Raw genomic sequence first — 55739 nt, 5'->3', positions numbered from 1 at the left:
CAAACCGAAAAAATCGACCAGTTAGTTGAAAAACATGGTGCATATTTAGAACAACTGGACAGAAAAACCAAACTTATGCTACGTACAACTTTGTCGCAATATGTTTTTATGCAGCGAATATGTACTCCTGAAGATTATTCTTTAACAGAAGCTTTGAAAGATGGAGACTTTGAGAGATTCCTGTGTGATGGTATTCCAGAAGTGTTAATAAATCTCTGTTCTGAGCTAAATGGACTAACAGCGCACGAAGCAGAAACGATACTTGAAGCTTTACAACATCAATTGCGTTGGGGCAATGCCCGATTATTGACGATTCAATAACTAATTACAGCATGAAAACTATGGAAACATATCTTGTTTTTGTTGACGCTGTTAACAACAGTAACAAATTCTGGAGTGCGAAAGTTGAAGGCAGTAGTTTGACTGTTGAATGGGGACGAGTGGGTTACAATTCCCAGAAGAAAGTACATTCTCTCTTGAACCATCAGCAGGCTGTCTTTAAATTTCACAATCTGGTAGCCGAAAAAAAATCTAAGGGCTACAGAGAAAGTCAGCCACAAATGGATGGCGATCGAAGTATTTCAGATATCAGACGAGCGATACAATTACTAAACACTATACGCCTGGCTGTTGCAAACAGGAACTTTGGTGATACTTACATATCTGCTCTTAATGAGTATCTGAAAATTGTCCCAACACCTTTGGGGATGCAGATAGATTACCACAGAGTTTACCGCACAGTAGAAGATATTGACTATCAGCGAGAGTTACTCAACTCTCTGTTAGCGACATCTGCACCAATTGTCGCTGTGGTAGCTGTTGGTCATGCCCCTGAAGCAGCAGCAGAAACGGCAGTTGTCAGTCTTAAGACTATCAGTAAGAAGTTCTGGCGACATTTATAAACGAATTACCACAAAGCTTCTTTAATAGTAGTTTTGTGGTAATTTTTTATCGTTGAAAATTAAAATAACGAGTGAATATGGCGAAAATAATTGTTAGTTCTTGGGAATCAGAAGGGTATGGACATTTTACTCATACCCAACAAGAGATAACTTCTCAAGAAAGAAAAATAAGGGAAATATGTGACCAGTTAGGCATTAATTTCCCTGAAGTGGATATACAGGTTACATTACTTAGCACCCGAACACAGATTATCGCTGATGAATCTGTATTGGATCATGTAGAGCCGATTTAGTTTAGCGATGCGGACTGATTAAGTATATCCCTTAGTGCAGTATGCACTGGGAAATATTTCTAACCCACATTCCGCACCCTTAACTGTCACAATCTCTTTGCAGAATAATCGTTAAGAACCTTAATTTCCGAATGTGCAAGCATCTTGGTTCAATGGCGTAATTGCATTAGCCGAGTATATTCCAGTGCTTTGGAGGATGTCACGTTAAAACATTGACCAAGAACGAAGACGACCAATAGTGACCGGAACCTCATCACTGACATCCACAGTAAAGCGATACACCTTACGAGCGCGCTGATTCTGTCTTTCTGGGTCAAAAAATGCGAGTTTCACATCCCAACACTCAGACTCAGGACGACATAAGGGACTCTTTTCCACCTCAATGGTGTCGAGCTGCATATTTTCATTCGCTGCTTGTTGGAATACTTGTGCTAATTGGAAGGCATTGGTCGCTGCGTAATTGATGGCACGCTCTTGGGGTGTTTTGCCCAAGTTACGCAGTTCATAATAGATGCGGTCAAGAAAATTCTGAATCCCTTCGGCTCTATCCTCGTAATCTTGTCGTGCGGCGTTATCTGCTGGAGGTTCACCTAAAACGCTTCTGATTAAAGCGGTAGTAGACCAACTGTACATCCCCCGAATTGTCGGGACTATTCTAGGTACTGTTATCCCTGACTGGAGCTTGATACTGCCAATGCTGATTCCAGGAATGGAAACCCGCTCTACTCCCTCATCTAGTTGCTCACTCAGGAATTGGCGCAGCATTTCATAACCTTTTGGCGCATAAGGGCCAGCAGGTTGAATCGCATAAACTGGGGTTGCTTCCTGGTTGAGTGTCCAAATAATCGAGCCTGATTCCCAAGGTTGAGCTTCAAAATTAGCTAGAAGCTGGCGAGGATCTAGCGGGTTCCAGGAATCTTCTTGCGCTAGTCTACCATCTTGTACTAAAGAATCTTTTCTTGCTTCGCTACCAAAGTCGTATCCTATTGTTCCCATAGCATAAACTAAAGATCCTGATTTGCTATCATAAACACTTGCTTTGACAGAATCGCTATTTTTGCTCTCTGCGGGTAACATCTGGGTTGCTGAGATTGATATCTCCCCTGTAAGTGACTTTGCTGTTTCGATGGAAGATCCCATAACAGAGGGAGAGACTGTTTTTGTATCAGGTATTATACTTTCCACAGCAGTAACAATTTCTGCCCCTTCATCTGCGACAATAACTGACGGGGTTAACTCTCTTAACTCTTCAAGGCGTTTCCAAGCAATTTCCAGATAATAGGAACTCAGTTCAATCCCAATAAACTTTCGCTCATGCTTCAAGGTTACAAAGCCTACTGTTCCTGAGCCACAGAAGGGATCGAGGATGGTATCTCCTACTTGTGAACCAGCCAGAAGGCAAGACTCGATAAGTTGTGTTGGTAAAGGATCAAAACCATAGCCTGGAAGTGCCGCTTCACGGTTAATATGTAGTACATCGCTCGGCAGTACCTCGGCATTGTAATAGAAATGCTCGGTCTTGCTAAACAGCAGGATATGGTCATCACGTTCGCCCGGTTTGTCTGGTTTAACCCAAACTATATCTTTTCGTAGTAGCCAACCATTAGCTTTGAGAGCCGAAATCAAATTCTCTATGATGCTGATGTCTGCTGCTATTGACTTCCGGGTTTCCCCAATAATTAACCACACTGTGCCCTGATTTTGTAGCAGCCGACGCAATTCTTGAAATAGTTGAACTAGCTTGGGGGACTTCCAAAGAATAAATTATTCCAAGAAAAACAAGAGACAGGTTTTCTCAAGAATGATAATCATTTTAAGGGGGGCAGATTCTATGTTACTCAGGTTCTTCAAGGTGTTTGGATGTATTGCTTTGTCCATCTTCTTAGATGGGCGGGGTAGTTGTGCGATTCGTTCAGATGTTCATCTTGGCGGTCGAATGCTTTGAGTAGCTTAACTGGCATTAGGATCGGATAAGGTAGTTACAACGATACAGATGACACCACAAGACGCACGACAATATGCCCCGGCAACCGAACGCAACCGCGAAGCAATTCTAGAAATACTTTTAAAAGTATTACCTAGCAGTGGTACGGTCTTAGAAATTGCTAGTGGAACAGGTGAACACGCAGTCTATTTTGCGTCTAGACTCATAGATTGTATGTGGTTGCCAACAGATGCAAATCCACAAGCAAGAGCCAGCATTGTTGCATGGACTGAACATAATGGATGTAAAAACGTTTATCCACCACTGGAGCTTGATGCTAGAGAAGCAGTATGGGCAGTGGAGAAGGAAACAGTAACCGAGTTGCCCAATAACTCACCAATTGTCGCCATCGTCAATATCAACATGATTCATATTTCAGCGTGGTCAGCTTGTCTGGGACTAATGGCAGGTGCAGGTCGTATCTTACCAGTAGGAGGTATCCTTTATTTATATGGGCCTTTTAAACAAGGTGGAGAACATACAGCATTAAGTAATGCCGCATTTGATGAATATTTGCGTGTTCAAAACCCAGAGTGGGGTGTGCGTAACTTAGATGATGTAGTGGCAGCAGCTAGGCTAGAGCATTTGAGCCTTCAACAGGCTTACCAAATGCCAGCAAATAATCTTTCGGTAGTGTTTGAACGGACAGCGAATGTCACTTTTGAGTAATGCTTAGAGCAATCCTTGAGCGGGAGTGCAACGAGCGCAATTTACAGACGTGAGCATTGTGAGGGCATGAGCTACGCCGTAACCAACCAATCGCACACCACAGACGTACACCCGTCTGCAAACTTAACCCAAAGAAGAGCCATTGCCCCAGATATGCGTTCCATATTGGCTCACCATCAGCAATTAGCGAAGGTTAAGTATAAATAAGATCGCTCATTTTTTAGGAAAGTAGACAGTAATCTTAAGAGTGTTCGCTCATAACTTAACGGTTAAATAGATCGCAAATTACCTCGAGTCATCTCTTAATTCAGCAACACCCCGATCACCATGCTATCGACACTTCATTCTCTCTGGCACTGGCTAAAAGTGGGTAGTCCGAGCCTACTTATCATTTACCTCGGTTTGATATCGCATCCTACGGAAGCTTGGGCTTGGAAGCCGACCACCCATGTCTACCTTGGCAAACAGGCTCTTGATGATGCCTTAGACGACGGCAAAGTTACGATTCCTCGGGTGAACTATGATAATGGGCAAATTATTGGAGAAGTCGATACCTACCAAGTCGATCCCAGTATTCTTGCCGCCCTCCGCAGCCATGCTCCCCAATACCGTGCTGGAATTTTGGGACCCGATGCCTATCCCGACATCTTAACTGGGCAGCAAGTGATACACCCATCCTCGTCAGATACGGGAATTACCGGGGGGGCGGATGCTTGGCTGACCTATCTATGGAACCGCGCAAACGTCACTAATACCGCAGCAGTTCGGGCATTTACGGTGGGCTACCTCACCCATGCGGCTGGGGATATGTACGGTCATACCTTTGTCAATAATTTCTCGGGCGGCTCCTTTGCCATCACGCCACCCGCAGGACCTGCAAATGCAGTGAAGCATATCGTTCTAGAGGGCTATGTTGATAAACGTATAGATGCCAGTGCCCTGGACGCCAATTTTTTTAATGTCAGCATTAGTGGTGTTGACGACTTTATTTACCAAAACATGGTCGATGCTCGACCGGGAACATCTCTGGATAGTCAGCTACTACGAGCTGGAGGTAATGGCACAGACTTTTCCATTCCTCGGATTTATTCGACCTTGCGGGCTAATCTCCAGCGCGATATCGATGCTTACTATGCCAAAAAAGCGGACTATGATCGCCGCGCCAATGCCTGTCGCCCCTTGGACTTTAGTTGTAGCCGAGTGGCCATCCTAGCTGAAAAAGCGGCCTACGTCGCCGCTAATGGGATTCAAGTCACCTACAAAGAAGCATGGCGGGATGACATTGACAGTGGTCTTCGGGCTTGGCCTGGGGTTAGCCATGAGGTGGCAAAGGCACTGTTTTTTAACCCCGGTCGATCAGCAGACACGCAACAAGCGGAAAATGTGTTGCAGCGATATGTCACGGATCATTTACTGTCAATGTCAGGAGCTCCTGATTTTGTCGGTCTGACTATTGGTGTAGTCACCGATATTATCGACGCAATTACACCAGACTTTCTTCTCGAACCGATCCGTAAACTGAAGGAAGATATGCTGAATACGTTGCTAAAGTCTGCGATCGGCATGACCAAGCAGGAGCTGAAGGAATACCTCACAAGCCCAGACCAATACTTCAATCAGGTTTTAGGTAGTGGAGCCGGCGAAAATACCAGCTTGCAACGCTTCAACGCCGATTACCTGAAGATCAACGATACGGGCTACACCAACCCCAGCGAATACTTCAATCCCAATGTGGTGCCTGCAACCTACAACACGATCGTTATGAGCAAACTGATTCTGCTGAGTCAAAGTGAAGTGAATCGTTTACTGAGCGATCTAGGAAGTTCTGCGCGTCTCCAACAGCCGAATGTCATGCTGGGGTTTATTAGCACCCTGGATGGCGACAATCAGTGGTCGAATGGCATGGTCTTTGCCCAAGATTGCAACGCTTATCGCCAGATTTTTATGAAACAGCCTGCTGAAAAAAGCTCTTGTTCTCAATAGATGTGCCGATGCCTGAATTAGTTAATCCAAGAACAATGGAAGAAAGATTCCGCGCAGTTAACGGTTGGGCAGACAGGAATGGTTACGCGGGGGCATCTGCCACCAGTTGAGCAAATCCATCCGGGTAAACCTCCTCAAACTCAACCATCACCCCCCACCTTTCATCACTCGTCAGCGTACTGAGTAGCTCTTGTAAGTAGCCAGATTCCACAACGGCTGATGCACAATGGGAATGTCATACCATTTGCCATGTCATTTCCTGCCCCGCCCCCAAAGGTACAAGCCCAGATTCCATAAATGGAACTTCATCAGGAATGCGCCAAGTCGTTTTGGACAAGGTAATTCGCTCGGTATTACGCGGCAGTTGATAAAAATCTGGGCCATAGAAGCTAGCGAACGCCTCCAGTTTATCCAGGGCTTTCACGCTTTCAAATGCTTCGGCATACAACTCAAGGGCGTGCAGAGCCGAAAAGCATCCCGCGCAGCCACAGGAACTTTCTTTGCTGGTGCGGGTATGGGGAGCGCTATCGGTACCGAGAAAAAACTTCGGATTCCCCGATATTGCCGCTTGCAACAAAGCCTGACGATGCTCCTCCCGTTTCAAAATGGGCAGGCAATAAAAATGGGGGCAAAGGCCGCCTTTGAACAGAGCATTACGGTTAAACAACAAATGTTGTGGCGTAATTGTTGCTGCGATGGTGTTGGCAGACAGGACATACTGCACCGCATCCGAGGTGGTGATATGCTCAAGCACCACCCGCAGGTTGGGAAATCGCTGCTTGAGAGGGATTAAATGTCGCTCGATAAACACCTTCTCGCGATCGAACGTATCAACATCGTTATCGGTCACTTCCCCGTGCAGTAATAACGGCATGTCCACCTGCTGCATTGCTTCAAAGACGCGATCACCCTTTTGAATATCCGTCACACCGGAGTCTGAGTTGGTCGTTGCACCGGCTGGGTAGTACTTGACCGCTTTGATAAACTGAGATTCTTTCGCCCGGAGAATGTCGTCGGGGCTGGTGTTGTCGGTGAGGTAGAGCGTCATCAATGGCTCAAACTGTTGGCCTTCTGGAATGGCGGCGAGGATGCGATCGCGATAGGCTGCCGCATCTGCCACCGAGCGGATAGGGGGCTTCAAGTTCGGCATGATGATCGCGCGGGCAAACTGACGCACCGTGTAGGGCAGAACCGCTTTCAGTGCTGCACCGTCGCGCAGATGCAGATGCCAATCGTCAGGTCGGGTGATGGTAAGCTTTTGCATCCTTTCATTATAAAACGGCAACAAGGGCTTCATGAGAATAGGGGCGATCATCCATATCTGGTATGGGATTAAAATAAAAAACAGTAGAAGTGACTGAATCGTTCGCTTGAAAAAAACACTTATAGTGTGGAAATGTCCAAAAATAAATTAGCCAAAAAACAAAAACCAACGTTCCAGTCAGGCTCCCCATCAGCAACGCCCACAGCCGAGCCTATTGGGGAGACAAGCTGCTGGTAGAACTGACCTGCGCTGTCGAGTCCTTGGCGCAGTTTCAGGCTTAACCCCTTCAATCCTTGGACTTTAATGTAGTATTAGATTTTACTAATTAATCAGCGAAATTCAAGCCAGTGTAATTACTGAGAAAGAGAGAGGGGAAATGTTGAAGAAAAAACTTTTCCCCACAAAGCCATGAAGTCAAGAAGTCTATTTTTTACTAACTCAAGCAATATGTAACGCAAGTTGTTGCTGAGAAATTCTCGAAAAAATTACGTTAGATACTGCTCCGATTAAGGCTGACCAAGAAAGTCTCCTTTGCCAAGTTCTACACCGCAGTGCCTAAGAATGTCATACGCTGTTGTGACATGGAAATAAAGGTTTGGTAAAACAAAATATAGGAGAAATGGCATTCCTTGAAAAGAGAGAGTATTGTCACGCATCTGTAGGGTAATTTCTCTCTCTTCTGAACCGTCAATTTGCTCAGGTTTAAAAGTTTTTATTTGAGAGATAGTTTTTTGAATGCGCTCAATAAGTTGAGGAAATGTAGTTTCATTGTCCTCGAATTTAGTGGGACTTCCAAAGAATAAATTATTCCAAGAAAAACAAGAGACAGGTTTTCTCAAGAATGATAATCATTTTAAGAGGGGGGAGAAAAGGGGTTGCCGAGGGCAACCCCTTTTCTCCCCCTCATTTATGCATGAAGAATCTATACACTTGTCGTCTGCTTTGAAGTTAAACAGTGTAAAATTAGTATGTTTTGTAGCTAAATAAATGCTGTTATTAAAATCAAATAATTTTTGTTTTACTACAACAAATATCAATAAACCAATTACCTAAATTTGGGAAAACTTCATGAGTAGAATCGGTTAGCCGCTCAATCTGTTTTTCAATTTGAGCCATAGCTTTTTTTGTAAGCTTTACCCCATTCTCATAAGTTTTGTGTACTAGCTTAACTACTGGATGTTTTCCTTTCCATTTCATAGTACTAGCAAACTTTAAAGCCGTCTCCACTTCTTCTATTATGCTGCCATTCCAATGATTTTCTAGTATTGCCCATGTCCTTTCTATCGGATTATATTTGCTATGATAGGGCGGATAGTAAGCTAAACGTATATTTACTTGATGTTTTTGGGCAAATTCTACTATACGCTTCATAAATTGGGTACGTCTTGAACTGTTCTGTGGCCCATTATCTTGATTGAGAAGTAGGGTTTGAATATCGGAAAAACGATGCTTTTGTTCTAACCAAAAATCTTCTAAAATATCAACAATAAAATCGCTTGTAACTTTCGATTCTGTAAAGTACAAAAATAGTTCATCAAGCTCTGGAAGAAATATCCCATAGGGAGTTACAGTTGTTTTCGGATTATAATCATGATCATCAGCTTTCGCCCCATCGCGGCTTTTACCTCCTCTATCAAATGAGCCAATTTTAACGCGGGCTTTTCCGTCCATACTTAGACGTAAAACACTCTTATCTTCCGAAGCATCTTGATTTATTATGTCTAATTGCTCAAAGATTGCGTCAGTTTGTGGGATTTTTTTTGAGGTTGAACTTTCTTCACTCTTCTGAGCTTGTAACCTAAACTATTTAATTTTACGCGAATTGTTTCTGATGTATGTAAATTCTCATCACTATAACCATACTTTTCAATTAATTGCTTTCTAACTTCAGCGGCACTAAGTCTGGTATATAATCTTTGGCTTTTGAAACTCGGATCAGTTTGACTATGGAAGTCAACTAAATTTTTTATGTCTTCTAAAAGATTTGGTAGGTGTTCTTCTGCTTTATAACGTCCTTTTCCGCTCATATTATCAACACAAGTAATACCACTTTTTAATTCTCTTGTCCCTTTCCGAATTGTATCTCTATTCCATCCTAGTTCTGATTGTGCAAGCCTTTGCCCTCCTAAACCTAAGCCCTGAACTGTCTGTGCCATAAATTTACGCTTTTCAGCACCTTTCAATTGAGATGCAGTTTCAATCAACAACTTTTTAAGAGAATCAGTTAATACTATAGTCACCAGTTGCCACACTCAAAAACTCAATCATTATTCAAATTACTACAAAAGGGGATGAAGGGGCTGCCGACGGCAGCCCCTTCATCCCCACTTAAAATGATTATCATTATTGTTAATGGAATAGTTTATTTTCTGGAAGTCCCTGGTAACGTACTGTTCCAGAGTTGGTTCTACTCCGAACCCAGTGTATCTTTCTGAGGCGGCTTCTTGCCCAGCCCAGTAGGGTGGTGAGGTAATGCAGCAATTAACACTCTGGTCTGGTATTGTGCCTAGCATCTCTAAGCTATCGCCTAGCAGTAGGGTTACTTTATCCATAAAGAAGAGTTACCTTTTCAATGATTTGCCGATTGAATTGTTGCCAAACCTGGATAGTTTTTCAGCTTGTTGAGAATTTAGATAAAATTCCCTTCTGTTCTTCACACCAGCTTTGCCACATTTTTTTATATGCTTCTTCTAACTGTCGAGTGAACGCCGCCCCATCGCATAGTGGAGAATGGGAAATGCGATCGCGCAAAGTAGCTCTTAGATCGGCTAATCTCGGCAAATCTGATGCTAATTCCACCGCTAAAGCTTTGTAGTTGCTGGGTGTATCGGCGATCAACTCATCCAGACCTGCATTGTGCAGATGGCTGATAGTATGTCTTACAGTGACGACATTTCCAGGCATGGCAATCACAGGAACTCCCATCCACAGCGCCTCACAGGTGGTTATACCTCCAGAATAGGGAAATGGATCAAAGGCAAGGTCTACTTGGTTGTATTTCTCTAGCAATTCGTTGTGACACACCGAACCACACAGTAAAATTCTGGAAGGGTCAACTCCCCGATCTGCAAACAGAGTATGAATGCGTTGGCGCGGTTCATCTTGTCCGAAAGCTTTAGATTGAAGCAGTATTTGAGAATTGGGAACTTCTTTGAGAATCTCAGCCCAGAGGTCAATTGCCAACCGTTGGATCTTTGCTATATAGTTGAAGCAACCAAAAGTGATGATTCCCTGGTTGAGAGCAGGTAGGGAACTGACTGGGGGTGCATAAGGCGGTGCTTGATAGATAGCATAGGCATTGTTGAGGCGCACGACTTTTTCCACGAAGAACTGTTCGTATTCTGGTGGTGTGTGGATGCGATCGCTCAAAACATAGTCTATAGTCTCTAAACCAGTAGTCATAATCGGCCCTCCCATCCAAGTCACTTGAATCGGTGCTGGTTTGCGAGCAAAGGCCAGCAAATGTCCGCCTCCTGTGAAGCGGTTCATATCCACAAGGATATCAATCCCATCAGCACGAATGCGATCAGCAAGAGCTTCATCAGTAAGTCCTCGAATTAACTGCCACTCGTCAACATTGGCTTTAATTCGGCGAGAATGCTCATCCTCTTTTTCAATATCTACATAACAGCAAATCTTGAACTTTTCCCCATCATGATTGGCAATCACCGCACCTAAAAAAAATCCGCCGGGATGAGTCCGAAGGTTAGCTGAAACGTAGCCGATAGAAATTCGCCGTTTAGAAATGGGCGGATTCGAGAAATGCACATTTTTGGGAATTAGTGCTTTACTGTGGCGTTGGTTCCAGGCGACAATATCTTCGTTAACTGCTTCAACTTGGCACGACGATAAATAATGCTGGGAAAAAATCAGGTTAGCAGAAGCCTCAGCCAGTTCTGGATTGATTGATAGTGCTTTTCTGTAGTGCTTCAGCGCCTCTTCGACTAAGCCCCAGTCTTTGAGAATATTGCCTTTAGTAACATGAGCCTCGGCAAGTTCTGGGTTGATTAATAAAGCGCGATCGCAAGCCTCAAGAGCCTGCTGGTATTGGCTCTTGTTCCATAAAATTGATGCTATATTAGCGTAGGCTTCTGCAAAGTTGGAGTTAAGTACAACAGTTTGCTGATAGGCAGAAAGTGCTTCTTCCACCTGACCGATAGAGCTTAGAGCAACACCAAGATTATAGTGAGCTTCAGGCAGTTCTGGTGCTAATTCTATCGCCCGTCGCAGACTGCTAACTGCTTCTTTTAAAATTCCCGCCCTCACCAAGGTTGCTCCTAGATTTAGGTGTACTTCACCTGACTCTGGTGCAAGTCGCACAGCTTCTCGAAATTGAGCAATCGACCCCTGTAAATCCCCACGATTGCCGAAAATTATCCCCAGAGCAATCCGTGCTTGGATGCTATCTGGAGTAAGTGCAACTACACGCTCAAAGCAAGCTTGTCCTGGAACATCTTTTCCCTGGGAGAATAGAGCGATACCGAGCCTAGTATGAACATCAGGATCATCCGGTGTCAGTTCTACTGCTTTCTCAAAGGAACCCAGAGCCTCTTGTGCTTTTCCGAATGTTTCTAGAGTTTCACCGAGGTTAATGTGTAGTCTAGCAGAGCCTGGACTTAAGCGAATTGCCTGTTGATAGCAGTCCACAGCTTCTGCCAACTTACCACTTTCTCTGAGTAAAGAAGCTAGATTGTTGTGAGCGATCGCTAATTTTGAATCAAGTGAAATGGCACGTCGAAATGATGCCTCTGCTGCATCAGGATTTCCAGAAGCCTTAAAAACATTACCCAAGTTGCAATGGTAACTCGCTTGGTTGTTAGATAATTCAATGGCGCGGTTAATCAACTCAAAAGCCGCTTGCAGAGTACCAGATTGAAAGTGCAGGGTTCCAAGAAGATGGAGAGCATCGGCGTGTGCTGGATCTAATTCCAGTATTTGTCTGTAAACAACTTCGGCTTGGGATAGTTCTCCAGCCCGATGATGTTCAACAGCCTGATTATAAAGTTGAACTGTTTTCGTAATTAATGTATCCATTAGAACAAAAAAACAAATTATGTAAAGAAAAGTAAACAAGGCTCAAACCCCTTTTCCCCCTGCCTTATCCCAACGATAATTATTTACGCCGACCTCCTTATAGGTTCATTTTTTAGGAAGAACACCATCCCTTATTAGGGATGGCATTCTTGAGTTTATGACCCTACTTTGCTCCTGGAATTAAGTCCAGTTAATTTCACACTTGATTCAACATCTCTCAATCCCAAAGCATAGAGATCAAACGGGGTGCTGTAGTTTAGCCGCCGATGCAATTTACGTAAGGATTATCACCATTGCAGCCTTTGGAAGATAGACCGATAAAACAGTACGTTGTCTGACAATTACTACCGCAGCACTGTGTATTAGTGCCAGAGGGGGTGATGCCTGCTTCTACTGTTAAAGCACTCAAACCTCTGAAAATAGGCTTAGATTGGATTGGAAGATTCATGATTTTTTGTCCTTAATTGTTTAAAGTTGATAGTCTACCAAGCTCTTACCAGCATTTCGCGGTACTTGCTTGGCGTGCTTCGCCATATTCATAGAGATATCCTCTTTGTTTGTAGATAGAATGATTTAGTTAAAACATTGACCAAGAACGAAGACGACCAATAGTGACCGGAACTTCATCACTAACATCCACAGTGAAGCGATACACCTTACGAGCGCGCTGATTCTGTCTTTCTGGGTCAAAAAATGCGAGTTTCACATCCCAACACTCAGACTCAGGACGACACAAAGGACTCTTTTCCACCTCAATGGTGTCGAGTTGCATATTTTCATTCGCTGCTTGTTGGAATACTTGCGCTAATTGGAAGGCATTGGTCGCTGCGTAGTTGATGGCACGCTCTTGGGGTGTTTTGCCCAAGTTACGCAGTTCATAATAGATACGGTCAAGAAAATTCTGAATCCCCTCGGCTCCATTCTCGTAATCTTGTCGTGCGGCGTTATCTGTTGGAGGTTCACCTAAAACGCTTCTGATTAAAGCGGTAGTAGACCAACTGTACATCCCCCGAATTGTCGGGACTATTCTAGGTACTGTTATCCCTGACTGGAGCTTGACACTGCCAATGCTGATTCCAGGAATGGAAACCCGCTCTACTCCCTCATCTAGTTGCTCACTTAGGAATTGACGCAGCATTTCATAGCCTCTTGGTGCATAAGGGCCAGCAGGCTGAACGGCATAAACTGGGGTTTGTTCTTGGTTGAGTGTCCAAATAATCGAGCCTGATTCCCAAGGTTGAGCTTCAAAATTAGCTAGAAGTTGGCGGGGATCTAGCGGGTTCCAGGAATCTTCTTGCGCTAGTCTACCATCTTGTACTAAGGAATCTTTTCTTGCTTCGCTACCAAAGTCGTATCCTATTGTTCCTATGGCATAGGCCAGGACTGAGGGTAGTGCTGCGGGGAGATGGAGACATTTACAGCCATCATTTCCCGCCGCAGCAACAATCAGAACGTTGTTATCGGCGCAGAATTGGGCTGCGTTCGCCAGCCATTTGCTTGGCTCACCCGATGATGTTAGTTGACCACCGCTGATGTTAATTACATTTGCTCCCTGCTCTACAGCTTGAGTGATAGCTCGTGCTAAATCAAGCTGGGAACAAGGGGCTATTGAACTTCCTGCTCCGTCTTGGAACAAGGGAAGAATGAGTCCGCGACAGCCGGGGGCAATACCAGTGACAGGGCTACCAGGTTGACCAAAAATTGTACTGGCAACGTGTGTCCCATGATTTGAGGCACTACCATATTGATTACTGACACCAGATACTAGGGTCTGTATCTGCGTCAGATTCGCACCTGCAAAGCACGGATGGGACTGGTCAACTTGTCCATCAAGGACTGCAACGCAGATGTGAGGATCACCGAGGGTTTCAGCCCAAAGTGATTGAAGTCCAGGTAAGGCTGAAATACTGGTAACACCAGCCTCTGACGCTACTATGTCGCCAACAAGCACCATAAGTACACATTTCCTGTTTCTTGTTCAATCAGATTTTCTTAGTCACCTGATTTGTTTGCTTGAAACGTTTGTAAATCAGCATCTTTTAGGGAATGAAACAGCCCTGCTGGGGTTAGGGGGGATCTAAAAGTGCCTAAAGTCACAGTGAAACACTTTTCAAACAACCTCTAAGCTCAACTTTATCCATTTTTTGGCAACACTCAAGCTGATGCTAAAACCTTTGTAGGACAGTAGTTTTACTTTTTCGATTTCAGCTTTAATCAGTGATATGTAAAAATTTTCTGCCGAAAAGCTAGGGCTTTTGCTCTATAAGGAGAATCAAGTTCTAATTTTGGATAAAGTCGAGCTAAGATAAACTGTGTATAGTGCGTTGTAGATTGATGTATTGCGATGTCTTGTGCTATTAGCTAACACAGCCCATAAGGAAGAAGCGATCGCCTCTTAATCTCATCACTCACAGCGAAACCTACCCGGGTGTACCAAAAGCCTAGATTCCAGTAGTGTTTGTAGTTAACTGTGCCTGTATTGTTTGCTAGAAAGTAGTACCCCACGCCAAGTTCTCGAAACTGAGGATTTAGGATATTGTCAGGGTGTCCTGGACTGTTCATCCAACTTTGCATTGCTTGTTCGGATGTAGAATTTCCAGTCGCAATGTTTTCTCCAATACTGTATTTAATAACACATCTCAGATCATCCTAAGTGTTTAACGCACCTGTGCTTAGTTCCCAAGTATCGGGGTTTTTGACATCTTCCAGATAAACAATATTTAGGGATAGAACTCTATAGCCCTTGTACTGCATATATCGGATAACCTTCTTACCGTCTTGCATATTTTTACTTTCCTTTGCTTGGAACCTGATACATCTATCAAATCCCATTACATACTGACTTATCACCTGAGAATTACTGACTTGTGACTAACTTTTATTGGGTTACTGGTAAAATCATACAGTCGTTATAAGATGCCCTATGCCCAGATTGCTTAGAGTTTAATAAGATTGCCTTGATAAAGCCAAACTTGCACCTATAACGTAACGGCTTTCCCAACCAACGCTCTTTGCTTGAAGGGGTAGGCTAAGGCAGCAATTCTCATTGTGAGGATAATTATCATTATCAACTATGCAAAATTTCAAGTTTTAGATATGGTTTTGGTATCTCTTTAATTCGTAAGCTTAGGGGATATTTTGAATCAGCCAGGAATTTTCGACGAAATAGTATTTTATTTCCGGTCAATTCCCGAAAATTTGCCTGATAAACGAACAGGTAAAAATAAGCACTATCAAATGAGCGATGCAGCCATTTTGTGCATTTTCGGTCTTTTTTACTCAAAGCCCCTCATTTCTGGCGCATCAAAAGTCAATGGCACAGCAAAAAGGGCATAACAATGCTCAGAGCCTACCCAGATTTTCGCCCGAATTCGCTGCTCGATTCAGTTTTTCCTTTCTTACAGGTTGCACATTTGACCGCGCAACAATTGCCTCATGTGACCACTTTTCGGGATTTTGCACGGGCGCGGCAGAACTTTCACCCTCATGAACTGCTTTGACTTCTACACCCGAAACTTGGTTTTCTCCTGGCAAGAAAGCAGATTGACCCTGTTCTACAAGCCCCTGAGTTTGATTAGCGATCGCTAAACACACAAACTTCAACAGAAATCTTGTGTTACAGTCCGTAAAAGCCCATACTGAAGCTGTATGTAACATAAACATAATAATCAACAAATACAAGAAACTAATATAAATACAGATACTATGACTAACAACCCCGGTGGCTTTTCAGTTGGTGGTTCAGTTGATGGCGATATTAATAATGTTCAGGGTGAAAATAATCAACAAAAGGTAAGTAATAAAAGTTCTAGTTTTAACTTACAAGGCGCTCAATTCGCTGGTGGTCTAGTCAACGCAGACACAGTAACCGCAAATCAAATCGGCGGCAACATCACCAACTATAATCCAGAGCAAAAGCAGAACCTCGCCCAAGCCGCAGCAGAGATTCAGCAGCTTCTCAACCAACTGAGCCAAACATACCCTACTACAACTACCTCACAGAGAATGAGTGTTGTGGCTAAGGCTGTGGATGAGATTGAGCGTAACCCAACACTGAAAGCACGGGTGATAGGTGCGCTGAAGGCTGGGGGGACGGAAGCATTTAAGGAGTTAATCGACCATCCTTTAATGAATATTCTGCTGGCTTCAATTGAGGGGTGGCAGGAGGCGGAATAGTTTGTTAGCAACAGGTGAGCAGAGGGGTTAGCTGGTGATGGCGAATGAGGAACATTTGGCAATACTTGAGCAAGGAGTAGAAGTTTGGAATGAGTGGAGACGTAAATATCCCAGGATAATTCCTAACCTCACAAGCGCTTATCTTAGAGGGGCTAATCTTAGCGAAGCTAATTTGAGAAAAGCTAATCTCATGGGCGCTGTATTCAACGAATTTGAAATTTTACCAATAGCAAACCTGAGCAAATCCGACCTGAGAGGGGCAAATCTTAGAGGGGTTGTATTTGGAGGAGCTGATCTCAGAGAAGCTGACCTAAGAAAAGCGGATCTTAGCGGAATTGACCTCACAGGAGCTAACCTTAGCAATTTTGGCTTTGATGATGGGGTAAAGCTTAGAGGAGCGGATCTTAGGGGAGCTAATCTTGAGAAGGCTAATCTTAGCAAACTTGACCTAAGTGAATTTGACCTAAGTGGAGCTAATCTTAGGGGGACAAAACTCAAGGGAACCAGATTTAAAGGAGCTAACCCGACAGGGACAAAGCTCAAGGGTACTAACCTTAGCGAACTTGATCTTAGCAGATTTGACCTGAGTGAATTAGATTTTAGTAGAGCTAATTTCAAAGGGTCTAACCTCAGCAGAGTACAAGCATTAGAAACAAATTTCGCAAAAGCAACATTTACGGGAGCCTGCATAGAAGATTGGAATATTAACAGTGCTACCAACCTTGAAGGTGTAATTTGTGCTTATATTTACCTTAAGGAAGGGCAACAAGAACGCCGTCCCAGCAGTGGTGATTTTGCCCCTGGAGAATTCACCAAGCTATTCAAAAAATCCCTAGAAACAGTTGACCTAATCTTTCGCAATGGTATCGACTGGGATGCTTTCGCTTATTCCTTTAAAAAAGTAGAAGTCGAGAACCAAGGCGCACAATTGGATGTCCAAAGCATTGAGAAGAAAGGCGACGGCATTCTTGTAATCCGAGTAACTGTTTTCCCTGATGCAGATAAAGCAAAAATCCACAGTGAGTTCATCCAGGGCTATGAATTTGCAGCTAAGGCATTAGAGGCGCAGTACCAAGCAAGACTTGAGGATAAAGATAAAGTAATCAATCAGTTATTTTCTTCAATTAACCAGTTAAATAAACAACTAGCAGAAACTTCTGGTAAAGTCTCGATTTACTACCAGCCTAACTCCCAGTTCGCAGGTGGCATAGTAGATGCCAACAATGTTGATGCAGACCAGATAGGTGGTAACATTCATAACAACAACGCTTAGAACGCTCAAGCCAAACCCATGCCGGACTCCCAAAAACCAAAGCAAGTCAACAATAATCTACAGAATGCCCAGTTTGGCGGCGGGTTGATTAATGCTGACACAGTGAACGCTGGGCAGATTGGTGGGAATGTTTACAATATTCACTTTGGGCAGCAGACGGTTAAATCAGATAATTCATCCTCATCACCACAACAAAGAAAGCGATCGCAGCAAGAGCGAGACTCCCTAGAAAAAGCCTACGTGCTGCAAAGCCAAAGAGTTGCAAAGATACGAACAGCGTTGATAATTGAAACCGATGTATCCCGCAAGTTTCAATACGAACACCAGCTTCAAGAAGAGGAACGCACCTTGAAGGAGCTTGGTGACAAGTTGGATGCAATTGAACAACAGTTGCAAACGACTGAGAATTCTGGGTTAGCGGCAGACACAACAATATATATAGAACGACCACCCATTGAGGACAAATGCTATAAAGCAATCGTGCAACCTGGAGCCTTAATTCGCATCAAAGCCCCGCAGAAAATGGGTAAAACTCTGCTGCTAGAGAAAATCTTAGACCATGCAAGACAACAAGGATATGAGACTGTAAAACTAGATTTAAAACTTGCTGATAATTCTACACTGACTGACCTAAAAACTTTCTTACATTGGTTATGTGTCAATGTTTCTGATAGCCTGGATGTGTCCGATAAAGTAGATGAATATTGGCAAGATAGTTTGGGTTTAAATACAAGTTGCACTCGTTATTTCCAAAGATATTTATTATCGAATATAGATAGCTCTCTTGTTTTTGCGATAGATAATTTTGAACGTCTATTTGAATATGCGAATATTTTCTCAGAATTCTGCCTCCTGTTGCGGAGTTGGTATGAAACAGCCAAACAAGGAGATAGGATGGGAAAAATTTGGAAGAAACTACGACTGGTGGTAGTTAATTCCACAGAAGCTTACCCCACTCTAGATATCAATCGTTCGCCGTTTAACGTTGGACTAGCTATCGAGTTACCTGAGTTTAATCAACAACAGGTGGAAGAAATGGCGAAATTGTATGAACTAGGAGGGTATTTTGGGGAAGAGGGATTAAGTCAATTAATCAAGTTAGTTGGTGGGCATCCTTATCTCCTAAACGAGGCAATAGCTAACCTCAAAAGCCAGGAAACTTCTTTAGAAAAATTAATCAGCCTAGCTCCAACAGAACAAGGAATTTTCAGCTATCATTTACGGCAGCAACTAGAATTTTTGCAAAGTGATTCTCAGTTAAAAGAGAGTTACGCAAAAGTGATAACAGTAGATAAACCAGTGCAGCTTAATCCTGAGATTACTTTTAAATTGCACAGTCTAGGGCTAGTTAAAATAGTGCGTAATGATTGTATTGCTAGTTGCGATTTGTACCGTCAGTATTTTTTGGCACGTTTGGAGTAGTTTATGGTTGACCAGTACATTTTCTCTGGAAGTCTACCTGAAAATGCCAGTACTTATGTCAAACGAGAAGCTGATGATGAATTAAATAAAGCCCTATTACAAGGGAAGTTTTGTTATGTACTAAATTCTAGACAGAGTGGAAAGTCCAGCTTGCGTGTAAGAACAATGAGCCGCTTAAGTGAAGCTGGTGTTGAGTGTGCATCTATTGATTTATCCTCCATTAATATTCAGACAGCAACTCAAGAAAACTGGTATGCAGATTTGATTGTTAAGCTCATCGATAGTTTTGCCTTGGATGTAGATTTTAAAGTTTGGTGGGAGCAGAATCAATTAAATTCACCATTATTAAGATTTAGTAACTTTCTGACAAAAATACTTCTCGCAGAAATTTCAGAAAATATAGTAATTTTTATTGATGAGATTGATAGTGTTCTCAGTTTGAATTTCCCTACAGATGACTTTTTTGCTTTTATTAGGTCTTGTTATAATGAGCGAGTTGATAATCCCCAATACAATCGCCTTACTTTCTGTTTACTAGGCGTTGCATCACCGACCAGTTTAATACAAGATAAGAACCGTACCCCGTTTAACATTGGTAAGGCTATCTCCCTCAAAGGCTTTCAACTGCATGAGGCTGAACCATTAGAGAAGGGTTTGCAGGGGAAATTTAATGATTCTCAGACGATAATGCAGGATATTTTGCAGTGGACGGGGGGACAACCATTTTTGACTCAAAAGCTGTGTCAGTTTATGGTTGAAGAATCTGAGCAAGATAACCCTCGTTCAGTAAAGCAAGTTGTCAGGTCACGGATTATTGAAAACTGGGAATCACAGGATGAACCAGAACATTTGAGGACAATTCAAGCCAGGATTCTTCGCGATGAACAACGGGCAGGGTACTTACTAGAACTGTTCCAACAAGTCCGGCTGGGTGAAGAAAAATCCGAGGTAAGAGCAGATGATACTTTAGAACAAAGTGAGCTACAGCTTTCAGGATTAGTTGTTAGACAGCAAGGTAAGCTGAGAATCTATAACCAGATTTATCGTGAGATATTTGACTCTATTTGGATTGAAAACCAATTAAATAACCTACGTCCTTATTCTGAGAACTTTCGCTTTTGGGTCGCTTCTGGATATACTGATGAATCACGGCTGCTGCGAGGAAAGGCATTGCAGGAAGCTGATGAATGGGCGAGAGACAAGAATTTAAGTTATCAGGATAAGCAGTTTTTAGCAGCTAGTAAAGAGAAAGAGATTCAGGAGGAGATTGCTGCTCAAGAACAAGAAGCTGCTTTGGAAAGAGAGAAAAAGAATAGGGAAGCAGCAGAGGCTAGAAATTCTTTACTAGCTGAAGCAAATAAGAAAGCCAAGCAAAGTATTCGTAACGGAACTATAGTTTTAATTCTTACTTCTCTAGTTTCATTATCTTTAGGCTTATTAGCTGTTGATTTTAAAAACAAAATTGATAAAAATCAAGAATTATTACAAACTGCTGGGGAAGTAGCTAATTTTTTAAAAAAAAATCAATTAAATCAAAATAGTAACAGTAATGAAGATTCTTTAAAAGAAAGAAATAGTATAAAGCTATCTGATTATAATTTAAAAATAGCATTAATGAATTTAGCAGCAAGTATTTATAAAATCAAAGAAAAAGACTTAAAAAAAGCAGATATTTACCTTCAGAAAGCAAATCAATATATTAATCAAAGTGAGTTAAAATACGATTCTATAGAAAAACTACAAATTTATGTTCTTTATTTAACGGCTAAAGGAAGATTATCTCATGAAAACGAAGACAAAGATAATCAAATTAAGTTTTATGAACAAGCCTATGATGTTATTCAGCAGCAAAAAGGAAGAATATTTAGTAAAAAAGTAAATATTCTTTTTAAAGAAACTGTAGAATCACTTTATCAACAACTTATATCCTTAGCAAAAGAGATTGGTAATACAAACCTCAAAACTAAAGTCGAAACGTCTTTAAAAGAATATTATTACTCTGAACTAGAAAATAATCTAAAAATTAATAATTGGGCAAAGTCAGATGACATAACAACAGATATTATTCGCCTAAAGGGATTAGATAAAGATCAGGTTGATGAAGTACCTATCGATAAATTACAATCTTACTGTCCAGAATTCAGAAAAATTGATAACCTTTGGCATGAATATACACAAGGAGAGTTTAGTTTCAGCGCACAGAAAAATTACTTTGGAAAATTTCAATCAGGAAAGTATAGTAATGACGGAATTATTACTATAATAAATATACAAAGACAAGTAAAAGCAAATACTCTGCAAGAGAGAAACATACTTTCAATATTTGTTCCCCCCGCTATTGCAGGAGGGCCACCAGATTATCCTAGTCTAAGTCTGGTGTTACTAAACAAATTAAATCATAGTAATATCTTATCTGTTTGTCCTTTTAAAATAGATTCTGCCGTAAATGTTTTTGTATTTTCTCCACCTACTAACATTCATATCAAACCTAGAAAAGTCGAAAATGGCAAAGTTTCTGAAAAAGAAAAATGCAAAATTAAGTTTCAAGAAAGAATTCTAGTTTATAAAGATTTTAACCCTGATTGGTATTATACTGACGCTTGTAATGGTGGTTGGATTCATAAAAGTCAAGTGCGCTAAACCTAAATCACTGATAACTTTCTTTTTGGCACTCGCTACCCAAACCTCAACTTTCATAAGACAACTCTCAAAACAAAGATAGTTGCCCTAGCAATACATTAGCCTTACGTCATGTATGAGAAATGGGACAAAAAGCCCTACACAACAGACATAAGTTTTACCTACGATTATTCTCTGGCAAGTAATTTGAGTGATGCAGTATTAAGTTTATTCATGTGTCAGAGTCTAGCTTGAAAACGAGCAGTGATCGCCTCACTCAAACATTTCACAATTTTACATGATGTAGAACCCTACCCCTGTACCGGAAACTTGGCTGGGCTGAACTGATTTTGTCATCAGATCAGGCAGCGATCGCTTTCAGTTTTGCCGCACTGCCTTACCCTTGCTCCCAATCCACTAACACCCCATCAACACAAACGATAGCCCACTGCGGATACTTCGCCACCAACTTCTTGATCACAATCTGCAAAGCAGGGTCATCATTCCAGCACTCCTGCAAAAATTCAAACCCCGGATTCTGCCCCGAATTTCCCGCCACTTTGAGTTTCTGCATCCGCCCCGGTCGCGCATTTGCCCTTGCAACAATCGCCTCATGCGACCATTTTTCAGCACTGGGAACAGGTGCGGCGGAACTTTTACCCTCATCAACTGCTTTGATTTCTACACTCGAAACCGAGTTTTCAGCCAACAACGAAGCGGAATTACCTGCTTCTACTTGCCTCTGTGTTTGATTAGCGATGATCGCTGAAGTTAAAGGTTTTTCAATTTCGGCAGGTAGCGCGGCGGGACAAGTGCCTTTATGAAAACCAATAATTGTATTGCTAAACAGCACATTAAAGTACTAGCTTTGCTAAAGCTGCCAAGTTTAAACTATTTAAAATACTAGATTTAATTGGACGTTTTTCATCCCAAAATATTAGAGATGAATAAAAATCTTTCGCTAGTGAAGAAGTTAGAAGTTGATATGATTCGTATGCACTTTCCTCATCAAAAAAGCTGAGAAAATAAACAGTATCATCAAAAATAACAGGCTTTTGATTTATTTGACCGACTAACCTAAAACTTAATTTTTTGTAAAGTCCACATATTGCTATTTTCCAAGGTGCAAAAGTATATGAACCAACACCAAAAATAGAGAATCTAGCGCTATTTTGATAAATTTTACTTTTTCTACTATTTAAAAGACTTTCGTGCTTTTCTAAATATGCCCATGTTTTAGGCGCTAAATATTTTATAGATTCAGTAGACTCGCCAACGAGACTTTGAGTAACTAACATATATCGATCAGTCGCTTTTGTTTTATTTTGGGCAACGGAAGAACCTTTGATTAAAGGGAAAATATAAGTTTCTTCGAGTTCATAAGATTCTCCTAACCCGTTTATAAAATAGTCATTATTTTTGCGAAATTCCATTACGCTAGCGCAATCATGCTTAATACCAGAACGCCATTTTGTTTTTGATTGTTTATTATATAAGTTTTCTACTTGTTTAAATGTAATCAAATCCCTAACAAGAATATTATTTGAATAGCCTATACGAGAGCAAACTAAGCTTTCTAGACTATTAAATACATCACAATAATACTTCTGTGAGTTTGAATCAAATTTACAGAAAAATAAGCAAGCTTCAACAGCAGCATCAAAATATTTTTTAGAATCTATCTTGTAAACTGCACAGTAAGCAAGATTTAGCTTTTCAGAATAGATATAATTTAATATTTTTCTAGAAACCGAAGTTTTACAAAGCATCGCTAGATAACTATTATGCTTCTGTAAGTATTGTACAAACTGTATGAGCATCCATTCTGATATATCAAAATTACTTTTTCCCGTAATTGCATCTAAACCAGTATGATTTTGAAAATTGCTCTTTTTGGGCAAATTTACGCCCCCAATACTACCCTGCTGTGAGTTTGTTACCCAAGGTAAATTACCAAGCACTAATATTTCTTCATTTGATTCACCTATTAGTGATAACCAATCTACTTGAAAAAAATCTTCACATTTAATTTCAATTCTTTGGTCATGTAAAAACTTTTCTTCTTCTAGAATCTGTCTAAAGTAATCAAGGCTCAATTCAATTCCTACAATTTTTTTTGCTGATTCAAAACAAGATGAGGCAGCTTCAATAAAATTTCCTATTCCACAAGTAGGCTCAATTATAATATCTGGTTTAACACCAAGCTCTACTAGCTTTTTACATACCTGATCGGCTAATTCTATCGGCGTTTGAAAATCACCGTATTCTATTTTAAGTTTCTGAACAGTACGCATCAGGGATTAGCTCTATAAACGGTAATTATACCTTTTTCTTGACCAGCACGTTCTATCACTCTCCCATACTGAAGCCGCCATTGCAAAGCATTGGAAATAGTTAAAAATCCCTGTAAAGGTGGATTGATCAATATTTCATCCGCGATGTTACTTGCTTCAAGTTCGTCAACAGGCAAATTGCGGTCGAGCATAAAAGAAATTAGGTCATCTTTATTACCTTCGTTTTCTAAAATATTAGAAATCCCACGTGTCATCTGGAAATCTGCTGTTCTTTCAGCGCTTACGTAAATCGTATGCAAAATATTCAGAGTTGCCGTGCGGTTTATACTATTATCTGCCTTATCGTAGACAAAGATAAGCAACGAATAGCCAAGCCCAAAAATTTTTTGACGCGCAGATTTGAATGGGCATGATGATTGTGGTTGTCTAATACTTGTTACCTTCATATCTATAAGCAACCCCGGAAAATCAATACCACTTGCAGAGTTTCCTTGTATGAAATCGTACTTAGTTTTTAAGTAAAGTCGAAATTTCTGTTCCAGGTAAGTTCCGACAGCTTTTCCATCAGTAACACCATACAGCAGAGGTTCTGGATGCTGAGACTCGGCTAATGAAAATATTTCAGCTTCTAAGCAGAGGATTTCTGCTGTCAAGATCGGCATAGGTAAAGGAAAACACAGGGTTAAACACCATATTTTATATTGAAGCCACTGGTTTTCAATTATTGAAACTCAATTAACTCAAAATACAGTACTTACGGCAGCTATAAAGTACATCCCCAAATCTGAAAGCTTTGATAGGAGAGGGCAAGGAGAAAAACTGTATTGCTGCATAATAGCTAGGAAGCGCTGTATACAGGGAATTTTTATCAAAGTGAGGCAATGGCTACAATGTGTCCAGCAATTTTTACTCATTGCGCTCAAGTAATTTCCCATCTATAACTGCTACCCTCCATTAGGGAAAACTGACCAGCAATTTCTTGATCACAATCTGCAAAGCCGGATCGTCACTCCAACACGAGAGCAAATACTTGAAACCTGAGCTTTTTCTTAAAATCCCTACCAAATTCAGTTTTTCAATCAACACCAGATGCGATCCAGACCGCGCAACAATAGTCAAAGCAGACTCATCTGCTCAACAATACGTGTTTCTGCGCGGGATGGCTTTAACTCTTCTGTTGCTGGCTGATCCACTAGGGCTGAAACTTCCGACTGAGTATTACTAGCCAAAATCCACGAAGGCATCTTGATATCTTGCTGATTATTCTTAACCCTTGTTTTTGCAGCCATAGCCACTGACGGAATTAAGCGCTCACGGTAAAACTTCTCCTGCAACCCGGATAATACAGCAAGCACACCCAACTCTGACCACACACTTAAGTCTTCTCCATTGAGGGTAACTTGGTAGTATCCGCATTCTAAGCGATCGCACTTTACAGGATACCCCAACTCATAACATTTCTTGATCAGACTCAATACTTGAAGTGGATATGTAGTAGGGAGTATTATTTTTTGTCCACAATCTGTGGGCATTTTCTCTTGGGTAACAGTTCCTAACCCAACTTCCCCGCCCCAAAGTTTAGGCAGATACCGTTGGATAACTTCACGTCCAACTTGATGTCGATGGCAAAAATCGCCAGTTTTTTCGTAGCAGCACAATGTAATGTCATGTGAGTTTTGCTGCTGTTTTGCAACCCAAATATCAATCAGCTGCTGCCTACAAAGCAAAATTTCGTGGAATTGGCGGGTGTATTCTTGTTCAGCATTAATATCTGACGCTGAAGACTTCCACCATTTCAGTAGCTCCGGCGTTGGAGCAAATAAAGGTAAGTGCTTGCCTTGAAAGCCTTTTGGAGGATATAAAGAGATGGAGACGGCTTCGCCTCTGATTTCTCCTGCATAGTAAGAGGTAAAAATGGTCACTCCTTTTTCTCCTTATTAACTACCTCTTGACATATAAGCTGGTGGAAATTATATTCACCCGGAATATCTTGACAATTCCAAGTTTGTAAGTATTCGTTCTGCTTGTAGTATTCCATAAGACACTCTGGTATTGAGTTTGCTGTTTAAAAGTCAACCCATTTGATATCAACCACTCGCCCTGACACAATAACTAATTCACATTGATTAGGGACTTCCAGAGAATAAAATATACACTAAATAAAAATGATAATCATTTTAAGGAGGGAGAGAGCGGTTGCCTTCGGCAACCGCTCTCTCCCAATAAATATGCAAGACAAATGTCTGCACAAAGATAGTTCTTAAATGCAGTGAGCAGAATTGATATCGATTATTTTGGCGCTTTTAACTTTTTGGAAATTACGTTACTCCACAACAGATATCAATAAACCACTTACCTAAATTTGGTAAATTATCTTCGGTAAAATTAGTCAAACGTTCAATCTTATTTTCAATTTCTTGCATGGCTTTTTTAGTTAAACGAACTCCGCTAGAGTAAGTTTGAGTAACTAACTTAACAACTGGACTTTTTCCATTCCATGTCATAGTTTTAGCAAAATTTAATGCAGTTTCAACTTGATCTAAAATACTGCCATTCCAATGATTTTCCAAGGCAGCCCAAGTTCTTTCAATGGGATTATATTTACTGTGATAGGGAGGATAGTAAGCTAAACGTATATTTAATTTGTATGATTGAGCAAATTCAACTATACGTTTCATAAACTGAGTACGTCGAGAACTATTCTCTCCTCCATTATCTTGATTAATTAGTATTGTTTTTATTTCCGAAAATCGCCAGCTTTCTGATTTCCAAAAATCCTCTAAAATGTCAACGATAAAATCGCTAGTTACTTTGGATTCTGTGAAATATAAAAATAGCTCGTCAACCTCTGGAAGGAAGATGCCATAAGGAGCCACAGTTGTTTTTGGTTTGAAGTCATGGTCATCAGTTTCCGTTGGTACTCGATTTCTACCACCACGATCAAAGGAGCCGATATTGACACGAGCTTTTGCATCCAAACTTAAGCGTAAAACGCTTGGATCTTCTGAAGTTTCTTGGTGAACTATAGCTAATTGCTCAAAGATTGCATCAGTTTCGGGAATTTTTTTTGAGGTTGAATTTTGGCAACCCTTTTGAGGCGATACCCTAAATCATTTAACTTGACACGAATTGTTTCTGAAGTTGGTAATTCTTCATCTGCATAACCAAATTTCTTAATTAATTGATGCCTCACTTCCGCAGCAGAAAGGCGTGTATATAGTCTTTGGCTTTTAAAAGTAGGGTCTATTTGACTTTGAGAATCGACCAATTTTTTTATATCTTCTAAAAGATTTGGCAGTTTGGCTTCTGATTTATAACGCCCTCTACCTCGATAATTATCCACACAAATGATACCACTATTTAATTCTTTAACTCCTTTACCAATAGTTACACGATTCCATCCTAGCTCTCTCTCTGCTTTAGACTGCCCTCCGTGTCCTAATGCCATAACTGTTTGTGCTATAAATTTACGCTTCGCTGCTCCTTTTAATTGCTGTGCGGTTTCTTTCAACAACTTCTTCAGTGAATCTGTTAATTCTATAGACACTTTTTTCCACCCACAAATTCAATCATCATCGAATTTACTACAAAATGGGGAGGAAGAGGCTGCCGTCGGCAGCCTCTTCCTCCCCCCTCACAATGATTATCATTTTCATTAACTGTATATTTTATTTTCTGGAAGTCCCTTTAAACAGATTGCTGCCATGTTAGGAATTGATTCAAAACATCCGTCTTTTCCGGCTCGTCTAACTATGTGCCCATATAAACGATACTCTTGAGGATTAAGCCCATAGTCGTCTAAAAACGATGGAACGACTATTGCAAAATCGCTGCGATTGCATACAACAGAATTACTCATTTTCCCCTCTATGTTTTGTTCTCATCCTTCATTGGGTTTTGAGCATGAAAATATTGACGGTGCAGACTTAATACTTCACCGAGTTAGAACCCTGAACTATTTGTGAATATGCTTTCTTAAAAACTACTTCGCACTTTGTTTAGTGCCGAGCGATCGCAAAATCTTTTGAATTGCTAGAAAAGACTTGATCTAAAATGCTTTCAGGGTATAAACCCACATAGCCGAACCTTGGGTCATGTATCTGTTCAACTTCTACCCCCTGCTTGCGGCATAACGCGCTAGCTTTCTTTCCCTTGCTGCCGGCTTGTGAGAGTGATATCTCAAGTCCTCGAAGTTTAGCAAAACCCATAACGCTGTACTTGTGACCACATGGGCTATTGAACCGATCTTGTTCAACTTCAACCGCTTTTAGTCTTGCCAGTACTTCGTTGTGACGGCGTTCTTGTTCCAATAGCCTTTGCTCTTGTTCTGCCATCTGTTGGGCGAGTGCAGCAAGGATTTGAATCTGGGTCATGGTTCCTGGAGCAACCGAGTATCCACCTGTCTTACGAATAGAGGGTAGGACTTCATGAAACACCCAGTACTGGAAACGTTTGGCAACTGGTTTACGGGACTTAAATACAAGACGATAAAGCCCTGGTTCATTGACAGTCAACATTTCTTGCTCACCACCAAGGGTACGAACATTCTTCGTACCCTTTTCGGATGGCTCCAAAGTCTCTAGTGCTTTACTTGTATCCCTTAATTGCAAACAAGCACACACATCAGCAGCCACCCATTCTGGTTTTTTCTGCTGTACCAACAAATCTAACTTCTTGAGACTCAAAGCTAAAAACTGATAGGTTAGACATAGCTATTCCTTTCTTCAGGGTTTAGTTGGGGCGATCGCAAACTTTGGACGGTGGGCGATCGCTTTTAGTTAGGAGGTTTCGCCAAATGCACTTTTAACCTCTTCAATCGCAAGTGATTCTATATTGGGTTGACACTCAATTCCCAGTACCTTAGCGATTCTGCCGAGAGTTTCCACCTTAATAGATTTATTCTTGTTGCTGGTTATTTGCCAGACAGCCGTACCTGTAACACCTGCGGCTTCACCAAGTTTTTGAAAAGATAGACCCTTCTGCTTCATTGCCTCAGCTAAATCATTCTCTAACCCTGGAACATCAATCGTAATCGTTACTTTCACTTCCATCTCCTAATTCACCTCCTTTGATTGAAGCATTAACTATTAGTTGTTGGTTGACAACTGACAGCTAATGGTTTATGGAATTTCAGAGATTAATAATGATGCCAAGGTAAGAACTGCTGCTGAATTCACCTCCTTTAACTAAAGCATCAAAATATTAGCTATCTTCTATGAATCATAAGCTGATGGTTTATAAAAATCAAGCATAAAATAATGATGCTCTTAACAGTTGACAACCATTAGCTAATGGTTTATATTATAGGTGTAAGGGCAAGGAAACGTAACCGCCTGCACCCGAACGCAAAAAGGGTTTGCACTATCTGAACTTTGACAGCACAATCCAGAGTGACCGCTTGAGGAACAACTGAGGCACTGGCGCAACCAGAGAAGGCGATGGGTACACAGATGGGAAATGGATTTGCACTTAATAAATGATTAACAAAAGACGTTAGACGATTAGCTTTTGACGTTGTTAAAGCTGTACACGTCCCCTGATGCTGCCGTCTGCTGTCTTGATAATGCTCTTAGCAACTAGCTTTGATGGCTACGCCAAATTTTTTTGAAAGCGTTGTGCTAAACCACAACGTCGTTTGCACATATAACAAAAGCGATCGCTCATGTCTGGAAAACTCAGCGATCGCCTTTTCCCCTTTTATCAAGGAACTCTATTATGCCTTATACAACATATACACAGCAAGCAATTCCTAGTTCTTCTGTTGATGAGCAAGCCCTAGCACAAGCTGAACTAAACCACCATCTCAAAACCCAAGCGGAAGCTGTAGCACCAGAACATTTAACAACAGTCGAAATATCTTTCTACGATCACGAATATTATCTTGGTGAAAAGTTAGTAGCAGCTATCACCTACGACGATGACTTAACTCAGCCTTGGGTAGTCATGGTTAACGCCAAAGAAAAACATCGCGCCAATACCTGGGCTAAATGCAACAGTTATATTACTTGGCATCATAAACAAGGCACGCTCGAAGCTCCATTGCCAACTCCACAACCAGAAGAAGTTTGCACCACTGGTAACGAAATCATGTCCCAGGTTTTTGCTGAATGCGAGAAGTTTGGCTTTGAAATCCTGGACGATGGTATTTACAGCAGCGATTACAAGCTGGGTGAAGTGGGATGCACTGACAACGGCTGGTGGGTAATGCGTACAGAGGAAAAACAAAAACGTATATTGTGCAACTCAGCGCTAGATGCAGTTTGGTGGTTGTCGAAAGCTGAGATGTTACCCACTGCCGAAACAATACCTGTTGATGAATACTTGCAATACCAACCGCTTGAGCAAATGAGTTCTGATGAATTGCGACATTTGCTTGAGAATCCAGAGTTAGTAGCAGTGTAAACAGAAGTCAGGAGTCAGCATTCTCTCCTGGCTCCTGAATAATCTCTTCATTCATCAATTAGAACAATGCAACCCACAATCAATTAAAAAGCGGATTACTGCCATAGATCCGCAAATTGTTAGGTATTTAGTTGGTTAGTCAAAACTAAAAAGAACTAGGAGATAGTTCAAGTGTTCACTCTGACCTACGAATTTAAACTTAAACCCACACAAAGCCAAATAGCATTATTTGAAGACTGGTTAGAACAATGCCGCCGTGTCTATAACTATGCTTTGACAGAGCGCAAAGACTGGATTAAATCTCGTTCTTGTCAGATTAATGCTTGTTCACTACGCTCTGAGTACATCATTCCTGTTGAGACACCACGACCAAACTACTTCAATCAATGCAAAGGATTAACTCAAGCAAAAAAGAAATATCCTAAACTTGGTGGAGTTGCAGCGCAAGTTTTGCGACAAGCTCTAAAACGGCTTGAAAATGCTTTTATTGCAATGTGGAAACGCAACAATGGATTTCCCAGATTTAAAAAACCTGGGAGAATGCGCTCTTTTGTATTTCCCCAATTAGGTGTTGATCCCATTCAGAAGGGAAAGGTTAAACTACCAAAGCTCGGTTGGGTTAAATTTTATCAATCACGGCAAATGCCTGATAGTGGTAGGGTTAAACAAGCTCAAATTGTTAAACGTGCTTCTGGTTGGTATGTAATGCTAATTGTGCAATGGGATGTATCTTTACCACAACCAATCCCGCACGGTGAAGCAATAGGAATTGACGTAGGCTTAACAAGTTTTATTGCAACTTCTAATGGTATTCTTGTTAAGCGTCCGAGGTTTTTTGTAGATGCCGAACGTAAGCTGAAATTGCTACAAAAGCGTGTCTCAAGAAAACGTATTGGCTCGAACAATTGGAAGAAAGCTCAGAAGAAAGTTGCATCTTTACATGAATACATCGCCAATTGTCGTAAAGACTGGCATAGAAAGATGTCTCATAAAATCTGTGATGATACAGGGATGGTGTTTGTTGAAGATTTAAATTTAGTTGGTTTATCCCGTGGAATCTTGGGCAAACACTGTTTAGATGCTGGTTTTGGGCAATTTTTCAACATACTACAGCAGACTTGTTTTAAACGTGGTGTCTATTTCCAGAAAGTAGACAGTCGCAAAACCAGCCAGATTTGTCCTAGTTGCGGAGTTGAGACAGGCAAAAAAGAGCTTTCTGTTCGTACTCATGTTTGTTCAAATTGCGGCTATATAGCTGATAGAGATGTTGCAGCCGCACAAGTAATTCTGTTAAGGGGGCTTGCAGCCGTAGGGCATACGGTCAAGATGCTTGCTGAGGGTAAATTCACTGGAATCCCTATGAAGCAAGAATCCTCGTACCTTTAGGTCGAGAAGTGTCAACAGAAACACCCCTGGAGCGCAACGAACGATTAAGCGAGGAACTAGAAAAAGCCTGCACTGCTTTTGGTGTGTACCACGGTGAGATTGACTGGCTTTCGTTCAGTGCCAAACTCTACCGAGACGGGCATTTGGTCGGCTTCATCGGGTGCAATGACCAAAGCTGGTACGCAAGACCGAGACAGTACGGGGTGAATCGGGTTGCTGGCAGTGCAAAAGATGTGATTGCGTTGTTGGGAGTCCGAACGGCAGTAGCGGCGTAAGGGTCTGTTGGAGAAAGGGCGATTGCACACCAAAAGAATTGCAATCGCCTCCAAAGTGTAATCGCTTAAGAAATAATAATCATGACACAAAGTGCAGCAAGTAACCTCTCACTTGAAGTAGGCAATTGTCACGAGAGAATTCTCCTCCCTCCAACAGACCCCAATGCAGAGGTACAAGAAATTCCTCCCTACAAGCTTGTTTACGTGAATGGAGCCTGCCCCAGAGTTTATCGAGTATACAAAGCTCATTCCATGATTGGGGTGATATTTCAACACATTACGCACTGGTCGAATGCTGTAGATAAGATTCGATACGCCAAGCCGGTTGATGCAGCAGTGGGATTAAATGACTTCATGGTAATTACAGGTAGATTAACAGCGACTACAGAAAAACCACCCACAGAAGAAGAGTTGCTAGATATTGAATTTGATGCACTGACGAGTGAAGAGTGGGAACGCTTGAAGAGATACGTACCAACGCCAGAAACTAGCGGTTTGGTTGCAGCGTAAGGAAAAAGGTGGGTCTTGACAGCCCACCTCCTCAATAAAACTATTTAGCTTCATAAATAATACCAATGAAAACCACAGAAATACTGAACCAATTCAATTCGTGCTACCTCGATATTCAGACGATTGCTCAAGATGAAAACTGGCTTTCGTTGATTGCTGATAAAAAGATTGACCCAGAAGCTGCAACCCATGTAGGCGATGTCCTGCATTATTTGAGTGAAGCGATAGGGTGTTTGGAAGAAGTTGTTGAAGTCAAGTTTAATCAGGAATCACAAGTATGAAATTCTACGCAACGAGTATTCCTCAAACTTTACCAACTTGGGCAACTGTTGTATCGAATAATGCAGGTTTAATTGAGGTGGAAATCAATGAACAAGATCCTGGCTTTCACTCAATTATCGAGGAGTTATCTACTGAAATTGAGCCAGGAATTATTGGTGTAAAAGCTAGCGATTTGTGTCAAAGACTCAACATTGAAATGGTTGATACTAACGAAGAAAATTAATAACCAAAATGAAATTCACAACTGTATCTGTTAGTTACTCCAGAAAATTCAACCTTGGCGACTACGAATCACTGGAATTAGGTTGTTCTCTCTGGGCGCAAGTGGAAGATGGGGAAGACGCGGATGGAATAACCCAATTCCTCTATCACCAAGCTAAAGCTTCGGTAAAACAAGCGGCAATGCCTGTCTTGAAAGCCTCAGAGTTTCAGATAAATAAGGCTAAATCTAGCAAAAAAGTGTCTGGTGATATCAACGAAAGCGATTGGTAAAAGAGGATCTGGAAAATGCAAGAATTAATCAAAGCTTTAATCAAAGCAAAGGCAGAGTTTAACCCCATTCAAAAAGACGGTACTAATCCTCACTATAAACGCAAATATGCAACACTAGATGCTGTATTGGATGCCGTCACTCCTGCGCTTGGTAAACATGGATTGGTGATAATTCAAACCACCGAAATATTTGAAGGTAAAACCGTACTACGGACTCATGTTTTTCATGAATCTGGAGAGAGTATCATCTCCAATTCGCAATTCGCAATTCGCAATTATTACTCTATAACTAAAGTTAGGGACTTGGATATTGATACTACGTCTAAGAGATTTTTTTCTAATTGAAATTAGGGGCTTGTACCCTAAATGCAGCAATTATTCAATTATGTTCACAATTGCGAATTGCGAATTGCGAATTGCGAATTGTTCCATCAAGTCCCAGTGAGCTTGATTCTGTTCAGATTGACGAACTAGTGAAAACTATGTGTTTGGCTTGGGCTGGTAATAAGTTTGGGAATCCGAATCATGCTGTTAATTCTTATCAGAAACACGTAATCGATGCTGTACTGCGAGGTGTTTCTGAGATGGAAGCAATTCAGGTATGGATGGAAGGAGCGCTTGCACAATTGCCTGAACTTAGCGTACATCACTAATTTTAAACTAGGAGGTAGTTATGGGAGAAATGGCTGACTTGGCAGAAGATATGGCATTAAAAGAAGAATATTTAGATACCGTAAACTGTGAAAATTATCAGCAGAAAACGAATCAGGAGCTAGTTGAAATTATTGAGGCTTACGTTGAAGATGATTGGTTAACTAATGATGATTTTTTAGTCAAATTGCGAGACTGGTTTCAACAAAAGAAGTACTTCACTACTAAACAGCGTCAAGCTGTGATTGAGCATTTGGCTAGACTACCAGAACTTGATTAAATGTCACAATTTGCGTGATTGCCTCTGGTTCTGTCATATTGGGGAATTTCATTCATCAAAATAAAGGGGAAAAGATTATGAGTGATTTAAAAAGACTACTGCAACTTAGAAATATATTTCACTCCAAATATCAGAAAGCATCAGCAGCTAAAACTATTGAACAAATGGGTGAGCAGGGCTATTTCAAATACTTGAATGCTTTGCAAAGAGTTAATGCCTTAATAGCAGATAGGTTAAAAATAAATATTCTTTTAGTTGATGTTGTCGTTTCGGAAATAAAAAATAATGAAAACACAGAAAATAACTCATCAATCATCTATGCCCTCAAACACTCCGAATAAATTAGTTCTTCGTCGGACTCGAAAAAGATTCAACCCCAAAGTATTCATTAACCGCACCATAGAAACATTTGCAATCAGCTCTCTACTTTTAACTGGTTTTTCAGGAGTTGGGGCGCTTGCGTGCTGGGGTTTAGAAATTATCGATAGAAATGCTAATCCTAACATTATCATTTCTGGTTGGCAGCAGCAGAAAAACATTTGCTTGGGTGCAATGTTGGTTAGTTGTTCAGTATTTTTGGGCAGTTCTTTGATGGGGGCAAGTTTTAGTATTCAAAGAGACAAATTTTAGAGAGAAACAGCAATGAAAATTAAACTAACTACATCAGAGATTCGGGCTATATTGCAGGGTTGTCAACATACATTGCGGCTTGTACAAAGTAGCCGAGATTATCGTAACATTCAGTCATCACAGTATTTCTCTACTACTAATGATGTGGTCTTAAACGATGCTGTCAACGTTTTATTTGAGTTAGTTAAAGCAATTGATGGCGTAGAGCAGATGTCCCAAAAAGGAGAATTTTGATATGGAACAGGAGATTAAAAATGCACTCGGTTTGGGTAGTCCTGAATTGGTAATAGAGTCGAAACCAAAACTGGAGCCGGAACCAAAACCAACAGTAACGATTTATGATTTTGGCACTCTGTTATCTCAGAATGAACCACCTAAAAAGCAAAGATGAACACAAAGCAATTGATTCTTAAATCTGCCATTGGAGTTTTCGCATTTTCCACTGTTTTGAGTGGTTGTGTCATGGTTTTTGGACAAAATAAAACCAATTACTTCAACATAACAATACCTGCAAGTGGAGCGAGGCTAGTTTTCAGTTTCAGCATGATGGCAACTGGATTGACCATGTTTATTGGTAGTCGGATTGAAGCAGCGCAATTTGAAGAATCATTGAAACCCAGACCAGTGCCTATTCCGTGCCGAGGTTGCAAGTATTTCCACGGGGGTGTCTACAACGGCGTAACCCTCAATTGCACTATTCATCCCAAAGGCTGGCAAGGTGATAAATGCCCAGATTGGCAAAGCTTTAACAATTTAAATAGGAGCAACAAAAAATGACGTTAACTCTAAATAATCGCTCTCAAAACAAAGAATCGTCTCTGACGCAAGCATTACGGCAGATACAACAGTTGAACTCCAAGATTCAGGAATTAGAGGAGCAGCATCAAGATTATGTACATCAGCAACAGAATTTGATTAGTGCGATTGCTGAGATTTGTGTTTCTCCGATCCAGGAGATTCAGGCGCTGCGGATTCTCATACACCGGGGAGAGGGGGAGTGCCGGCGGTATTTGCGATCGGTGTTGGTCAAACAAAGTCAGGCTTCAAAAATGACTACAGAACAAATCAAAAAACCCACTTCAAATAGAACAACTAAAAACCGGGATTTTCTGCAAAATTCAAAAAAATGAATTTTCTTTCTTATAGAGGTGCAGAATCAGTCAGGGCAAGGGATTAAGCAGACCATGAGACAGTTATTTTAACGGAATTACTAGGGTGTAGAGCCTCATCTAAATCATCCGCGTGTCCCAAAGCCTTAATGCTACTTTGTTTGAGATCGAGCCTCACTCATGGTCTGCTTGCTTTTTACCGAAGGTACAAAATTGTGCCTTCGGTATCACTGCATCAAAACGCATCGGATAAAAGATTTTATAAGTAATTGCCTTATGTCAAACAAACATTTATTGAAGGTGAAACGGATTCATCCTAAAGAATTTAAATTAAAGTATGGATTATCGGTGTCCGAGATTCATGAACTAAGCGATTACCCACCAGAAACTTTAAAGCACTGGTTAGCTGACGAGTATAGTAGTCGTTACCAACAACCAAAAGAATCTGTCTTAAATCATTTTGGTTTACTAGATTTATATTTAAGTGCTTCTTAAATCCAAAAAGGTCACACAGACACTACCCGTATGAAGGCGGATTTTTTATTATAAAAGAGCAAGGTCAATAGATAGTCAATAGTTGTTTGTCATGGACATCAATATTGATACAGATATTGACAATGGTATTGATACAGAGATTGATACGGAGCTTGACACAGATATTGACTATCTTTTTGAGACTATTGACACGGATTTGACTAAGTTCATGAAGTCACAATGGAGAGAACAACTTTTTCATCAAAAACCAAGCCAATCGGGAGTCAATTTCTTGCTTTTACCGATGTCAAAAGCCAAAGCAACTAAAATTTTAGGCATCTGCCCCCGTACATTAGAACGGTGGACAGAAGTAGCCCAACTTGTTCCAGAGTATAGATTAATACTCTTAAGAATGAAAGCTTTTGCTCAAGAAAAGAGACTACGTGCGCCATTAATGACAACGTACCAAGTATGGGTAGTAGGAAAGATTGGCGAATTGTTTTCTGACATTGTTCAAGGCATTGATAAAAAGCCCCTTGTTGAGGCCATTATTGAAGCTAACAAAGGTGAATATACTCGCAGCAACTTTGAACAAGAACAACTTAGATTCACATCACATGGTTTAGGAGAGACATATCATGTCGAATAGTACATTTACTCGCGCAGAATTGTTTGAATTATTAAGTGCTAGCTACAGCCCACAACAAATTATTGCTGGATTAGAACAGCTTGCCGCATCAGATCCAACAGTTGATCCAAATGCAGAAGAATTTCCTGTAGAAATCAGCGATCGCTTAGAGAGGTTGTTTAATTTAGCGCAAACAACCTTCGACCAATCGAAGCTGTTAGGAGGTTCGAGCAATTTGGCGAATATACAGGCGGCTTCCATAGAAAATGTGAGTGAACAATTGCATCTTGCTGGAGTCAGTCGGGAAACTTTTAAAGCATTCTTGGACATTGTGGCAGGCAAAACTGTTGCTCAAGCGCTGGCAGTTCATGAGTTTGAGCAAGAATTGTTCGATGAGATCACCAGTGAACTTGATGCTCGTTCATTACAGCGACGCACAGAGCAAGGTTTTGATGAAATAGCGTTTATTTATCAATTGGCCAAAGATCCCCAAATCAGGCAACAAATTACTCTTGAGTACGGTTTAAAGACTGGGGATGAGGTAAAGAAACAAATTCAAACCCTGACTACTGCTGCAACTGTTGGTTTTGACCCGAAAGCATTTTTAGACGAATTAGGAGTGCCGACACCAGAAAAAAAGTCGAAACTACCTGCGACGATTCAGGATCTGAAAAATTTGACACGCTCTTTAATGAGCAAACAACTCCAGTCTCCAACTTAAAATGGCGCAAGTTTTTCGAGCAGAATCTTTTCGGATTCTCAGTCATTTTTTTTCTAGTTTGCATTGGGCTGTCTGTTTATGTTCGTGTTGTTAATGCACCGCCACCCCAGACAACACAAACTATCGATGAGCTTCAACAATGAAATACCAGAAGCAAGCGATGTTGGGATTATTGGGCATGGGGTTAATCGCAAGTCCTTGGCTATCACAACTGCCAGCCCAATTCAAAACTTACAACAGTGGCATTACTATTCGAGAGTCTGAAGAATTAGAACGCATTAAAGCCGAGCAAAGGGCAGCTACCGCCGACAAAATTAACTCTCTTGGAGTTACGCCCTCATTCAGTAAGTTACGAATCAGGAACTATCTAGACTCAAAAAAACGTAACCCTAGACCTGACACTACAGGTTATTTAGAAGATGAGACAGTTTTTGTGTATGACTCAACTGGTTTATGTATTGGACGCATTGAACAGAGGCAATGGCGGTGGAAGCATAGATTCAAAAATGCTTGTAAAAATTCGCCACTGTACCAAGATTCTCACGATTGATTTATGAAATATCTCACTCCAAACAAATCTAATTCACAACCAAACCCAGAACCATCTTCACAAGGAGAGCCGAAAAAAGCAGGGGGTGACTACTTAGAATTATTAGCTCGGTGGATTGTGGCATTAATTTCACTGCCAGTCATCTTTATCTCACATATCATTGCCCAATTTGTTACCCCAGGCACACCCGGATATAAGCTCGTTGGTGCAATTGGTTTCTGGATTGGTACACTGCTTTCTACTGATAGCATCTGGCAAGTTTTATTCCAGGGAAAACCCCTCCTACCGTGGTTTGAGCAAGAATGGATCGGTTGGATCGGTTGGTTACAATTACCGTTCAATGTGTTGTTCTGGATTAGTTTTGGCATCTCTGCATTAGTCCAAGTGATGGAAGCTCGGACATTGCGTGGTAAAGATCCTCAGCAAGCCAAGCATGAATTTGAAGATTCCAAGCAATATACTTTGGGTACAAAACCGACTGGAAACATCGATTTGACCGTGGCTTTATGGGGTGATTATAAAGCTGCCGGTATGAAAGAACGCCACACAGGTGGAGCGATCGCACTGTTTTTCTGGGTGTTGGATCTGACTACTACCTTCGTTGGTCGTAATCCTTTCCGTTACACGAATCCTGGTGTGATCTTGGCTTGCTTTGCTTACAATGTAGCTTCAATGATGGCAGGCGAGATTGGTTACAGCATTTGGAAATTAACTAAGTAAGAGGAATTCACATGCAGCAACAAATGCCAATGCTAGGAACTAAAGAGACGGCACTTTTACGTGACGATTACCCCAGCATTGAGTATTTGGAAGCTGGGAATACCGCTTCTTGGTTACAAGAGCGTCAAGATCAGTTATTAGTCCGCGCCAAAGATGAGCGTAATGGCATGAATCTCGCTAAGTTCATCACACTGGCCACCTCTGTTACTGGTGCAGTTTGTTATGCTACATCCCCTCTTGCTCCAATCGGTGCGGTTGTAGCTGGTGTTGGTTATCTGTGGTCAATTGTTCAGGACTTAAACGATACTCATCAATTTGCACCGATTCCCTTTATCCGTGGCGACTTCTTCAGTTTCCTTTCGGCAATGGGTGATAGCGTTGCACGGGCTGAATATTTCGCTAACCAAAATGAAATTGCTGACTTGATGCTGCATCTGGAGCCAATGTCTAAGTATGAGTTTGCCATGCTCAAGCAATCATCTCATGTGGTGTGTGAATACTTGAGTGCCGTTGAGCCAGGAAAAAGATTTTACGCTTACCGTTGGTTACTTGATTGGTTTATTCAGCTACGTGGGCAGTTTCCCACCCGTGAGCAATTGTCTGGGCATTTAGCGCAAGTGACAATTGACCCACGAGTTAACTACCAACAAGTAACAGTTATTCAAGAGGCGATACAACCGCAAAATCTTGGTATCCCACAAGCTCGATTTGCTCAATTACCAAATCATGCTGTGGGAGCAAGGGTTGAAGAGGACAAGGAGCAGGGTGCAGGGTGCATGGGAGAGAATCTTTCCCCTCTGCCCCCAGCTTTTCCCTCTCCAGTCAATACCGATATCTCCACCTACACCACTAAACCCCAAGCGCAGTATGACCTAATCGGTCACATCGCCAAAAAAGTTACCAATATGCTGTGGGTTGGTGTCCCTGGTTCTGGCAAAGGCATCACCATTAGCAATGCAATCGATGCTATTAAGCGGCTACATCCTGGCATACACATCTTTTATATTGACCCCAAAGGTGACGAGAAAGAAACTGGATATTTCTTAGGTCGTGTTGATACTTTTAAACGGGCTAAAATCCTAGAAATGTCGCCAGTCGAAGCGGTCAAGTGGGTCAAAGAATGTTTTACCGAGTTCCAGAAAATCTCTAGCCCAAAGCTCATCATTTTAGATGAAGGTACGGCTGTTTGTTCCAAGTTCAAGAATACCAAGGGTGAAATTGGTTGGCTCAAAGACAAAATCATCTCTTACTGTTCTTGCGGTGATAGTTCTGGTTGGCATTTCTGGATTGTCGTTCAAAATCCTCACACGGACGACTTGGGCATTTCTGGCGGACTGCGATCGCAGTTAACATCTGTTGCCTTAGTTTCTCCAGATAACGTCCCAGCTTACAACGCCATGATTGCCACTCAACTCATACCCAGCGATCGCAAGATTACTTCCACCCAAGTCATGGAAATTGCCGCACAATCACCAGTTGGTCGAGCAGTGTATTACGGCGGCATCAATCAATGGTTCCCAATGCCACAGCTAAAAAACTTCTCTGGCTATGACCGGGATACCAAACAGTTTGTTAATTCTGCACCTAGCGATCAACATTCTTCTCATGTCGAAACTAATTCATCAATTGATACACCAAAAACTCAAGCTCAACAGATGTTGGCACTCTTAGAAAAAACTACAGCTAACTCAATTGATGAGTTTATTCAAAACGAATTGAAATTGGATGGAGTTCCACCAGATTTAATCCGTTTAGGAATCGAAAGATTGCTTCAAGATTCTCCAATTAAGTACAAATTCGACGGCGGAAATAGCAACCAGAACTAAACTCAGTAAACCTATGCAAGACAACAACCAAAGCGACTCCCCTTCAAAAGTCTCAAGCCCTTTAGAAAAATTAACGACGAGTGTTGTTAACTTTATTAACAGTCTCTCTCAAAACTTTAAACTATCAGAACGCGAACGACTAGTTCAACAACAGTGGCTACATAATATGCAGACCAGTAAATTCCTCAAGGAACAACAGGATTTCATCAATGAAGCTAATCAACAGATGCCTATACTATTAACTTCCAAGTTAAGATTGATAATTCTCGAAGCAATACTTGTCACTCGTGCCAAAAATGGGCAACCTATAGATGATTTATTGACGGCAATCGAAATAGTCAGAAAGAATATTATTGAGATAGATATTCAACCCACTCTCAATTTAGAAAAAGAGCAAAAAACTCAACCTCAGAAAACCAAAGATACCCTAATTACACATCGTCATCAATACGAGTTACCTATTCTGAGCGAAGTTGGTAATTTAATCACTGATGCCCGAAACTTTATATTAATTGTCCCCTTAATTTCGGCTCTATTTGTTTTGATTTTGCCTTTTACTAACCCAAGAATTTGCGATTCTTGGGAGAATGCTACTGGTACTTATGAAAACAAAAGTTTGTTTTGTCAATTTTTAAATGATTTGAATCGTTTTTTTCAAGACTATCAGAAGCTCCAATGAATCTTCTAGCTTTGGCAATTGCTGCTGGAGGTTAAGCAACCTAATTGAGTATGAACTCCATAGACCCAGCCGCAAATAATGTAAGCGTTCAGCCTAAAGTGATTGTATTAGACGAATTTGCTGCCATTGACAAGTCTCTTGAAGGGCATCCACAACGCGAAAGGATTCTGAAGAAAATTCAGAATTACCAATCTCAACTTTTACGGGAAGCTCGAAATAAACTTTAATTGCGTTAGCGCAGCGTTAGCGTTCGCGCAGCGTCTCGTAGAGAGGAACGAGCGTCATTGCGTTAGCGGAGCGGGGCGTTAGCAAGAGTGCGAACTGCGAATTGTTCGGTGAGTGTAACGGCCATTGGGTTGGGTTTTACAGCTGGGGGATTGTGGACATTGGCAACGTCTGCCGTAGGAATCGCACTTATACTAATATTTTCTCAATTTCTTTTAGGATCTCAGCTAAAAAAGGAGCATCTGATTTAACGATATTATCCTCACTCCCATCATGTTTATGATGAGGAAAGGTAGTTAGATTTAGTTTTCGGTGATGTTCAGTATTATCATAGCGAAAAATTAGACTATTCTCTGAATTCATATATTGATAGCTATACATTTTTCTATCAAGTGATATTTCAACATAAACAAATTCCCTTAAATGCAGCAAGGAGTTATCTTTAAATTCGAGTTTGGCTCTGATAAAACCTTCATATATTCCTCTTTTTTCAGTTTCTACATGGAATAAATTAACTATTTTTGAGGATTCAATTAAAAGCTGAATTTGCTGAGAATAATCTTCAATCAACAAAATCAATCTCCTCTATTGACTCTTTTGTTTGTTGTAAATGTGCCAACATTCGAGCTTCTCCAATCCACTCATCAAAGTCAAAGCTATGGAATAATTCATCATTATTAAACTGAGTGATAAATTCCTCAGTCGATAATTTATATTTGGTTTCAAATTCTTGAATACGTTCTTCTGTTCTTTTGATTCCTGCTGTCACACTTTGTAATCTTTCTGACAAAGCACTTTTAATAATCCGTCTGAGGGAATCTGGATCTTTTGACCGGAGTTTGAGTTCAGCCATTATTTTTCCTCTCTTGCTACTGTTGAATTCACAAAATACTCATTTAATGAGCAGTTGTTATTGTATATGCAAATGGAAAAGAATCTGTGAGCAATAGCACTTTTTCGACTTCACAAGTTAGGCTATCAATTAAAATAGTTATCAGTTAAAACCCAAAGAGTTTACTGATAACTGTTTACTATTAAAAGCCATCGCCCATCCAAAACGAATCTCTCAATAGAAACCTTGTACTATTATTTCTTACCTGCTTGCACACGCCCTTTTGTCCCTTGTGTCACTTTCAATTCTTCTTCCTTGCTGGAGTTAACCATTTTCATCAAGTGCTGATTTAGATAACTTTGCGCCGAGATATAAAGACTTTCCCAAATCTCTTGATTGCGGCTGATTTTTGTACCTACTGTATTTCCTGCTGTTTTCTCCGACACCAAGTATTTGCGGAAGTAGTTATTCCACAAGTGTTGGAGGAAATCTTCAGCGAATTCGTTAAACGGCAGAATCCACTTATAGTCTTTATCCAAAAATACCCGATAGGACGCAATTATCGGTAGTGCCAAGTCAGTTGGCGCACCAAACCCGAATGAATACTTGCTGTCAGGCAACAACGTAGTTTTACGTATATCAATTGATGCTAAATCGTTGGAACCCTTTCTTCTAGGGTTACTGATATGTTCTTGGATTATTTCGTAGAGTCTTTGCTCTATCCAGAGAGCATGAGTCAAGAGAGGCAGTAAGGCGGTTAACCTTTCCCTTTCTGCATCTGTGATGTTACTTGGAAGACTCATTCCTACTGGGTGTTTGGTTCGTTTATTGCCGTCGGGGTTGTATTTATTTCTGTCGAGGCAGTAAAGGAGCTTGAGCAAATGGGTGACATTGCACTGGGCATTTCTTGGAGCGCCGCTTTGGTTTTGATAATAGGCAATGCGGAATTTTCTATCTTCTTTCTGTTCTAACTGAGCTAAGTACTGCTTGATGAATTTGTAATCACCCCTAGCGTTGACTTTGGAGCGAGAATCTACTGGCGTTGTGGTGTTGGAGGCTAGGGCTATATCCTTAGCCTCGTCTTCCGAGAGTCCAATATGGATGGTAACTTTTACTCTGGCTTGGCTTAAATTATAGTTGTAATTTTTCGCTTGCTCAAACCCTAAAACTGTGTGACCACCGTTGATAATCCCATCACTGCCCCCCTCGTTAGCTTCTAAAATCTCCAGTTCTAGTTCAGTTTTATTCTTGACAGGTTTAGCAATATTAGCTGACAGAACGATTCCACTGTGGCGAGAGAAGAATTTTTCGGGTTCCGTTGTCAGTGAGTCGAAGACTTGTCTGTAGGTCGCGCTTTTGCGGTTTGGTTCTCTGATGTTGGGTTCTAGGGGTAGGTCTGTGGGGAACGAGTCTACATGAGCAGTGGCGATGATGCAGTTTGGGTTGGCTTGAAAATAGTTATCTATCTTGATGTTCCAAGTCTTGGGCATAGTTGATTTGCAATGTCAGGGGAATTTCTATGTTAACCAAAACTAGTATCTGATATCGCGTTTTGAGGTAATGCCAAGTACCGTTGTACGCCAACCCAAAAATGCGCTGTCAAGTCGCAACTCTTGGAGACGCTGCGCGAACCCTCCAATTCAAAATTATTTATTAAATTTTGAATTTTGAATTTCATTAAGTGGTCAGGGCTAGGGTCAGGGGTGCATGGTAAGGGTTTAAAACCTTTCCCCCCACCTTCCCCAAAAAATAGCCAAGTCACGAAAGCCAACTACTTGATATTCTTGGCATTTCCAGTATGAACTGTACGTTCGCTCATTTTTGAAGGTAAGAGGAATTAATACCTTACTGTGTAAGGTTTCAAGGTGATTGTGGATCTGATGGTGGTGACACTGTGTAATACTTGGGTCAGGGTTAGGCAGTTCAACGGTGTAATACATGGGGAGAGGAGGGATCAGGTCTTTCTATGTATTACATGGAAGTGACTAGAGGCTATTGTTCATTTTGAACATAGCTTTGCGCGTATTTACCCTAATGGAGTTTGTGGTCAGACTAGCTCTTCAGCAAACGCAACAATCTTTGGCTGGTCTTTATGATGGCAATCCAAAGCGAAAAACCAATCGCCCATCTGCGGAGCGAATGCTTCAGGCTTTTTGTCACCTTACTCTTTACTACCTTCCTGATTATACCATCTTCATCACGCCTTTGTCCGACCTTCAAAAACAAATTCTCTCCCTGATGAAAATGCCTGAGTCCCTTTATCAGCTAGATTCGGAGTACTGCAAGACATAATTACGTCTGACCCCGCTCAAGTCAGCACTCTGTGACTTGAAGACACAGAATTGAATGTCCCATTTCCACCTCGGCTGTATATTACACCGTTAGGTGAATTGGAGATCATGCTCTTTATCCATGTATTACACCGATGCGCCGATTCTCTTACAAAATTGGGGACTGAATCTCGATTTTCCATGTAATACATGAAAAATCGAGTCTTGTTAGTCCGTGTAATACATCGTTGATCTGACAAATCCTGCTCCAAGTATTACATGGTATCACCGCTATCAGATCCACAATCACCTTGAAACCTTACACAGTAAGGTATTAATTCCTCTTACCTTCAAAAATGAGCGAACGTACAGCAGTTATGATGCAAAGGTGATCTGCGTGGGTGATGGGCAGTGTTAGACGCTTGAAGTCATACTTAGGAGTTGCATACAAAAATTAAAACTCAGTATTTCACAGCGACAAGTCTTGATGGCTTCATTGCTACTGAGAATGACTCACTAGATTGGCTGTTTCCGCTTGGTGACCTGAATGACTCCAGCTATCCAGAGTTCATTTCAGATGTGGGTGCGTTGGCAATGGGATCAGCAACTTACGAGTGGATGGTACGCAACGCAAAAAAGGTTGCCGCTGAGACTGGCTTTGCGTGGCCATACACTCAGCCAGCCTGGATATTCTCTAGTCGCAAGCTGACAATGATCGAAGGTGCGAACATCCGATTCGTCAATGGAGATGTAGACCACGCCTACGCCCAAATGCGAGTTGCTGCTAGCACCAAAAATATCTGGATAGTTGGAGGCGGAGATCTGGCTGGTCAGTTCTACGATGCTGGTTTACTAGATGAGCTTATCATCCAGGTTGGCTCGGCCACCCTCGGCAAGGGTAAGCCGCTATTCCCTCGCAGAGTGCTAAGTCCAGTTCTGCGCCTAGTGTCTGTTCATCAGATGGGTGCTGGCATGGCTGAGTTGGGCTATGAAGTACACAAAGGCGGTGTGAGCGGAGCCGCCTAACAATTGCAATGCAGCGGACTGTTGAAGATCCTGGTTGTGATGCAGAGGCTGTTTGCCGCCGCTGATTGCAAGCATAGTATGAATTGCCAAAGGGGGGAAACTGATGAGTTCATTTGTGCTTTGTTTTCAAGATATTGATAAAACAAAACTCAAGCTTGTTGGGGGTAAAGGCGCGAACCTGGGGGAACTTACTAAGATTGAAGGAATCCGCGTACCGAATGGCTTCTGTGTTTCTACTGAAGCTTTTAAAAGAATCATTGAGGAAACATCGTCGATTAACGAATTACTCGATCAGTTATCGCATCTATTGGTGGAAGACCGGGATAAAATCGGTGAACTTAGCGGTGAGATTCGCTCTTTCATCGAGATTCTGGTAGGTTTTCGGGAGAGAGGGAATCTATTGATAAGCTTGTATCTATAATAATATTTGATAAATGATAAATTGATTTACATCCATTATCGGTACAAAAAACCAAGCAATTATTCCTAACGTAAATATCAGTAATTCTCATTGTATAAATCCATGTTTTGATGATCTGATTGTATAAAATTCCTATTCGCCCTTTTTCCCTTTTTGTCACATGAACGCTGAAAGACTTATGCTGTGGTTGGGTAGATAGCATCCCTTCCAGCAGAAGCAGAGAATGAAATAGTTTATTTTCTGGAAGTCCCTAAATGGCTGGTTGGTTAACATTTTGACTATGCGTATTTGAGTCTTCGATAATAACAGAATAATTAGAAAATTCATTGAATTCTAATTCATTAATAAAACCAATTAAAGCAAATGGACATTTACAACCCAAAGCTTGTTTTAGAAAATCAGTATTTAGGTGAGATTCTTGGCAGACAATCTCAAAAATCTCTTCACTAGTTAATTCTAGATTTTCATCTAACTCCAATATTTGTGCTTCTATTAAGTTAACTAGCTTTTCAATAGAGAAACAAGTTTCGATTTTGTCAGAGATTGTTAGCTGATTCATCTTAGAAACTATTATTTTTAATTTTACTCTTATTTTTAAACATAATCTTCAAATTGGGAAATACTACTGTAAAATCGGGTAAAAAGAAGCAGCAATTGCCTCAAACTTATCACCATCTGGATAGGGACGAAGAATTTCCTCACCGTCTTCGTTCAACCATTCTTTTCGTATTGGAGTGTACTCAAGCGATAGAATTGCAGTTCTCCACCAGCCAGATAACGCTAAATGTTCCCCAGACCAAAATAGCCGAAAATCAATCTTATTATTTCGATAAACTTCACTAATAGGATTAGAGTAAGGACGATTTTTCGGATTAAAACTTTCGGTAAAGTAGCCTTGAAAATCAATTGTTATAAAACCTTTTTCAATTTCTGCTGTTAATTTAAAGCGAGAGTGTGGATAATGATCTGATGGAATTTTTGCGGCTGTTAATTCAAATTCTATAGGTAAAGTAGATAAATTCACTAATTAATAATTTCCTTTCATACTGATACGAATTTTATTGAAAAACTGATACCCTTGATAAAAACTGTTTACTACTGAATTTTTTGATGTTCACTGAAGTCCTACAGTATCTCGTTTAGGTTTGCGTTGCCCAACACGTTGGGAAGACTTTTTAGGCGTTTTAGGCGTTTCCTGTTGAGTTGCGGCTCATTCTTTAATTATGCTTCAAAATTTCAACTCTCTCTCATGATTTGATTCAAAGTTTTATCTTGTGATTGATGAGAAAGCCTGAAATTGCGTTAACTCTTTCTCGCTTTATGGTTCAAAATTTTTCCCATATTATGATTCAAAGCACAACTATCTCACTTTTGAAGAACTTCGCGAAGTCATAGCCACAAATAAACTTGATTACCAGCTTATCAGCAAACGAAAAGACGAGTACAGATTCTATCAAAAGCTAACTCCGCCACGTGTTATCACGTCTGACGGTGAAATCATTGCGGGTGAGTACAAACGAGAAAATCTCCCAGCCGAAGCTATTGTAGGTCTACCTGTTTCTTCCGGAGTTATAGAGGGACAAGCACGTGTCATCTTAAACATGGAAGATGCCGATCTAGAAGATGGAGATATATTAGTCACCTCCTTTACTGACCCTAGCTGGACACCATTGTTTGTATCCATCAAAGGCCTAGTCACCGAAGTTGGTGGACTGATGACTCATGGAGCAGTTATCGCACGTGAATATGGCTTACCAGCAGTTGTCGGAGTGGAGAATGCTACCAAGCTGATCGAAGACGGACAGAGAATCCGGGTGAATGGAACACAAGGGTATGTAGAAATCCTATATTAAAACGAAAATTACTTTCATTTGATTTTAAATATTGAGGATTAATCTTTCTGTTAACGTGGTAGCCTAACATGGTCAAAGGTAATAGTTATTAGGTCTCTGTGTTGGTAGTGAAAAGCTTATTGTTTACTTTACTTGATAAAAGCGCCCGAGGAAAGCGATCGCATTCCCAATGGATGTAAAGAAACATTTCTGTTTCGTAGAAGAGGTAATAGATTAATTAATTAACCAATCGCAGACCGTATACCATGTGACTTTGAAGCCGAAATTGAGAAACTCCATTGGTCTGCTAGTTAAATACCAGCTTTGCGGTTCTTCATGATTAATACCAAAGTCTTGATGCTCCTTATAACCATGATTTTATAAATAGGTGAACAAAGTTCCAAGGATGATGTATGCCTCACTTAAACTCATTTATTTAATCTTGTTAACAGGTTTTTTGTAGATACCTGAAATGATCAGCAAGTTTAGAATGGATGTGCAATTAGATGCGATAAGCCCTTGATATAGGGATTTCTAGAAAATAAAATCCACAGATTTCCAGATACTCTCTAGAAATCTGCTCTGGGCGATTAGCAATAAAACTGCAAACATCATCTAGGGAACTATAAACATTTGTGCAGATAGTTGGGTGCTTGTAATCCCCAACCCCTACTAAATATTGTTCCTCTCCATCTTCCTTGTAAGAAGAAAGAAAAATTCTGACCACATTATCTGGATAGCAATGCCAGTTTTGTGGATCAGAAACTACAGATATTGCATCTGTAGGCATAGGCAATTCATGGTGAATTTTCCCATCTGGAAATTCAGCCTTGTGTTTCGCTATATATTCTTGAATTTTTAGTTTTGTCATTTCTGCTCCCAATCAGTTTTCTTATATTTTATTGCCTGAAAGCAAAGGCAATCACTTCTATTTCGGTGGAGGCGATCGCCTTGCTCATCAGTTGGTATTCCTAAACCGTGCAGTACGTAAAAATTTAGCTGACTTTTCCCGTTAAGTCTCTCAAGATCCCTACAACCCTCTCTACGTTCGCGCAGCGTGTCGCAGACAGACGCTACGCGAACACAGAGGTCGTTCAATTTTAACCAGCCTCGCCACAAAACCTGGATGCCAATTAGTGTTTTGCTTCGATGTTCTAGCCAGCTTCCAAGATGAGCGCTCGCCCAGATCGCAGGTTTAGATAAACTGATATTAGAATAAATTACTATCAGTTTATATTTTTATTATGCTGACTGTTTAATCTGGGTTAAGGCTATTAACATTTCTTGTCGGTTGAGATGTCGTTTCTTACCTGTTTTGGATTCTTGGATAGCGTAACTCCATCTTATTCCAGCTTGTGAGCATCTTTTTCTTAAGTGTTGAACAGTCATCTGTTTGGTTGTAGATACTTGATTATTTTTGTTTTTGTTAGATATCTGAATTTTGGATTTTTCAGTTAAGGTCTCGGTTTTAATTACACTGTGTTTTGTAGATGTAGTGCAGTGACAGTGTTTTTCAAAAGCGATAGATATATCTAGCAAGAATTGCAAAATAAAGAGAGTAGAAAATCCGTAAATAATAACGTAGAGAATTCCTGTTAGGATATACTGTGCTAATTCCATTGTTTTAACTCCTGTTGATATAACTAGTAACTCGCTATTTATGAAGCGATATGCCAGGTTGCTATTTATATGAAGCGTTAGCTTGTGTGATATTAAAAATAACTTTTACAATATTACTATATCGGCTTTGATATTATCCAAAAACCAGAAATATTTAATATGGGTAAATGGATTTTAATTATTTAGTTGTGGTTGGTGTCGGAAGTATTGATATGATAACTTTCCTGCATCAGTTTGATACAGAAAGTATCAAACTGATGCAGGAATAGTGATAAGATAACTTTTGAGTTTGGTTTGGTTAGATGAACCTGTTCATCTATATGTACTTAATAACTGTTCTGATATTATCTACTAACTGTACTATCATACCCAAAATAGCTTTCCAGCCAAGTATTATCCCCCAAAAGCCGCTAGCAAATAGACCAAATACTGACTTGAGGAAGATAACTCCCCTGTAATTTATCTCGATATTTGATTCAGCTTTGGCATAGATCAAACCATCCCCAATTTTATTTTCCAACTTCCTCATTTTTCGTTCTTCTTCTCTATCCCTTCTTTCTTCTTGTACCTTCCAGCCCCAAGGGGCAAATCCCAAAATAATCGAAATTGGAAGATAGAAAGGCCAGCTATGTATGTAGCCAAGAGAAGCATAGATGATAAAAAAGGTTAGCCCCAAACCAGTGCGCCAAACTAAACACCAGAGGATAAAAAAACTGTCGATAATAGCGTTACGGATAACTATACTTCGGTTCTTATGATATGACATTTAAGGCTGCTCCCAATACCTAATATTTAAGTTTTTATTTAAGGTGATTGCATCCCTTCAGATTAAACTTAAACTTAGCAGTAGTTTTAATTATCATATTGATAGTTGAAAATAGAAACTACCTAATCAATTGCAATTACCTATTTAGTCACACTAAATAAGGTTAAATGTACCAACCTATCGTAACGATGTTTGTACCTAATTCGACATAGTTACTGTTGCTGTCATTGATATCTACAATTTCATCGATTATATCTTCACCGAGTTTAAATTCAGGCAAAGTTATGATGATTTTTTGAAGAAGTTTAAAATGGTGCTATAGGTAAAAAAAATAAAAATGATTAAGATTTGACTCTTAACCATTTGATGATATTTTTGTAAAATGATGGGATATACCTATGTTTGATTCACATGGTTGGGGCGTATGCCATTAGTTGTGGTTTTTCTTGTTGCGAGACTTACTACCTGATTGCACCTTAAACCGCACCTGTTTCCCGATAGTTACCTCGGCAAAATTGCTAATATCTTTACTATATTTATAGGCTTCAATAATTGCCTTATTATTAGCTTGGTACTTAATAACTCTAAATTCATCAGGAAAATCTTCATCATCTACCTCTACTAGTAAGTTAGCGACTTTTGGTGGGTTATCCCTGATTTCAATTACCCTTTCTTTACCGATGTTTTTGTCACTGATTAATCCAATCTCGTGTAGGTGGATGAGGGTGCGCTTGATTTGTTCAAGTTGAGTTTTGCGACGTGAAATTACCCGATCATGGAGTTCGGCTACTCGCGCTTTTCTTTCCTCCCAGGTTTCAAGGTCAAGATTTAACTGATCAACTACCCAGGCGATCGCATCGATTTTGGTTTCGATACCATCCTGAATAGTCATAAGTTCTTGTAAGAGTTGTTTTACATTACCCTCTTCGCCTAACTCGCTTGCTTCTTCTATCTGTGACCAAAGTTTAGCAGCATCTAGGCTTAACTCCTTGAGAGTGAGTTGGTTGATTTCGTGTTCAATTGCTTGAGTCATAATTTACTTTTGATATAAAAAACCAGTAGCAAGTAACTGCTACTAGTTGTTGACTAAGAAGAGTTGATGCTTGAAGGGAGATTGAATTTAGTACTCGTACCGCAAGTGATAGTAGTCTGATTTTTCTTGTGCTAATTCTGCTTCATAGTTGTAGTAATCTGCCTCGCTTATGAATGTGCTTGTTTGTTGAATTTGCTGTGCAGATTTTACTAATTTTTTGTTAGCTTTTGGGTTATAACTCGTAGTAGTTTTCATGTTTATACAACTTCAATTTTTCGACGAAGTTGTTGCGTCAGCAAATGTTGTAATGTTGACTTAGAAAGATAATATTTCTTTTTTACCTTTCTCACAACTATCTACTATTGATTTGTCTTAAACCACTGGCTTTTCTACCACAAAGATAGTTGTCCTGGTGATATATTTCCCCGTCTGCGCGTATGGAACAGCATATGACAGCCACTTTATATAGACAACAACAACCAATTCTACAACGTGGAAAGAACAACAACAACAGCCCTAATTTTTGCGTTAGGGTAGAAACAAATTAATTTCCACAACGTAGAAAATGACCAAGGTAGAATGGGCGATATCCCCTCACACAGAGTTACGATTTAGCTGTGTCTTCGACCCTAAAACCTGCTTACCCATAGAGCCAATCCAAAGATTTTTGAACTACTGTAGAAAGCGACAATTAGCACCGAATACAGTAAGTACATACGCTTATCGACTGGTAGACTTTTGGCGCTGGTTAGAATCCAAATCTCTCAACTGGTATGACGTTGGGTTAAATGAATTAGCAGACTTTGTGAATTGGTACTTGCTAGGTGGTGAAGTTGAAGAATCTGGTGAAAATGTTAGAGAAATTGTTGCCAAAAGAAGTCCTCGCACCGTCAATCAAGCAGTCACCGCCATCCAAGAATTTTATACCTATCACACAATTGAAGGCAGGATTGAAGAAAAACATTTCACTCTACTAGCGCATGGTTGGGGAAAACGAGGAGGCTTTCTTAGAGGAATCGCTAAAAGCAATCCACAAAAGAGCAAACGCATCAAAATAAAAGAACCGAAACTCTTCAGTGGTTGTCTGCTAGATGAAGAAGTCGCAACCTTAGCCAACGCTTGTACAACTTATCGAGATAGATTAATTATCATGCTGCTGCGCTCAACAGGAGTGCGGCGCGGAGAACTGTTAGGATTACATTTGGAAGATGTCAAGGACTTAGATTTCAGCGGACGCATTCGGATTGTACGCAGAGAAGACAATCCGAATCGCGCAATGGCTAAAGGAAGAGAACGAGAAATTCCCATTATTTACCATCGTTCAGCTATTCAAGAGACCTTTCATGCCTACTTACTAGAAGAATATCCGCCTCAAGCCGAAACTTTGGGATGCGGGATGTTATTCGTCAATTTATCAAGTAAATGGGTAGGGCAAGCGATGTCCTTAGTTCGCTTAAATAAATTATTTGACCAACTCCACAAACGAACAGGAATTAAAGCACATCCGCACTTATTTCGCCATACCTTCGCTACTAGAATGCTGCAAGATAATTATCTTGACCAATATGTACAACAGCTTTTAGGACATCGTTCAATTGCCACAACAAAAGACATTTACAGTCATGTTCTCGATGAAATGACCCTAGACCAATACTTAAGAGAAGAAGAAAATTAATGGCAGAAGCATTTGCACCACAAGCATTCCAGGAGCGAATCGCACTCTCTGAGTTAGGAAAACAATGGATTAATGATCCTTTGATGAATCAAGATGTTTGGTCACTGTTAGAATTGGGTTATAGCCAAGAAGAATGCCGAATTAATGGACATTATCATCTTTACTTTCACAAGTTTTCACTGCCTTGGTTAAAACGGCTGACCCAACTAACCATTAAAGCCAGCATTCGAGAGCGATATTCCCTCGGTCGGATTATTCATCGCCTTGGCTGTTTAAACCATTTAGATCGTTTTTTGTGTAATTATGGATATACACAACCCGAATCTTTGACAGAAGCACTCCTCCATCAATTTATTAGCGAAATTAATAGCGGTAATCGTCAGAATGCGATTGCTTATGCCCTCAATCTTTGGAAAGAAGAACAGTGGCTGGAAATTGCCTTTACGCCCATCAGACTCAAAAAAAAATCTCCTAAAATTGAAACAATTCCAGAGGAAGTACTTTACCAAATCTACGAAAAATTCGATTTATTCCCCCCGACACTTGAAAGACTTTTTCGCTTGCAATTGGTGTTAGGCTGCCGCATTGGAGAAATTCTCACTATGCCACGCCATAGCCTGAAACAGGAAGGTGACAAATGGTTCTTACTACGTTGGATTGAAAAACGCAAACACTGGAGGTTTGTTCAGATTCATCCTCTAGTAGCTGAATTAGTTCAAGAACAGCAGAGATTTATTGATGCTCAATTTGGGAGAGATTCTGAATTTGATAAACTATTTTGTACCGTTTATACTCATCATAAAAGTATTCCTTGGGCTGATAGAGAAATAGACACAACACTGTTCTATAAACCCCAAATAATTACCAGATTGAGAATTAGTAACTGGCTAATTAATTTTCGAGAAGTAGCAGACTTAAAAGACAAACATGGCAACAGATTTAAACTAACTAGCCACATGTTTCGCCGCACCAAAGCCAGCATTATGGCTCATTGTGAAGTAGAGGATGAGTATATCGCCGCCGTACTAGGTCACGGTTCCTTAGATATGCTACCTCATTATCGTCAGCGTTCACTTATCAGGTTAGAAAAAGAAGCTAATCTCAAAGGTTATGTGGATATGTATGGTCGAGTTACTTCTTTTAAACCGAGAAAAACTAGGTATGAAAAATTAGCTAATCTCCTCAAAGTTAGTACACCTCTGGGAGAATGTCATCGTCCAACCATGTTAGGAGATTGTCAACATCGCTATGCCTGTTTAAGTTGTCCTCATCATCGGATAACGCCCGAAGATAAATCCCAGTTAGAAGCTGACGTGAACTGCTTACAACAAGACCTAATTCAAGCTCAAAAAAACGGACAAGAAAGACGAGTGACTGAGATTACTAACTTATTAGATTTAATCAAAAATCGTTTTGATGGCTTGTCAGAATTACAACATCTTCAAGAGCAGAAAATTAATGGGTAAACACAAGCATCAACCGATTTCAATTCACCAGACCCTTGATGGTACTTTACAAGTCAATTGGAAGACAGATTATGCTGGTGAGTTTATCTGTCCTCAGTGCAATCAGGGACAATTAAACAAATTTTCTTACTCAAAAGGGTCTGTTTGTAAACTGAGATTGGGATGTGATTTTTGTCATCAAGTAACGTACCTAACTGGTCAACTTCAACACTTACCTATTTCCATTCATCAAACTCTTCAAGGAACTCTGTCAGTCAATTGGGCAGAAAAGTATTCTGGAGAATTTATCTGTCCTCAGTGTAATCAGGGACAAATCAGCAAATTTCATTATACTCATAAGCAAAGTCATCAACTCAAACTAGGATGTAATTCTTGCTCCCAGAAGACCCTGCTTTGTTGTCAAGTTCCACCTCAGTTTCACAGTTATTGCCAGCATTTAGTTTGCCCTAATCCCCTGTGCCATCAAATTGGCCCTGATGGACAGAAAGGGTGGATTTAAGCTGTTGCGCTTATAATTTGCATATAATAGATATGAATATAACTTCAGGTACAGGTTGCTATGCCGGCTATTGGGTTTCTAAGCTTGGAACAAAAGCAGAATCTACAAAAATTCTTAAAACAGAGCGATCGCTCTGAGATGAGAGAGCGAGTTTTGATACTATTATTGATGAATGATGGTAGAACGCAAGAAGAAATAGCAGCATTAATCGGTTGTTCTCGTAGAACAGTAGCATATTGGTGCGTACATGGAGATCCAGATACGATAGAAAGCTTAGAAGACGGTAGAAGAAAAAGAGAATATAGAAAAGTTAATCAAGTTTATATAGATAAACTATTAGAGATAGTAGAAAAAGAACCAAGTGAGTTAGGTTATGAATTTGGTCGATGGACAGCAGAAAGATTATCAACATACCTAGAGAAAGAAACAGGATTAAAAATAAGCAGTTCTCAAGTAAGGAAGATATTAAAAAGAAAAAAGTATGTTTACCTTTGGGCAAAGTATAGTCTAGAGGACAGACAAAATGCAGAGAAAAGAAAAGAATTT

65 protein-coding genes and 6 pseudogenes (2 of these 71 running past the window's edge) are annotated in these 55739 nt (G+C 40.6%); 40 read left to right on the top strand and 31 right to left on the bottom strand.

The window, feature by feature from the left end:
* The 3 genes from ANSO36C_RS31825 to ANSO36C_RS31815 form a co-directional block, all read left to right on the top strand.
* Nucleotides 1-321: the 3' portion of a hypothetical protein gene (locus ANSO36C_RS31825; protein ID WP_251960587.1), read on the top strand. The gene continues 33 nt to the left of window position 1, outside the view; the window shows 321 of its 354 coding nt (coding positions 34-354); the start codon falls outside the window, past its left edge; the stop codon is at nt 319-321.
* A gap of 20 nt (nt 322-341) precedes the next feature.
* Complete coding sequence (locus tag ANSO36C_RS31820) at nt 342-902, top strand: WGR domain-containing protein (RefSeq protein ID WP_251960586.1); 561 nt, start codon at nt 342-344, stop codon at nt 900-902.
* Nucleotides 903-979: 77 nt separating this feature from the next.
* Entirely contained in the window at nt 980-1195 is a 216-nt protein-coding gene (locus ANSO36C_RS31815; RefSeq protein WP_251960585.1) for a hypothetical protein, read from the top strand.
* Between the two features lie 204 nt (nt 1196-1399).
* On the opposite strand, the gene ANSO36C_RS31810 is transcribed toward ANSO36C_RS31815, so the two are convergent.
* Nucleotides 1400-2956 (bottom strand): cyanobactin maturation protease PatG family protein, encoded by a 1557-nt coding sequence (locus tag ANSO36C_RS31810; RefSeq protein ID WP_323374635.1) that lies wholly within the window; start codon nt 2954-2956, stop codon nt 1400-1402.
* Between the two features lie 232 nt (nt 2957-3188).
* Here ANSO36C_RS31810 and ANSO36C_RS31805 point away from each other — a divergent pair, with 232 nt between their 5' ends.
* Together ANSO36C_RS31805 and ANSO36C_RS31800 are read left to right on the top strand one after the other, a co-directional pair.
* Entirely contained in the window at nt 3189-3848 is a 660-nt protein-coding gene (locus tag ANSO36C_RS31805; RefSeq protein ID WP_251960583.1) for a DUF938 domain-containing protein, read from the top strand.
* 327 nt (nt 3849-4175) lie between these two features.
* Entirely contained in the window at nt 4176-5831 is a 1656-nt protein-coding gene (locus ANSO36C_RS31800) for a hypothetical protein (RefSeq protein WP_251960582.1), read from the top strand.
* Nucleotides 5832-5913: 82 nt separating this feature from the next.
* On the opposite strand, the gene ANSO36C_RS34050 is transcribed toward ANSO36C_RS31800, so the two are convergent.
* The 11 genes and pseudogenes from ANSO36C_RS34050 to ANSO36C_RS31750 form a co-directional block, all read right to left on the bottom strand.
* Nucleotides 5914-6042, bottom strand: coding sequence for a hypothetical protein (locus ANSO36C_RS34050; protein WP_267145377.1), 129 nt, complete (start codon nt 6040-6042; stop codon nt 5914-5916).
* 24 nt (nt 6043-6066) lie between these two features.
* The gene (gene pyrC, locus ANSO36C_RS31795; RefSeq protein ID WP_251960757.1) at nt 6067-7095 is read right to left on the bottom strand and encodes a dihydroorotase; all 1029 of its coding nucleotides are present in this window, start codon (nt 7093-7095) and stop codon (nt 6067-6069) included.
* Nucleotides 7096-7601: 506 nt separating this feature from the next.
* Nucleotides 7602-7877: pseudogene (locus ANSO36C_RS31790) on the bottom strand (DUF1993 domain-containing protein); the annotation flags it as partial.
* 220 nt (nt 7878-8097) lie between these two features.
* Nucleotides 8098-9122 (bottom strand): annotated as a pseudogene (locus ANSO36C_RS31785) (ISAzo13 family transposase).
* A 291-nt stretch (nt 9123-9413) separates the two neighbouring features.
* Nucleotides 9414-9647 (bottom strand): hypothetical protein, encoded by a 234-nt coding sequence (locus tag ANSO36C_RS31780; RefSeq protein WP_251960581.1) that lies wholly within the window; start codon nt 9645-9647, stop codon nt 9414-9416.
* A 61-nt stretch (nt 9648-9708) separates the two neighbouring features.
* Nucleotides 9709-12129, bottom strand: a complete 2421-nt coding sequence (locus ANSO36C_RS31775) for a tetratricopeptide repeat protein (RefSeq protein WP_251960580.1) — start codon at nt 12127-12129, stop codon at nt 9709-9711.
* A 256-nt stretch (nt 12130-12385) separates the two neighbouring features.
* Nucleotides 12386-12577 (bottom strand): hypothetical protein, encoded by a 192-nt coding sequence (locus ANSO36C_RS31770; RefSeq protein WP_251960579.1) that lies wholly within the window; start codon nt 12575-12577, stop codon nt 12386-12388.
* Nucleotides 12578-12706: 129 nt separating this feature from the next.
* Nucleotides 12707-14083 (bottom strand): cyanobactin maturation protease PatG family protein, encoded by a 1377-nt coding sequence (locus ANSO36C_RS31765; protein ID WP_251960578.1) that lies wholly within the window; start codon nt 14081-14083, stop codon nt 12707-12709.
* 407 nt (nt 14084-14490) lie between these two features.
* Nucleotides 14491-14736, bottom strand: coding sequence for a CAP domain-containing protein (locus tag ANSO36C_RS31760; protein WP_267145383.1), 246 nt, complete (start codon nt 14734-14736; stop codon nt 14491-14493).
* A gap of 42 nt (nt 14737-14778) precedes the next feature.
* Entirely contained in the window at nt 14779-14913 is a 135-nt protein-coding gene (locus ANSO36C_RS34045; protein ID WP_267145376.1) for a hypothetical protein, read from the bottom strand.
* A gap of 558 nt (nt 14914-15471) precedes the next feature.
* Nucleotides 15472-15786: a hypothetical protein gene (locus tag ANSO36C_RS31750; protein ID WP_251960760.1), complete on the bottom strand. Its 315-nt coding sequence runs from the start codon at nt 15784-15786 to the stop codon at nt 15472-15474.
* 48 nt (nt 15787-15834) lie between these two features.
* Here ANSO36C_RS31750 and ANSO36C_RS31745 point away from each other — a divergent pair, with 48 nt between their 5' ends.
* Genes ANSO36C_RS31745 through ANSO36C_RS31730 form a run of 4 tightly spaced genes read left to right on the top strand, consistent with a single transcriptional unit; the run spans nt 15835 to nt 21640 of the window.
* Entirely contained in the window at nt 15835-16305 is a 471-nt protein-coding gene (locus tag ANSO36C_RS31745; RefSeq protein WP_251960576.1) for a hypothetical protein, read from the top strand.
* A gap of 37 nt (nt 16306-16342) precedes the next feature.
* Entirely contained in the window at nt 16343-17578 is a 1236-nt protein-coding gene (locus ANSO36C_RS31740; RefSeq protein WP_251960575.1) for a pentapeptide repeat-containing protein, read from the top strand.
* An 18-nt stretch (nt 17579-17596) separates the two neighbouring features.
* The gene (locus ANSO36C_RS31735) at nt 17597-19000 is read left to right on the top strand and encodes an AAA-like domain-containing protein (RefSeq protein ID WP_251960574.1); all 1404 of its coding nucleotides are present in this window, start codon (nt 17597-17599) and stop codon (nt 18998-19000) included.
* Between the two features lie 3 nt (nt 19001-19003).
* Nucleotides 19004-21640 (top strand): AAA-like domain-containing protein, encoded by a 2637-nt coding sequence (locus ANSO36C_RS31730; RefSeq protein WP_251960573.1) that lies wholly within the window; start codon nt 19004-19006, stop codon nt 21638-21640.
* A gap of 376 nt (nt 21641-22016) precedes the next feature.
* Here ANSO36C_RS31730 and ANSO36C_RS31725 read toward each other — a convergent pair whose 3' ends face one another.
* The 8 genes and pseudogenes from ANSO36C_RS31725 to ANSO36C_RS34040 all read right to left on the bottom strand — a co-directional run bounded on the left by ANSO36C_RS31725 (nt 22017) and on the right by ANSO36C_RS34040 (nt 29617).
* Nucleotides 22017-22472 carry a hypothetical protein gene (locus ANSO36C_RS31725; protein WP_251960572.1) on the bottom strand — a complete coding sequence of 152 codons (456 nt, stop codon included), beginning with the start codon at nt 22470-22472 and terminating at the stop codon, nt 22017-22019.
* Between the two features lies 1 nt (nt 22473).
* A complete protein-coding gene (locus ANSO36C_RS31720; RefSeq protein WP_251960756.1) occupies nt 22474-23916 on the bottom strand; it encodes an SAM-dependent methyltransferase in 1443 nt (480 codons plus the stop codon).
* Nucleotides 23913-24575 (bottom strand): type II restriction-modification system restriction endonuclease, encoded by a 663-nt coding sequence (locus ANSO36C_RS31715; RefSeq protein ID WP_251960571.1) that lies wholly within the window; start codon nt 24573-24575, stop codon nt 23913-23915. The genes ANSO36C_RS31720 and ANSO36C_RS31715 overlap by 4 nt, the downstream gene beginning before the upstream one ends.
* A 453-nt stretch (nt 24576-25028) precedes the next feature.
* On the bottom strand, nt 25029-25835 hold the full coding sequence (locus tag ANSO36C_RS31710; RefSeq protein WP_251960570.1) for a DUF488 domain-containing protein: 807 nt from the start codon (nt 25833-25835) through the stop codon (nt 25029-25031).
* A 396-nt stretch (nt 25836-26231) separates the two neighbouring features.
* Nucleotides 26232-27361: pseudogene (locus tag ANSO36C_RS31705) on the bottom strand (ISAzo13 family transposase).
* 550 nt (nt 27362-27911) lie between these two features.
* Nucleotides 27912-28598: a BRO-N domain-containing protein gene (locus ANSO36C_RS31700; RefSeq protein ID WP_251960569.1), complete on the bottom strand. Its 687-nt coding sequence runs from the start codon at nt 28596-28598 to the stop codon at nt 27912-27914.
* Nucleotides 28599-28691: 93 nt separating this feature from the next.
* Nucleotides 28692-28964 carry a helix-turn-helix domain-containing protein gene (locus ANSO36C_RS31695; protein WP_094329319.1) on the bottom strand — a complete coding sequence of 91 codons (273 nt, stop codon included), beginning with the start codon at nt 28962-28964 and terminating at the stop codon, nt 28692-28694.
* Nucleotides 28965-29482: 518 nt separating this feature from the next.
* Nucleotides 29483-29617, bottom strand: a complete 135-nt coding sequence (locus tag ANSO36C_RS34040; RefSeq protein WP_267145375.1) for a hypothetical protein — start codon at nt 29615-29617, stop codon at nt 29483-29485.
* Nucleotides 29618-29628: 11 nt separating this feature from the next.
* Here ANSO36C_RS34040 and ANSO36C_RS31690 point away from each other — a divergent pair, with 11 nt between their 5' ends.
* Both ANSO36C_RS31690 and ANSO36C_RS31685 read left to right on the top strand, forming a co-directional pair.
* A complete protein-coding gene (locus ANSO36C_RS31690) occupies nt 29629-30315 on the top strand; it encodes a hypothetical protein (protein WP_251960568.1) in 687 nt (228 codons plus the stop codon).
* Between the two features lie 171 nt (nt 30316-30486).
* Complete coding sequence (locus tag ANSO36C_RS31685) at nt 30487-31701, top strand: RNA-guided endonuclease InsQ/TnpB family protein (protein ID WP_251960567.1); 1215 nt, start codon at nt 30487-30489, stop codon at nt 31699-31701.
* 56 nt (nt 31702-31757) lie between these two features.
* Here ANSO36C_RS31685 and ANSO36C_RS31680 read toward each other — a convergent pair whose 3' ends face one another.
* On the bottom strand, nt 31758-32030 hold the full coding sequence (locus ANSO36C_RS31680; protein ID WP_251960566.1) for a hypothetical protein: 273 nt from the start codon (nt 32028-32030) through the stop codon (nt 31758-31760).
* 27 nt (nt 32031-32057) lie between these two features.
* Here ANSO36C_RS31680 and ANSO36C_RS31675 point away from each other — a divergent pair, with 27 nt between their 5' ends.
* The 21 genes from ANSO36C_RS31675 (at nt 32058) to ANSO36C_RS31575 (ending at nt 41755) form a co-directional block, all read left to right on the top strand.
* Nucleotides 32058-32486 (top strand): hypothetical protein, encoded by a 429-nt coding sequence (locus ANSO36C_RS31675; RefSeq protein WP_251960565.1) that lies wholly within the window; start codon nt 32058-32060, stop codon nt 32484-32486.
* A 65-nt stretch (nt 32487-32551) separates the two neighbouring features.
* Nucleotides 32552-32767 carry a hypothetical protein gene (locus tag ANSO36C_RS31670; protein WP_251960564.1) on the top strand — a complete coding sequence of 72 codons (216 nt, stop codon included), beginning with the start codon at nt 32552-32554 and terminating at the stop codon, nt 32765-32767.
* The gene (locus ANSO36C_RS31665) at nt 32764-32991 is read left to right on the top strand and encodes a hypothetical protein (protein ID WP_251960563.1); all 228 of its coding nucleotides are present in this window, start codon (nt 32764-32766) and stop codon (nt 32989-32991) included. The genes ANSO36C_RS31670 and ANSO36C_RS31665 overlap by 4 nt, the downstream gene beginning before the upstream one ends.
* A gap of 8 nt (nt 32992-32999) precedes the next feature.
* Nucleotides 33000-33260, top strand: coding sequence for a hypothetical protein (locus ANSO36C_RS31660; protein ID WP_251960562.1), 261 nt, complete (start codon nt 33000-33002; stop codon nt 33258-33260).
* A 15-nt stretch (nt 33261-33275) separates the two neighbouring features.
* A complete protein-coding gene (locus ANSO36C_RS31655) occupies nt 33276-33605 on the top strand; it encodes an ERF family protein (protein WP_251960561.1) in 330 nt (109 codons plus the stop codon).
* A gap of 50 nt (nt 33606-33655) precedes the next feature.
* Nucleotides 33656-33913 (top strand): hypothetical protein, encoded by a 258-nt coding sequence (locus ANSO36C_RS31650; protein WP_251960560.1) that lies wholly within the window; start codon nt 33656-33658, stop codon nt 33911-33913.
* A gap of 20 nt (nt 33914-33933) precedes the next feature.
* On the top strand, nt 33934-34191 hold the full coding sequence (locus ANSO36C_RS31645) for a hypothetical protein (protein WP_251960559.1): 258 nt from the start codon (nt 33934-33936) through the stop codon (nt 34189-34191).
* 14 nt (nt 34192-34205) lie between these two features.
* On the top strand, nt 34206-34532 hold the full coding sequence (locus ANSO36C_RS31640; RefSeq protein ID WP_251960558.1) for a hypothetical protein: 327 nt from the start codon (nt 34206-34208) through the stop codon (nt 34530-34532).
* Nucleotides 34510-34821, top strand: coding sequence for a hypothetical protein (locus ANSO36C_RS31635; protein ID WP_251960557.1), 312 nt, complete (start codon nt 34510-34512; stop codon nt 34819-34821). Before ANSO36C_RS31640 ends, ANSO36C_RS31635 begins: the two co-directional genes overlap by 23 nt.
* Before the next feature lie 12 nt (nt 34822-34833).
* On the top strand, nt 34834-35055 hold the full coding sequence (locus ANSO36C_RS31630; protein WP_251960556.1) for a hypothetical protein: 222 nt from the start codon (nt 34834-34836) through the stop codon (nt 35053-35055).
* Between the two features lies 1 nt (nt 35056).
* The gene (locus ANSO36C_RS31625; RefSeq protein ID WP_251960555.1) at nt 35057-35212 is read left to right on the top strand and encodes a hypothetical protein; all 156 of its coding nucleotides are present in this window, start codon (nt 35057-35059) and stop codon (nt 35210-35212) included.
* Entirely contained in the window at nt 35209-35598 is a 390-nt protein-coding gene (locus ANSO36C_RS31620; RefSeq protein ID WP_251960554.1) for a hypothetical protein, read from the top strand. Before ANSO36C_RS31625 ends, ANSO36C_RS31620 begins: the two co-directional genes overlap by 4 nt.
* On the top strand, nt 35595-35951 hold the full coding sequence (locus ANSO36C_RS31615; RefSeq protein WP_251960553.1) for a hypothetical protein: 357 nt from the start codon (nt 35595-35597) through the stop codon (nt 35949-35951). The genes ANSO36C_RS31620 and ANSO36C_RS31615 overlap by 4 nt, the downstream gene beginning before the upstream one ends.
* A gap of 255 nt (nt 35952-36206) precedes the next feature.
* Nucleotides 36207-36425, top strand: coding sequence for a hypothetical protein (locus tag ANSO36C_RS31610; RefSeq protein WP_251960552.1), 219 nt, complete (start codon nt 36207-36209; stop codon nt 36423-36425).
* A 91-nt stretch (nt 36426-36516) separates the two neighbouring features.
* Nucleotides 36517-37053, top strand: a complete 537-nt coding sequence (locus ANSO36C_RS31605) for a hypothetical protein (protein ID WP_251960551.1) — start codon at nt 36517-36519, stop codon at nt 37051-37053.
* On the top strand, nt 37043-37753 hold the full coding sequence (locus ANSO36C_RS31600; RefSeq protein ID WP_251960550.1) for a hypothetical protein: 711 nt from the start codon (nt 37043-37045) through the stop codon (nt 37751-37753). The genes ANSO36C_RS31605 and ANSO36C_RS31600 overlap by 11 nt, the downstream gene beginning before the upstream one ends.
* 139 nt (nt 37754-37892) lie before the next feature.
* On the top strand, nt 37893-38303 hold the full coding sequence (locus tag ANSO36C_RS31595; RefSeq protein WP_251960549.1) for a hypothetical protein: 411 nt from the start codon (nt 37893-37895) through the stop codon (nt 38301-38303).
* 3 nt (nt 38304-38306) lie between these two features.
* On the top strand, nt 38307-39023 hold the full coding sequence (locus tag ANSO36C_RS31590; RefSeq protein WP_251960548.1) for a hypothetical protein: 717 nt from the start codon (nt 38307-38309) through the stop codon (nt 39021-39023).
* An 11-nt stretch (nt 39024-39034) separates the two neighbouring features.
* Entirely contained in the window at nt 39035-40849 is a 1815-nt protein-coding gene (locus tag ANSO36C_RS31585) for a hypothetical protein (protein ID WP_251960547.1), read from the top strand.
* 13 nt (nt 40850-40862) lie between these two features.
* Nucleotides 40863-41528 carry a hypothetical protein gene (locus tag ANSO36C_RS31580; protein ID WP_251960546.1) on the top strand — a complete coding sequence of 222 codons (666 nt, stop codon included), beginning with the start codon at nt 40863-40865 and terminating at the stop codon, nt 41526-41528.
* A gap of 50 nt (nt 41529-41578) precedes the next feature.
* Entirely contained in the window at nt 41579-41755 is a 177-nt protein-coding gene (locus ANSO36C_RS31575; protein ID WP_251960545.1) for a hypothetical protein, read from the top strand.
* A gap of 187 nt (nt 41756-41942) precedes the next feature.
* On the opposite strand, the gene ANSO36C_RS31570 is transcribed toward ANSO36C_RS31575, so the two are convergent.
* From ANSO36C_RS31570 to ANSO36C_RS31560, 3 genes are all read right to left on the bottom strand, one after another.
* Nucleotides 41943-42326 carry a toxin-antitoxin system TumE family protein gene (locus tag ANSO36C_RS31570; protein ID WP_251960544.1) on the bottom strand — a complete coding sequence of 128 codons (384 nt, stop codon included), beginning with the start codon at nt 42324-42326 and terminating at the stop codon, nt 41943-41945.
* Complete coding sequence (locus tag ANSO36C_RS31565) at nt 42316-42606, bottom strand: hypothetical protein (protein WP_251960543.1); 291 nt, start codon at nt 42604-42606, stop codon at nt 42316-42318. Before ANSO36C_RS31565 ends, ANSO36C_RS31570 begins: the two co-directional genes overlap by 11 nt.
* Before the next feature lie 233 nt (nt 42607-42839).
* The gene (locus ANSO36C_RS31560) at nt 42840-44075 is read right to left on the bottom strand and encodes an AIPR family protein (protein ID WP_251960542.1); all 1236 of its coding nucleotides are present in this window, start codon (nt 44073-44075) and stop codon (nt 42840-42842) included.
* Between the two features lie 502 nt (nt 44076-44577).
* On the opposite strand from ANSO36C_RS31560, the pseudogene ANSO36C_RS31555 reads away from it, so the two are divergent.
* From ANSO36C_RS31555 to ANSO36C_RS31545, 3 genes and pseudogenes are all read left to right on the top strand, one after another.
* Nucleotides 44578-44877, top strand: a pseudogene (locus tag ANSO36C_RS31555) (IS1634 family transposase); the annotation flags it as partial.
* A 431-nt stretch (nt 44878-45308) separates the two neighbouring features.
* Complete coding sequence (locus tag ANSO36C_RS31550; RefSeq protein WP_251960755.1) at nt 45309-45881, top strand: dihydrofolate reductase family protein; 573 nt, start codon at nt 45309-45311, stop codon at nt 45879-45881.
* Between the two features lie 103 nt (nt 45882-45984).
* Nucleotides 45985-46248 (top strand): annotated as a pseudogene (locus ANSO36C_RS31545) (PEP/pyruvate-binding domain-containing protein); the annotation flags it as partial.
* Nucleotides 46249-46552: 304 nt separating this feature from the next.
* Here ANSO36C_RS31545 and ANSO36C_RS31540 read toward each other — a convergent pair.
* Both ANSO36C_RS31540 and ANSO36C_RS31535 read right to left on the bottom strand, forming a co-directional pair.
* Nucleotides 46553-46861, bottom strand: coding sequence for a hypothetical protein (locus ANSO36C_RS31540; RefSeq protein ID WP_251960540.1), 309 nt, complete (start codon nt 46859-46861; stop codon nt 46553-46555).
* 63 nt (nt 46862-46924) lie between these two features.
* Complete coding sequence (locus ANSO36C_RS31535; protein ID WP_251960539.1) at nt 46925-47326, bottom strand: hypothetical protein; 402 nt, start codon at nt 47324-47326, stop codon at nt 46925-46927.
* A gap of 337 nt (nt 47327-47663) precedes the next feature.
* Between ANSO36C_RS31535 and ANSO36C_RS31530 the strand changes: the two are divergent.
* Nucleotides 47664-48155 (top strand): annotated as a pseudogene (locus tag ANSO36C_RS31530) (PEP-utilizing enzyme); the annotation flags it as partial.
* 481 nt (nt 48156-48636) lie between these two features.
* Here ANSO36C_RS31530 and ANSO36C_RS31525 read toward each other — a convergent pair.
* The 5 genes from ANSO36C_RS31525 to ANSO36C_RS31505 all read right to left on the bottom strand — a co-directional run bounded on the left by ANSO36C_RS31525 (nt 48637) and on the right by ANSO36C_RS31505 (nt 51808).
* Nucleotides 48637-49005, bottom strand: coding sequence for a hypothetical protein (locus ANSO36C_RS31525; RefSeq protein ID WP_251960538.1), 369 nt, complete (start codon nt 49003-49005; stop codon nt 48637-48639).
* Between the two features lie 371 nt (nt 49006-49376).
* Nucleotides 49377-49754, bottom strand: a complete 378-nt coding sequence (locus tag ANSO36C_RS31520; protein WP_251960537.1) for a hypothetical protein — start codon at nt 49752-49754, stop codon at nt 49377-49379.
* Between the two features lie 316 nt (nt 49755-50070).
* Nucleotides 50071-50520, bottom strand: a complete 450-nt coding sequence (locus ANSO36C_RS31515; RefSeq protein WP_251960536.1) for a hypothetical protein — start codon at nt 50518-50520, stop codon at nt 50071-50073.
* 430 nt (nt 50521-50950) lie between these two features.
* On the bottom strand, nt 50951-51553 hold the full coding sequence (locus ANSO36C_RS31510) for a siphovirus Gp157 family protein (protein WP_251960535.1): 603 nt from the start codon (nt 51551-51553) through the stop codon (nt 50951-50953).
* A gap of 87 nt (nt 51554-51640) precedes the next feature.
* Nucleotides 51641-51808: a hypothetical protein gene (locus ANSO36C_RS31505; protein WP_251960534.1), complete on the bottom strand. Its 168-nt coding sequence runs from the start codon at nt 51806-51808 to the stop codon at nt 51641-51643.
* Between the two features lie 310 nt (nt 51809-52118).
* Here ANSO36C_RS31505 and ANSO36C_RS31500 point away from each other — a divergent pair, with 310 nt between their 5' ends.
* The 4 genes in view from ANSO36C_RS31500 to ANSO36C_RS31485 are tightly spaced (at most 60 nt apart) and all read left to right on the top strand, a layout consistent with a single transcriptional unit that may run on beyond the window.
* A complete protein-coding gene (locus tag ANSO36C_RS31500; protein WP_251960533.1) occupies nt 52119-53228 on the top strand; it encodes a tyrosine-type recombinase/integrase in 1110 nt (369 codons plus the stop codon).
* Nucleotides 53228-54694: a tyrosine-type recombinase/integrase gene (locus ANSO36C_RS31495; protein ID WP_251960532.1), complete on the top strand. Its 1467-nt coding sequence runs from the start codon at nt 53228-53230 to the stop codon at nt 54692-54694. The genes ANSO36C_RS31500 and ANSO36C_RS31495 overlap by 1 nt, the downstream gene beginning before the upstream one ends.
* A complete protein-coding gene (locus tag ANSO36C_RS31490) occupies nt 54687-55193 on the top strand; it encodes a hypothetical protein (protein ID WP_251960531.1) in 507 nt (168 codons plus the stop codon). The genes ANSO36C_RS31495 and ANSO36C_RS31490 overlap by 8 nt, the downstream gene beginning before the upstream one ends.
* A gap of 60 nt (nt 55194-55253) precedes the next feature.
* Nucleotides 55254-55739: the 5' end (the start) of an IS630 family transposase gene (locus ANSO36C_RS31485; protein WP_251957257.1), read on the top strand. Its footprint extends 627 nt past the window's final position; 486 of the gene's 1113 nt are visible here — the first part of the coding sequence; it begins with the start codon at nt 55254-55256; the stop codon falls past the right edge of the window.

This window comes from Nostoc cf. commune SO-36 (assembly GCF_023734775.1).
Lineage (GTDB): Bacteria > Cyanobacteriota > Cyanobacteriia > Cyanobacteriales > Nostocaceae > Nostoc > Nostoc commune_A.
The sequence above is the reverse complement of the archived record's forward strand: the minus strand, read 5'-3'. Positions and strand labels throughout refer to the sequence as shown.

What these genes read in the sequence shown, in the direction of transcription:
- ANSO36C_RS31820 (WP_251960586.1), top strand. Translation starts at nt 342, where the DNA reads ATGGAAACATATCTTGTTTTTGTTGACGCTGTTAACAACAGTAACAAA.
- ANSO36C_RS31815 (WP_251960585.1), top strand. Translation starts at nt 980, where the DNA reads ATGGCGAAAATAATTGTTAGTTCTTGGGAATCAGAAGGGTATGGACAT.
- ANSO36C_RS31805 (WP_251960583.1), top strand. Translation starts at nt 3,189, where the DNA reads ATGACACCACAAGACGCACGACAATATGCCCCGGCAACCGAACGCAAC.
- ANSO36C_RS31800 (WP_251960582.1), top strand. Translation starts at nt 4,176, where the DNA reads ATGCTATCGACACTTCATTCTCTCTGGCACTGGCTAAAAGTGGGTAGT.
- pyrC (WP_251960757.1), bottom strand. Translation starts at nt 7,095, where the DNA reads ATGCAAAAGCTTACCATCACCCGACCTGACGATTGGCATCTGCATCTG.
- ANSO36C_RS31780 (WP_251960581.1), bottom strand. Translation starts at nt 9,647, where the DNA reads ATGGATAAAGTAACCCTACTGCTAGGCGATAGCTTAGAGATGCTAGGC.
- ANSO36C_RS31775 (WP_251960580.1), bottom strand. Translation starts at nt 12,129, where the DNA reads ATGGATACATTAATTACGAAAACAGTTCAACTTTATAATCAGGCTGTT.
- ANSO36C_RS31770 (WP_251960579.1), bottom strand. Translation starts at nt 12,577, where the DNA reads ATGAATCTTCCAATCCAATCTAAGCCTATTTTCAGAGGTTTGAGTGCT.
- ANSO36C_RS31765 (WP_251960578.1), bottom strand. Translation starts at nt 14,083, where the DNA reads ATGGTGCTTGTTGGCGACATAGTAGCGTCAGAGGCTGGTGTTACCAGT.
- ANSO36C_RS34045 (WP_267145376.1), bottom strand. Translation starts at nt 14,913, where the DNA reads ATGCAAGACGGTAAGAAGGTTATCCGATATATGCAGTACAAGGGCTAT.
- ANSO36C_RS31750 (WP_251960760.1), bottom strand. Translation starts at nt 15,786, where the DNA reads ATGTTACATACAGCTTCAGTATGGGCTTTTACGGACTGTAACACAAGA.
- ANSO36C_RS31745 (WP_251960576.1), top strand. Translation starts at nt 15,835, where the DNA reads ATGACTAACAACCCCGGTGGCTTTTCAGTTGGTGGTTCAGTTGATGGC.
- ANSO36C_RS31740 (WP_251960575.1), top strand. Translation starts at nt 16,343, where the DNA reads ATGGCGAATGAGGAACATTTGGCAATACTTGAGCAAGGAGTAGAAGTT.
- ANSO36C_RS31735 (WP_251960574.1), top strand. Translation starts at nt 17,597, where the DNA reads ATGCCGGACTCCCAAAAACCAAAGCAAGTCAACAATAATCTACAGAAT.
- ANSO36C_RS31730 (WP_251960573.1), top strand. Translation starts at nt 19,004, where the DNA reads ATGGTTGACCAGTACATTTTCTCTGGAAGTCTACCTGAAAATGCCAGT.
- ANSO36C_RS31715 (WP_251960571.1), bottom strand. Translation starts at nt 24,575, where the DNA reads ATGCCGATCTTGACAGCAGAAATCCTCTGCTTAGAAGCTGAAATATTT.
- ANSO36C_RS31695 (WP_094329319.1), bottom strand. Translation starts at nt 28,964, where the DNA reads ATGGAAGTGAAAGTAACGATTACGATTGATGTTCCAGGGTTAGAGAAT.
- ANSO36C_RS31690 (WP_251960568.1), top strand. Translation starts at nt 29,629, where the DNA reads ATGCCTTATACAACATATACACAGCAAGCAATTCCTAGTTCTTCTGTT.
- ANSO36C_RS31675 (WP_251960565.1), top strand. Translation starts at nt 32,058, where the DNA reads ATGACACAAAGTGCAGCAAGTAACCTCTCACTTGAAGTAGGCAATTGT.
- ANSO36C_RS31670 (WP_251960564.1), top strand. Translation starts at nt 32,552, where the DNA reads ATGAAAACCACAGAAATACTGAACCAATTCAATTCGTGCTACCTCGAT.
- ANSO36C_RS31665 (WP_251960563.1), top strand. Translation starts at nt 32,764, where the DNA reads ATGAAATTCTACGCAACGAGTATTCCTCAAACTTTACCAACTTGGGCA.
- ANSO36C_RS31660 (WP_251960562.1), top strand. Translation starts at nt 33,000, where the DNA reads ATGAAATTCACAACTGTATCTGTTAGTTACTCCAGAAAATTCAACCTT.
- ANSO36C_RS31655 (WP_251960561.1), top strand. Translation starts at nt 33,276, where the DNA reads ATGCAAGAATTAATCAAAGCTTTAATCAAAGCAAAGGCAGAGTTTAAC.
- ANSO36C_RS31645 (WP_251960559.1), top strand. Translation starts at nt 33,934, where the DNA reads ATGGGAGAAATGGCTGACTTGGCAGAAGATATGGCATTAAAAGAAGAA.
- ANSO36C_RS31635 (WP_251960557.1), top strand. Translation starts at nt 34,510, where the DNA reads ATGCCCTCAAACACTCCGAATAAATTAGTTCTTCGTCGGACTCGAAAA.
- ANSO36C_RS31630 (WP_251960556.1), top strand. Translation starts at nt 34,834, where the DNA reads ATGAAAATTAAACTAACTACATCAGAGATTCGGGCTATATTGCAGGGT.
- ANSO36C_RS31625 (WP_251960555.1), top strand. Translation starts at nt 35,057, where the DNA reads ATGGAACAGGAGATTAAAAATGCACTCGGTTTGGGTAGTCCTGAATTG.
- ANSO36C_RS31620 (WP_251960554.1), top strand. Translation starts at nt 35,209, where the DNA reads ATGAACACAAAGCAATTGATTCTTAAATCTGCCATTGGAGTTTTCGCA.
- ANSO36C_RS31615 (WP_251960553.1), top strand. Translation starts at nt 35,595, where the DNA reads ATGACGTTAACTCTAAATAATCGCTCTCAAAACAAAGAATCGTCTCTG.
- ANSO36C_RS31610 (WP_251960552.1), top strand. Translation starts at nt 36,207, where the DNA reads ATGTCAAACAAACATTTATTGAAGGTGAAACGGATTCATCCTAAAGAA.
- ANSO36C_RS31605 (WP_251960551.1), top strand. Translation starts at nt 36,517, where the DNA reads ATGGACATCAATATTGATACAGATATTGACAATGGTATTGATACAGAG.
- ANSO36C_RS31600 (WP_251960550.1), top strand. Translation starts at nt 37,043, where the DNA reads ATGTCGAATAGTACATTTACTCGCGCAGAATTGTTTGAATTATTAAGT.
- ANSO36C_RS31595 (WP_251960549.1), top strand. Translation starts at nt 37,893, where the DNA reads ATGAAATACCAGAAGCAAGCGATGTTGGGATTATTGGGCATGGGGTTA.
- ANSO36C_RS31590 (WP_251960548.1), top strand. Translation starts at nt 38,307, where the DNA reads ATGAAATATCTCACTCCAAACAAATCTAATTCACAACCAAACCCAGAA.
- ANSO36C_RS31585 (WP_251960547.1), top strand. Translation starts at nt 39,035, where the DNA reads ATGCAGCAACAAATGCCAATGCTAGGAACTAAAGAGACGGCACTTTTA.
- ANSO36C_RS31580 (WP_251960546.1), top strand. Translation starts at nt 40,863, where the DNA reads ATGCAAGACAACAACCAAAGCGACTCCCCTTCAAAAGTCTCAAGCCCT.
- ANSO36C_RS31575 (WP_251960545.1), top strand. Translation starts at nt 41,579, where the DNA reads ATGAACTCCATAGACCCAGCCGCAAATAATGTAAGCGTTCAGCCTAAA.
- ANSO36C_RS31565 (WP_251960543.1), bottom strand. Translation starts at nt 42,606, where the DNA reads ATGGCTGAACTCAAACTCCGGTCAAAAGATCCAGATTCCCTCAGACGG.
- ANSO36C_RS31560 (WP_251960542.1), bottom strand. Translation starts at nt 44,075, where the DNA reads ATGCCCAAGACTTGGAACATCAAGATAGATAACTATTTTCAAGCCAAC.
- ANSO36C_RS31540 (WP_251960540.1), bottom strand. Translation starts at nt 46,861, where the DNA reads ATGAATCAGCTAACAATCTCTGACAAAATCGAAACTTGTTTCTCTATT.
- ANSO36C_RS31525 (WP_251960538.1), bottom strand. Translation starts at nt 49,005, where the DNA reads ATGACAAAACTAAAAATTCAAGAATATATAGCGAAACACAAGGCTGAA.
- ANSO36C_RS31520 (WP_251960537.1), bottom strand. Translation starts at nt 49,754, where the DNA reads ATGGAATTAGCACAGTATATCCTAACAGGAATTCTCTACGTTATTATT.
- ANSO36C_RS31515 (WP_251960536.1), bottom strand. Translation starts at nt 50,520, where the DNA reads ATGTCATATCATAAGAACCGAAGTATAGTTATCCGTAACGCTATTATC.
- ANSO36C_RS31510 (WP_251960535.1), bottom strand. Translation starts at nt 51,553, where the DNA reads ATGACTCAAGCAATTGAACACGAAATCAACCAACTCACTCTCAAGGAG.
- ANSO36C_RS31505 (WP_251960534.1), bottom strand. Translation starts at nt 51,808, where the DNA reads ATGAAAACTACTACGAGTTATAACCCAAAAGCTAACAAAAAATTAGTA.
- ANSO36C_RS31500 (WP_251960533.1), top strand. Translation starts at nt 52,119, where the DNA reads ATGACCAAGGTAGAATGGGCGATATCCCCTCACACAGAGTTACGATTT.
- ANSO36C_RS31495 (WP_251960532.1), top strand. Translation starts at nt 53,228, where the DNA reads ATGGCAGAAGCATTTGCACCACAAGCATTCCAGGAGCGAATCGCACTC.
- ANSO36C_RS31490 (WP_251960531.1), top strand. Translation starts at nt 54,687, where the DNA reads ATGGGTAAACACAAGCATCAACCGATTTCAATTCACCAGACCCTTGAT.